The following is a 56,723-nucleotide window of genomic DNA, read 5'->3' as shown; positions in this document are numbered from 1 at the left end:
CAGGGCCAGTCGGTGTTCCGCTGGGCCACCACCCAGCTCGCCCCGCTGGCCCGGCAGGCCTGCGAGCGGGCCGGGATCGACCCGTCGGAGCTCAAGGGCTTCGTCCCGCACCAGGCCAACCTGCGGATCATCGACGCGATCGCCGCCAAGCTGGGCCTCGGCGACGCGGTGGTGGCCCGGGACGTGGTCGAATCCGGCAACACCTCGGCCGCCTCGATCCCGCTCGCCTTCTCCAAGCTGGTCGAGCGCGGCGAGCTCTCCCCGGGCGACCCGGTCCTGCTCTTCGGCTTCGGCGGCGGCCTGGCCTACGCCGGCCAAGTGGTCCGCTGTCCCTGAGTGGCAACATGCCGGTGGGCGGGCACCCTGTGTGAGGGGTGCCCGCCCACCGGCATGTCTGGCGCGCGTGCGGTACGTCGGCGGACCTCCCCCGAGGACACGGCCGCCGTCCGTCGTTCCCCGGACAGGAGGCCGGGGCTGCGCGCGGAGCGGATGGTGGGTCGGAGGAGGGTCCTACTTGGGCGCCTTCTTGCCGGTGACGCCCAGGTACACCAGGGGAGCGAGGTTGGGCTTGAGGTCCTTGACCTTGACGCCCCAGGAGGTGAAGGCCTTCTGGTGCTCGGCCGCCGAGGCGAGCAGCGAGACCAGGGCCCCGGCGACGGCGTTCGGGTCGAGTGACTTGTCGGCCTGACCCTTCGCCTGGAGTTCCTTGACGGCCTCCGCGAGCGGCTTGGCGACCGAGTTGAGGACGGTCATGCGGATCTTGAAGAACCGCTTGTCCCCTTCCGCGGCACCGAGCGTGACCACTCGGAGAATGGCGTCGTTCTTGCGCCAGAAGGCGAGGAATCCGTCGACCAGTTCTTCCGAAGTGGTCGGTCCGGACTTCCCTGCCCAGGACTTTCCGGCCACCAGCTCTTTGAGGGTGTCGGAGTCCTTGGCCATTTCCTCGGCGATTTCGAGGACTGCGCCCTCGACATCCGGGAAGTACTGGTAGAAGGTCGCGGGGGAGGTACCCGCCATACGGGCGACGTCGATGACCTTGACGTCCCGATAGGGCGACGTGCTGAGCATCTCGCGGAGGCAGTCGAGCAGCTTCTGCCGCGTCTCCTGTCCGCGTCGCCCGGCGACGCGACCGTCGACGGTGCGAACTTGTCCTGTCATGCCGTCAGCTTACCGTGGCACGATCTTGGCGCGATTCGGTGATGCGACTATTACTCCGCACGGGGGTCGCTATAGCGGCCTGAACCACTTCGGACGGATATTCACCGGGGTCCGAAGGCGCTCTTGAAGCCCCCCCGTGTGCTTTTGACCCCATAGCGTGACGGCGAGTCCGCTGAGGGGTGGTCGGGTGACAGAGCGTGACCGGTGAGGGGGGTCGGAACGTGGACGGTCCGGGCCCCGGGGCGCAAGCCGGGGCCGGATCGGGCGTCAGGATCCGGCCGTTCCGTCACCGCTGACCAGCGGACTGTCCGTCCGGGGCGGTGGCCGTCTCCCGGTGGGGGAGGTTGGAGTTGCGCGGGGCGGCATTGGAGAATCGGGTCCGGCACCACGCGGCGGGTGCGGACGACGGGGAGGTGGCTGCGGAGTGGACCAGCTGACGGCGCACGATCCGAGGAGGATCGGGCCCTTCGAGGTGCTGGGGCGGCTCGGCGCGGGTGGGATGGGGCTGGTCTACCTGGCGCGCTCCGCCTCCGGGCGCCGGGTGGCCATCAAGACCGTCCGGGGGGAGCTGGCCGAGGACGAGCTGTTCCGGGTCCGCTTCGCCCGGGAGATCGCGGCGGCCAAGACGGTCGGCGGTTTCTACACCGCGGCCGTGGTGGACGCCGACGCGGACGCCCGGGTGCCCTGGCTGGCCACCGCGTACATCCCGGCGCCCTCCCTGGAGGACCTGGTCGAGGAGTGCGGCCCGCTGCCGGTCGACGCCACCCGCTGGCTGGTCGCGGGCATCGCCGAGGCGCTGCAGTCCATCCACGCGGCCGGACTGATCCACCGCGACCTCAAGCCCTCCAACGTGCTGGTGGTCGAGGACGGCCCGAAGGTGATCGACTTCGGCATCGCGGCCGGGGTCTCCAGCACCCGGCTGACCATGACCAACGTCGCGGTCGGCACCCCCGCCTACATGTCCCCGGAGCAGGCCCGGGACAGCCGGACCGTCCGGGGCGCCAGCGACGTCTTCTCACTCGGCTCGCTGATGGTCTTCTGCGCCACCGGGCACCCCCCGTTCCGCGGCTCCAACCCGGTCGAGACGGTGTTCCAGCTGCTGCGGGAGGAGCCGGACCTCACCGGGATGGCGCCCGAGCTGATGGACCTGGTCCGGGCCTGCATGCAGCAGGCGCCCGAGCGCCGGCCCACCCCCGCGCAGATCCAGGCCGAGCTGGCCCCGCACCTGTTCTCCCGGGACGACGCCGCCGGGGAGGTCGGCGACTGGCTGCCGCCCCACGCGCTGGAGCTGATCGAGCGCAAGCGCGGCCGCCGCCCGAGCGCCCAGCCCCGCTCGTACCCCGGCCCGGCCGAGCCGCCGCGGCCGCCGCACACCCAGGGCCCGCCGCAGCAGCCGCACGTGCCGCCGCCGCACCCCGGCCCGGACGACCCGCGCACCTACCCCGGGGCCGGGCACGCCCCGCCGACCGGGCCGGTGCACGCCGGGCCGCGCCCCGGGGGCCAGGACGACGGGATCCCGACCGCGAAGATCCCCTCCAAGAACAAGCACCGCGCGCCCACCGGCGGCATGGCCGTCGAGGTGCAGCTGTCCGGCGCCTCGGTGCGGATAGGCCCGGGGCCGCGGGCCGAGCACGAGCAGCCCGGTCCGAGCACCGCCCCGGCCACCACCGACTGGGTCCGCCGGGCGGCGCCGACCCCGCCGCCCGTTCCGACCCCGCCGCCCGCCGCGGCGGCCCGCTGGCGCCCCTGGCGGTTCCGGATGTCCAACGACGTCTGGGGCACCCCGGTGGTCGCCGACGGCACGCTCTTCGTCTCCAGCTTCGAGGTGCACGCGCTGGACATCGCCTCCGGCGAGCGCCGCTACAAGACCCGGGACGTCGCCTGGGCGCTCGCGGTGGACGCCGGCCGGGTGCACGCCGCGGACGGCCCGCACCTGTACACGGTGGACGTCGCGGACGGCACCGAGCGCTGGCGCACCTCGCTGGACGGCTGGGTCTACTCGCTCTCCGCCGCCGACGGCGTGCTCTGCTGCGGGGTGCGCGGCGGCGGCGTCCAGCTGCGCGCGGCCGCCACCGGCGCCGAGCTGTGGCGCGCCGACGACGCCCAGCAGGACTACGAGAACCCGCAGTCCGGCCCGGTCCTGGTGGGCGGCGCCGCCTACTACTTCGGCGCCGGACGGCTGCGCTGCGTGGATCCGCGCGGGGCCGGCCTGCGCTGGTCCTTCCAGGTCGGCGAGGACGTGCCCGCGCACCCGGTCGAGCGCGGCGGCGTGCTGTACGTGACGGCGGGCACCCGGGTGTACGCGCTGGACGCGGCCAGCGGCACCGAGCGCTGGCGCTTCGACGCCCCGGTGGTGCTGTTCACCCCGCCGGCGCTGGACGGCGACGCGGTCTACGTGGCCGACTACCTGGGCACCGTCTACGCGCTGGACGCGGCCACCGGCCTGGACCGCTGGCGCGGGGTCACCGGCAGCCGCCAGGGCGCCGAGCCGGTGGTGGTCGGGGACGGCATGGTGCTGGTCGGCAGCGGCGAGGTGCTGTACGCCTTCGAGGCGGCGACCGGCCGGGAGCGCTGGCGCTACACCACGCGCGGCGAGATCGTCGGCTCCCCGGCGGTGGCCGACGGCCTGGTGCACCTGGGCAGCCGGGACCACTCGCTGCACACCCTGGACCTGGCGACCGGTCAGCTGCGCTGGGAGCTCGGCACCAAGGGCGAGCTCACCGGCTCCCCGGTGGCGGTCGGCGGGCGGGTCTTCGTCGGCTCCAAGGACCGCTGCGTGTACGCGCTGGACGCCTACTACGGCACGGCGGTGCCCGCCCGCTGAGCGGGGCGGACACCGCCGTCCGGTGGTCCGGTCACCGACCGGTCAGGCCTTGCGGGCCCCGGGGTGGCGGCTGCACCAGCCCTCCCACGCGGAGGAGACCATGGCCTCGACGTCGTGGCCGGCGCTCCAGCCCAGCTCGCGGTGGATCAGGTCGGCGGCGGCCACCACCCGGGCCGGGTCGCCGGGGCGGCGCGGGGTCACGTCGGCGGTGGTGTCGTAGCCGGTCACCTTGCCGATGACCTCGATCATCTCCTTGACGCTGACGCCCTCGCCGCGGCCGATGTTCAGCACCAGCGCGGTCTCGCCGGCCGGGTCGGCGGCCAGCCGCTTGGCGGCCGCGACGTGCGCCGAGGCGATGTCGGAGACGTGGATGTAGTCGCGGACGCAGCTGCCGTCCGGGGTCGCGTAGTCGTCGCCGAAGACCCGCGGGGCCTCGCCGGCGGTCAGCCGCTCGAAGACCATCGGGATCAGGTTGAACACCCCGGTGTCGGAGAGCTCGGGCGAGGCGGCGCCGGCCACGTTGAAGTAGCGCAGGGCCACGGTGGACATCCCGTGGGCCTTGCCCGCGGCGGCGACCAGCCACTCGCCGGCCAGCTTGGTCTCGCCGTACGGGCTCATCGGGGCGCACGGGGTCGACTCGGTGACCAGGTCGACGTCCGGCATGCCGTAGACGGCGGCGGAGGAGGAGAACAGGAAGCGCTTGACGCCGCCCTCGGCCGCGGCCTCCAGGACCGTCTGCAGGCCGATCATGTTCTCCCGGTAGTACAGGAACGGCTGCTCGACCGACTCGCCGACCTGCTTCTTGGCGGCGAAGTGCAGGATGCCCTCGATGCCGTGCTCGCGGATCGCGGCGTCCAGGGCGGCGCGGTCCAGGGTGGAGCCCTCGATCAGCGGGACGCCGGCCGGCACCCGGGAGGCGTCGCCGGTGCTCAGGTCGTCCAGGACGGCGACGCGCTCACCGGCGTCGAGCAGCTGGCGGACGACGTGTCCGCCGATGTATCCGGCACCGCCGGTGATCAACCAAGTCATGCGGCAATCCTAGGCGTTCGGTTTCGGTCGCCGGTGTTCGGGCGAGTCGGGACGGCAAAACGGACAAATCGGTGAAATGCTGACAAAGATTTCCGTGCTCTCATGCCCGCGCCCGCGCGGTGACGAATCGGAGGCAGCCAGGTGAGCCGAAAGAAGGAACACAACCGACCGCTGCCGGCCGGCCCCCGGCCGACCGGTCCCAAGGCGGCGCACCGGCGGCTGCTCGCGTCCGGCGGGGTCGCGGCGGTCACGGCGCTCGCCCTGGCACTGGCCGGGTGCAGCAGCTCGTCCTCCTCCTCGGCCTCCTCCTCGTCCTCGGCCTCCTCCTCCGGCGCGAGCAGGCAGGCCTCCGCCGCGCCCGCCGCCCAGCCGGGCGGCGCCAACCAGCTGCAGGACGCTTACCAGAAGGTGATCGCCGACGTGCTGCCCTCGGTGGTCCAGATCACCACCGGCGACAGCCTCGGCTCCGGGATCGTCTACGACGACAAGGGCGACATCGTCACCAACGCCCACGTGGTCGGCACGGCGACCACCTTCACCGTGACGCTGGCCAACTCCACCAAGTCGCTGGACGCCACCCTGGTCGCCAGCTACCCGGACTCCGACCTCGCGGTGATCAAGCTCAGCAGCCCGCCCGGCGGCCTCAAGCCGGCCGCCTTCGGCGATTCGAGCAAGGTCCAGCTCGGCCAGATCACCCTGGCCATGGGCAGCCCGCTCGGGCTCTCCAGCAGCGTCACCCAGGGCATCGTCTCGGCCACCGGGCGGACCGTCTCCGAGCCCCGCGGCGGCGGCTCGCCGGGCGCCACCATCGGCAACATGGTGCAGACCTCGGCCGCGATCAACCCGGGCAACAGCGGCGGCGCGCTGGTCAACCTGGACAGCCAGGTGATCGGCATCAACACCCTCGCCGCGACCGAGCCGCAGACCAACGGCGCGGCGGCCCCCGGCATCGGCTTCGCCATCCCGGCGTCCACCATCACCAACATCACCGACCAGCTGATCAAGCAGGGCAAGGTCACCAACTCCGGGCGGGCCGCGCTCGGCGTCACCGCCCGGACCAGCTTCAACCAGCAGTTCCAGCCGGCCGGCGCGGTCATCGTGGCGGTCAGCCAGGGCGGCCCGGCCGCCTCGGCGGGGCTCCAGGCCGGCGACGTCATCACCAAGCTCGGCGACACCCCGGTCGACTCGCTGAACGCGCTCACCACCGCGCTCGCCTCGCTCACCCCGGGCAACAAGGTCACCGTCGGCTACACCAGGGACGGCAACGGCGCGACCGCCGACGTCACCCTCGGCACGCTGGAGAGCAGCTCCTAGCGCACCCGCCCCCCCGACCCCGGTACGCCGGCCGGCCCGTCCACCGCGCAAGGGTTCCGCGGGATGGCCGCCGCACCGGACCGGCGCCGGGACCCGTCCACTGCCTCGACGGGTCCCGGCGCCCCTTCGCGTTCCCGGGCGTTCGGGGCGCCTCCTAGCGGCGGGCGGTGCGGGTGCGCCAGGGCAGCTCGACGGTGACGGTGGTCGGGCCGCCCTCCGGGCTCTCCACCAGGAACACCCCGTCCACCGCCCGGATCCGCTCGGCCAGCCCGGCCAGGCCGCTGCCCGGGTAGGGGGCCGCCCCGCCCCGGCCGTCGTCCTGGACCAGCACCATCAGCTGGTCGTCCGAGCGCCAGACGTCGACCGAGGCGCTGGTGGCGCCGGCGTGCTTGGAGACGTTGGTCAGCAGCTCGCTGACGGTGAAGTACGCGATGCCCTCGACCGCCGAGTCCGGGCGCTCGGGCTCGCCGTCCGGCCCGGCCAGGTCGACGTTCACCTTCACCCCGCCCGGGACGGTGCAGCGGGCCGACACCGCGGACAGCGCCGCGTCCAGGCCTCGGTCGGTGAGCACCGCCGGGTGGATGCCGCGGGCCAGGTCGCGCAGCTCCTGGAGGGCCAGCTTCACCTCACCGTGCGCGTTGTCGACCATCCGGGCGGCGACCGCCATGTCCTCCTGGGTCTCCACCTCCCGCAGCCGCTCCTTGGCCATGCCGAGGTCCATCGCCAGCGCGACCAGCCGGGCCTGGGCGCCGTCGTGCAGGTCGCGCTCGATCCGGCGCAGGTCGGCGGCGGCGGTCTCGACCACGGTGCCGCGGTCGTCCTCCAGCTCGCGCACCCGCTCGGCCAGCGCGCCGGGGAAGAGCAGCGACTCGATCAGGATCCGGTCGACCGCGGCCATCGCGCGCACGATGAAGGGCAGCACCGGCCACAGCGTGATCACCGAGACCAGGGTCAGGGTGAAGCTCAGGATGCCCCAGGGCAGCATCAGCACGTTGTAGAGCGCCGAGCGCCAGTTCAGCAGGTCGGTGAGGTGGGCGATGGTGTAGCCGACCAGGCCCGGGCGGCGCTGCTTCACCGGCTGCGGATCGTCGATCGCGGAGCCGTACGCCGAGCGGGCCCGGCTGCGGCCCAGGGCGCCCAGGGCGCGGGACCCGGCCAGGCCGGCGGCCAGCACCGGCAGGCCGATCACCGTCACCGACAGGCCCAGTCCGGCCGACAGCGCGGTCACCGAGAGCACGAAGCCCGCGATGCCCAGCGGGAAGTTGAGCATCAGGTGTCCGACCTGGCGCCACATCCGCGCGCCGTACAGCGGCGGGCGCTCCATCCGAGCGTCCTGCTCCTTGATGGCGTCCACGGCGCGGTTCAGCGACTTCATCGGATCATCCGTCCCCTCGTTCGAGCTGGCGGCCCCCAGCATCCCGAACGGGGGAGGGGATGTGCCATGGGGGTGATACATCTTCCGGGGCGGGGGTTATCCCCACCCCGGAGGGCCGCCGGGCGTTCACCGGGTTGTCCACGGGACGTCTTGCGGAGCGGGCAGGTTTCGGGGGGAGTGGAGCCCTCCCCTTAGACTCACGCATTGGCCATGGTTAAGACCGTGTGAGGAAAAGTCGTAGAACTGTCTTGAGGGCGGGTTCGCGGCCGAGGTGGAGGCGAAGGCATGGAGGGGCAGCAGGTGGCTGCCGTCGCGGCCGACCCGTCGGTCGGCGGCGGCTACTTCGACGCGTACGCCGCGATGGGCCTGCTGGCCGTCATCGGGGTGCTCTTCGTGACCGTGGCGTTCACCGCCAACCGGCTGCTCCGGCCGGTGGTGTACTCGCCCGAGAAGCTCCTCGCCTACGAGTGCGGGGTGGACCCGGTGGGCGAGGACTGGGCGCACACCCAGATCCGCTACTACGTGTACGCCTTCCTCTACGTGATCTTCGCGGTCGACGCGATCTACCTGTTCCCGTGGGCGACCGTCTTCGCCGCCGCCGGGTACGGCGCCGGAACGCTGATCGAGATGTTCCTCTTCATCGGCTTCCTCGCGGTCGGACTGCTCTACGCCTGGAAGAAGGGCGTTCTGGAATGGACGTGACGCACACCCACTCGCACGGTGGCCAGGGCGGTCCCGTCCCGCTCGGACTGCCCGACCCGGCCGCCCCCGGCGCCGTCGAGCGCCGCAGCATCGGCCCGCTGGCCCGGCTCGCGCCGGACCCGGTCAAGGTCGTGCTCAACTGGGGCCGCCGCTACAGCCTCTGGTGCTTCAACTTCGGCCTGGCCTGCTGCGCGATCGAGTTCATCGCCGCGTCCATGGCCAAGCACGACTTCATCCGGATGGGTGTGATCCCGTTCGCGCCCGGCCCCCGGCAGGCGGACCTGATGATCGTCTCCGGGACGGTCACCGACAAGATGGCGCCCGCCGTCAAGCGGCTCTACGAGCAGATGCCCGAGCCGAAGTACGTCATCTCCTTCGGGGCCTGCTCCAACTCCGGCGGCCCGTACTGGGACTCCTACTCCGTCACCAAGGGCGTGGACCAGATCATCCCGGTCGACGTCTACGTGCCCGGCTGCCCGCCGCGGCCGGAGGCGCTGCTCCAGGGCATCCTCAAGCTCCAGGAGAAGATCGCCGCCGAGTCCCTGCCCGGCCGCTACACCGCGCCCGCGGCGGCACTGCGCCGGCCGCTGGTGGCGGGGCCCCCGAACGATGGAGGAGTGTCGTGAGCGAGCGCGGCGAGCGACCTGTCGAGACGCTCACGGCGGAGCAGTACGCGGCGTCGGTCGGGGAGTGGGCGACCGGCGCCGAGGCGTACGGCCTGATCACCGTCGACGTGCCGGCCGAGCGCTGGATCGAGGCACTCACCACCGCCCGGGACGTGCTGGGCCTGGGCTTCTTCGACTGGCTGAGCGCCGTCGACGAGCTCGCCGAGGGCTTCTCCGTCGTCGCCCACCTGGCCGCCGTCGAGGCGCCGGGCGTGCGGCACCTCGCGCTGCGCACCCGGGTGCCGCGGGACGGCGCCGCACTGCCGAGCGCCGTCGCGGTGTACGCCGGGGCCGCCTGGCACGAGCGCGAGACCCACGAGATGTTCGGCATCGACTTCCCCGGGCACCCGCACCTGGCCACCCTGCTGCTGCCGGACGGCTTCGAGGGGCACCCGCTGCGCAAGGAGTTCGTGCTCGCGGCGCGGGTCGCCAAGGACTGGCCGGGCGCCAAGGAGCCGGGCGAGTCGGACCACGGCGCGGGACCGGCCCGGCGCAAGATGCAGCCGGCCGGCGTGCCGGACCCGAACGAGTGGGGGCCGCTCAAGGGCACCCTGCCGCCGGTGGCCGAGCGGCCCGCGCGCGGTGCGCGGGCGGCCGGCGCGGCGGCGCGTACGCCTCGGGCGGCTGCGGCTGCGGCTGCGGCTGCGGCCGGCGCCGGCGCACCTGCCGCCGAGGGCGCTCCGGCGGTGCGGGCGGACCGGCCGCGGCGGACCAGGTCGGTCTCCGAGGGCTCGGCGAGCCAGGCGGGCGGCGAGGAGGCGGCGGCCCCGGAGGCCGCGGCTGCTCCCGGCGTGCCCGGCGTGCCCGCTGCCGAAGGCGCTCCGCCGGTGCGGACCGACCGGCCGCGGCGGACCCGGTCGGTGTCCGCCGGTTCGGTCAGCCAGGCGGCCGAGACCGCCGCCGAACCGACGGCCGAACCGACGGCCGAGCCCCAGGCCCCGGCCCGGCCCCGTTCCTCCGACGCGCCCTGGCACCACCCGGTGCCCGCCCACGAGGAGAAGCCCTCGGGCGGGCCCGGCGAGCAGGAGCCCGGCGGGGCGAAGGACGAGAACTCGGCCGGAGCGGCCGACCAGGACGGAGACGGCGCGTGAACCTGCTCGACACGGTGCTCCGCTGCGTCGCCACCCTGGTCGTCTTCCTGGTCTTCCCGCTGCTCATCGGCCAGACCGAGCACAAGGTGATGGCGCACATGCAGGGCCGGCTCGGCCCGATGTACGCGGGCGGCTTCCACGGCTGGGCCCAGCTCGTCGCGGACGGGGTGAAGTTCGCCCAGAAGGAGGACATCGTCCCGGCCGACGCGGACCGCCGGGTCTTCCAGCTGGCGCCCGCCGTCTCGCTGCTGCCGTACCTCTTCGTGCTGCTGGCGATCCCGGTCGGCCCGAACGGCTTCGTCGGCCAGGCGATCGACGCCGGGCTGTTCTTCGTGCTGGCCGTGATGGGCGTCGGCGTGATCGGCAAGCTGATGGCCGGCTGGGCCTCGGCGAACAAGTTCTCGCTGCTCGGCGGCCTGCGCACGGCCGCCCAGCTGATGTCCTACGAGCTGCCGATGGTGCTCGCGGCGGCCTCGGTGGCGATGGCCGCCGGCACCCTGTCGCTGCCCGGGATCCTGGACGCCTGGCAGTGGTACTGGCTGCCCTGGCAGATCATCGGCGCCTTCGTGTTCTTCACGGCCGGTCTGGCCGAGCTCCAGCGGCCGCCGTTCGACATGCCGGTCGCCGACTCGGAGATCATCTTCGGCGCGTACACCGAGTACACCGGGCTGCGCTTCGCGCTGTTCCTGCTGTCCGAGTACGTGGGCATCCTGGTGGTGTCGGCGCTGACGGCGGTGCTGTTCCTCGGCGGGTGGCACGGGCCGATGGCGGACCAGCTCGGCTGGCTCTGGATGCTCCTCAAGACCTTCGCGCTGGCCTTCGTGGTCATCTGGCTGCGGGTCACCTACCCGCGTCTGCGCGAGGACCAGCTGATGCGCTTCGCCTGGATCGTGCTGATCCCGCTCGCGCTCGTCCAGCTGGCCCTCACCGGCATCATCAAGGTGGCGATCGCATGAGTTTCCCCGGTGCCGGCCTCGCCAAGGGCCTGGCCGTGACGCTGCGGACGATGACGAGGAAGACCGTCACCGCGCAGTACCCCGAGGTCCAGCCGGTGCTGCCGCCGCGTTCGCGCGGCGTCATCGCGCTGCTGGAGGAGAACTGCACGGTGTGCATGCTCTGCGCGCGCGAGTGCCCGGACTGGTGCATCTACATCGACTCCCACAAGGAGACGCTGCCGGCCGCCGAGCCGAACGCCCGGGCCCGCACCCGCAACGTGCTGGACCGCTTCGCCATCGACTTCTCGCTCTGCATGTACTGCGGGATCTGCATCGAGGTCTGCCCCTTCGACGCCCTGTTCTGGTCGCCGGAGTTCGAGTACGCGGAGACCGACATCCACGAGCTGACCCACGAGCGGGAGAAGCTCCGCGAGTGGATGTGGACCGTCCCGGCGCCGCCGGCGCTGGACCCGGCGGCCGAGGAGCCCAAGGAGATCGCCACCGCGCGCAAGGCGGCGGACAAGCTGGCCGCCGCGGCCGCCGCAGCGATCGAGGCCGCCGAGGCCGCTGGGGCCGCCGAGGCTGCTGACGCTGCCGAGGCCATCGAGGAGAAGGGTGACGACGCGTGAACGCCGCTGCCACGCTCCTCGCGGCGACCGGTTCCCTGGAGCCGGCCGCCCGTTCGTTCCTGTCCCCGACCGGGCAGGAGGTCGTCTTCCTGCTGGTCGGCATCGCGGTGCTCGGCTCGGCGGTGGTCTCCGTGACCACCAAGCAGCTGGTGCACGCCGCGCTCTGGCTGGTGGTCGCGCTCGGCGGGCTGGCGGTGGAGTTCCTGCTGCTCACGGCCGAGTTCATCGCCTGGGTGCAGGTGCTGATCTACCTGGGCTCGGTGGTCGTCCTGGTGCTGTTCGGGCTGATGCTCACCAGGGCGCCGATCGGGCGCTCGCCGGACGCCGACTCCGAGAACCGCTGGGTCGCCCTGGTGGTGGCGCTGGCCGCGGCCGGGACGCTGGTGACCCTGGTGGTCGACGCCTTCCGGACCTCCTGGATCGACCTCGGCGCGGGCGGCGGTTCGGCCGCCGTGACCGGCGCCAGCCTGTTCCGCAACTGGGTGCTGCCCTTCGAGGCGCTGTCCGTACTGCTGCTGGCGGCGCTGGTCGGCGCGATCGTGCTGTCGCGCGGGTCCGGGCGCCGGGTGCCGGCGCCGCGGGCGGGCAAGCTGCGGGCCGGACGGCCGGTCGGCTCGAACGGGACCGTGGCCGCGACCACGCCCAAGCCCGAGCCCTCGGCACCCGCGTCGCCCTCGTCGTCCGCGTCGGAGGAGAGCTGATGCACCTCGCCTACCCCGTCGTCCTCGCCGCGCTGCTGTTCAGTGTCGGCGTGTACGGCGTGCTCGCCCGGCGCAACGCCGTCCTGGTGCTGATGTCCGTCGAGCTGATGCTCAACGCCGTCAACCTGGACCTGGTCGCCTTCGACGCCTGGCTGCGCGACTCGCTGCACGCCGGGCAGGCGCTCACCCTGTTCACCATCACCGTCGCCGCCGCCGAGGTCGGGCTGGGGCTCGCCATCGTCCTGCTGCTGTTCCGGGCCCGGGGCACGGCGGACATCGACCGGGCCACCGCGCTCGGCGACCCGGCCGAGCCGCACACCCCGGCCGAGGACGAGCCGGTCGCAGCCGAGGCACTGAAGGGCCGGGCCACCGCATGAACCTCGCCCTGCCCGTCCTCGTCCCCGCGCTGCCCGCGCTCGGCGCCGCCGCGACCCTGGCCGTCGGCAAGAAGGCGCCCGGGCTGGCCCGGCCGCTGGCGATCGTCCCGGTCGCCGTCTCGGCCGTGCTCGCCCTGGTGGTCGCCCTCCAGCTCGGCACCGGCCGGACCCTGGACGCCGCCACCCGGCTCACCCCGACCGGCGGCCCGGACATCGCGCTCTCCGTTCACCTGGACGGCTTCACCTCGCTGATCTCGGTGCTGGTCGGCCTGGTCGCCACCTGCGTCCAGGTCTACTCGACCGCGTACCTCAAGGAGGACCGGCGCTACCCCTCGTACGCGGCGCTGGTCTCGCTGTTCACCGCGGCGATGTTCCTGGTGGTCTACTCGGGCGACCTCGTCGTGCTGCTGGTCGGCTGGGAGGTCATGGGCGTCTGCTCGTACTTCCTGATCGGCCACCACTGGGAGAGCGCCGACGCCCGGTCGGCCTCGCTCAAGGCCTTCCTGGTCACCAAGCTCGGTGACGTGCCGTTCCTGTTCGGGATCTTCCTGCTCGCCGCGGACGCCGGCAGCTTCCGGATCACCGACGTGCTGTCGGCCGCGACCGAGGGCCGGCTCGGCCACCCGACGCTGGTCGCGCTGCTGCTGCTCGCCGGTGTGGCCGGCAAGAGCGCCCAGTTCCCGCTGCACACCTGGCTCCCGGACGCGATGGCCGGTCCGACGCCGGTCTCCGCCCTGATCCACGCCGCCACCATGGTCGCGGCCGGCATCTACCTGGTGGCCCGGCTGCTGCCGGTGTTCCTCCAGTCGGGGGCGGCCCTGGTGGTGCTCGCGGTGATGGCCGCCGTGACGATGATCGGCTCGGCGCTCTGCGCGCTCGCCCAGGACGACCTCAAACGGGTCCTCGCCTACTCCACCGTCGGCCAGCTGGGCTACATGGCCGGCGCGCTGGCCAGCGGGGACCGCGAGGCCTCGGTGTTCCACCTGGTCAGCCACGGCGCGTTCAAGGCGCTGCTGTTCCTGGCCGCCGGCGTGGTGATCCACGCCGCGCACACCAACTCGATCTCCGCGATGTCCCGGATCCCGGGCCTGCGCAGGACCGTCCCGGACGCCCACTGGACGATGGGCATCGCGCTGTTCGCGCTGGCCGGGCTGCCGCCGTTCTCCGGCTTCTTCAGCAAGGAGGCGGTGCTCACCGCCGCCGAGCACGCCGCCAACGGCGAGGCGCTGACCAACGGCCTCGGCCCGGCCTCGGCGGTGCCGCAGGCGGCCGGCTGGATCGTGCTGATCTCGGCCGCGCTCACCGCGCTGCTCACCGGCGCCTACGCGGCCAGGCTGTTCCTGGTCACCTTCCACAGCCCGGCCGGCGCGGCCGCACCGGCTCGGGCGGCCCAGGCCGCCCCGGCCGCCCCCGAGGCCGACGCGCCCTACTCGCCCGAGCCGGACGAGGCCGACCCGGCCACCGCCGAGCCGCCCGCGATGCGCTGGCCGCTGTGGGTGCTGGCCGTCCCGACCATCGGCTTCGGCGTCGCCGGGCTGCGCTCGGACTGGCTGCCCGCGCTGCTGGACGGCGGCTCGCTGCGCCCCACCGGCGTCACCGCCGTCACCGGTACCGGGCTCGCCGTGGTCGGCGTGCTCGCCGCGTACGGCGCCTGGCGCTCGGCCACCGCACGGCTGGCCACCGGCCGGCCGGCCCCGGCCGCCGCCGGGAGGGTGCCCGAGCAGGCCGGAGCCCCGGCCGCCGAGGTGGTCGTCGCCGACCCCGGGCGCACCCTGCTCGGCCCGCTGTTCGGCCCGGCCCGGCACGGCTTCGGCGTCGACCGGCTCTACCACCTGCTGTTCGTCCGGCCGGTGGTCGCGGCGGCCCGGCTGGTCCGCTTCCTCGACCGCGAGGTCGTCGAGGGCTACGTGCAGGGCAGCGGGATCGGCGCCAACCTGCTGGGCCGGGCCGTCCGGCTCGCGCAGACCGGCAACGCCCAGACCTACCTCAGCGCCCTGCTGGCCGGGGTCGTCCTGCTGGCCGTCCTGGTGGCGGTGTAGCCGGTGCTGTCGTTCCCCGCCCCCGTCCCCTCCGTCCCGTCCGCCGCCGAAGCTGGGAGCCCCCGATGAACGCGGTCCTCATCGCCCTCCTGGTGCTGCCACTGCTCGGCGCCGCGCTCACCCTGGCGCCGGTGTTCGGCCCGGACCGGGCCGTCGCCGGCCGCCGGGCGCTGCGGCTGAACTCCGTCCTCACCGGCGCGGTGCTGCTGCTCTCCGTCGTCCTCGCGGCCGGCTTCGACCACGACGCGCCGGCCCGGATGCAGGCCACCACCGACCTGGACTGGATCCCGGCCCTGCACGTGCGCTTCCACCTCGGCGTGGACGGCGTCTCGCTGCCGCTGGTCGTGCTGACCGCGCTGCTCACCTTCCTCTGCGCGCTGTACTCGGAGAAGCGGCTGCCGGAGGGGGATGGCGTCCCCTCGCCGCAGGCCTTCGTCGGGCTGTTCCTGCTCCTCGAAGTCGGCATGCTCGCCACCTTCGCGGTGCTGGACCTGATCCTGTTCTTCCTGTCCTTCGAGATCGTGCTGATCCCGATGTACTTCCTGATCGCCCGCTGGGGCAGCGGCGCGAGGACCCCGGCGGCCAACCGGTTCATCCTCTACACGCTGCTCGGCTCGGCCGTGATGCTGCTCGGCTTCCTGCTGATCGGCAGCAAGGCCGGCACCTTCGACATGCAGGCACTGGCCGCCGGGCACGGCAACGGCCTGAGCCACACCACCCAGGTGGTCGCCGCGCTGGCGATCATGGTCGGGCTCGCCGTCAAGGCCCCCGCCTGGCCGCTGCACAGCTGGCTCCCCGACGCCCACACCGCCGCCCCGACGGTCGGCTCGGTGCTGCTCGCGGGCGTGCTGCTCAAGATGGGCACCTACGGACTGGTCCGGGTGCTCCTCCCGGTCGTGCCGGACGGCACCGCGACGCTCGCCCCCTACCTGGGCGCCTTCGCCGCCGTCGGCATCGTCTACGGCTCGCTGGCCTGCCTCGCGCTGGCCCGCCCCGGCGCCAAGGGCGACCTCAAGCGCCTGATCGCCTACTCCTCCGTCGGCCATATGGGCTTCGTGCTGCTCGGCATCGCCTCCCTCACCCCGGTGGGCGTCAACGGCGCGCTGTTCGCCAACATCGCCCACGGACTGATCACCGGCCTGCTGTTCTTCCTGGTCGGGGCGGTCAAGGACCGCTACGGCACGGCGGACCTGGACACCCTCGCCGGGGCCACCGGCGCCGCCCTGTACGGCCGGGCACCCCGGATCGGCGCGCTGCTCGCCTTCGCCGCCGTCGCCAGCCTCGGCCTGCCCGGCCTGGCCGGCTTCTGGGGCGAGCTGCTCGCCATGTTCGGCGCCTTCGACCCGGCCGCCGGGCTGTCCCGCCCGGCCTTCGTCACCTACATGGTCCTGGCCGGCCTCGGCACCCTGCTCACCGCCGGCTACCTGCTGATCGTGGTCAAGCGCGTCTGCATGGGCGACCCCGAGCAGCCCGCGCCGGTGCCCGAGGTGCCCGACCTGCGGCCGTACGAGGCCGTCAGTTGGACACCGCTGGCCGCGCTCACCCTGGTGGCCGGACTCTGGCCCGCCCTCCTGCTCGGGCTCTCCGACCCGGCCGTCAAGCACCTCCTCGGGGGTGGCTGACCGTGCTCGCAGCCCACACCGCCGCACTCGGACCTCACTCCACGGGGCAGCACACTGTGACCTCCCTCGCCGTAGCCAACCCGGGCAGCCTGATCCAGTCCGTGGACTGGGTGGCGATCGCGCCCCCGCTGATCGCCGCCGTGGCCGCCCTCGCGGTGCTGGTCACCGACCTCTTCCTGCCCGACCGGCACAAGCGCTGGCTCGGCCGCCTGGCCGCGGCCGGACTCGCCCTCGCCCTGCTCGCCCTCCTCCCCCTCACCGGGGGATCACCCCGGGCCACCTTCTGCCTCCGGAACGTAGCAGGGGCCACTGACACCACCGGGTGCTCCTACGTCGCCGACCACTTCGCGCTGGTCTTCCAGCTGCTGGCGCTCGGCGGCGCGCTGATCGCGGCGCTGCTGTCGATGCACACCGTCGAGGACCAGAAGCTGCCCCGCGGCGAGTACTGGTTCCTGCTGCTCTCCAGCGCCACCGGCGCCGCCCTGCTGCCCGCCTCCCGCGACCTCGCCACCATGGTGATCGCCCTGGAGGTCGCCTCGCTGCCCGCCTTCGCCCTGGTCGCGCTGCGCCGGGACGGGCGGGGCGCGGAGGCCGCGTTCAAGTTCTTCGTCTCCTCCGTCACCGCGACAGCCGTGATGCTGCTCGGCATCGGCTTCGTCTACGCCGCCAGCGGCAGCCTGCACCTCGGCGCCGTCGCCCAGGGGCTGGAGCACGCGCCCGCCCAGCTCAAGGCGCTGGCCGAGGCGGGGGCGGTGCTGACCCTGGTCGGCTTCGCCTTCAAGGTCGCCGCCGTCCCCTTCCACTTCTGGGTGCCCGACACCTACACCGGCGCCCCGCTGCCGGTGGCCGGCTACCTCTCGGTGGTCGGCAAGGCGGCCGGCCTCTCCGGGCTGGCGCTCGCCACCACCGTCGCGTTCCGCCCGTACGCCCACACCTGGGGTCTGGTGCTCGCGGTGCTGGCCGCCGTCACCATGACCGTCGGCAACGTCGGCGCGCTGCGGCAGCGCTTCGACACCCGGTACAGCGCGGTGCGGCTGCTGGCCTGGTCCTCGGTCGGTCAGGCCGGGTACCTGCTGGTGCCGCTCGCCGCGGCCGGCTACGCGCCCACCGGGGCCGATCCGCTGGGCGCGACCGCCGCGTACGCGCTGATCTACGGCGTGGTGAACCTCGGCGCCTTCGGGGTGGTCGCCGCCGTCGGCCGCCGGGCCGGGACGAGCGTCGACGACTTCCGCGGCCTGTTCGCCCGCAACCGCTGGACGGCGCTGGCGCTGGCCTTCTTTCTGCTCTGCCTGGCCGGGCTGCCGCCCGGCGTGATCGGCCTGTTCGGCAAGGTCGTGGTGTTCCGCGCGGCCGTGGACGCCGGGCTGGGGTGGCTGGCCGTGGTGATGGCCGTCAACGTGGTCGTCGCCCTGTACTACTACCTGCTGTGGACGGCCCGGCTGTTCGCCCCGGCCGACGCGTCCGCCGTCGCGGCCGAGGACGGTGCCGAGCGGCGGCTGCCGGTCGGCCTGACCGCCACGCTGGGGCTCACCGCCTCCGCGGCGGTGGTGCTCTCGGTCGCCCCGCAGTTGGTCCTCCAGGTGGCCGGCGGCTCGCTGTTCTGAGCCGCCGACCGGGTGTCGCGTCGGTCACAAGGGAACAAGGTCCCGGGGCCCGCCCGTTGAGCGGGCAAGAGGGACGAGGCAGAAAGGGCTTCCCCACCGCACCACTGGAGGGCCTGACGTGCACAGCCGGCACAACGGACTGAGGACCGCCGTCCTGCTCGGTGGCCTCTCGGCACTGATCCTGGTGATCGGCGGTTTCTTCGGCCGGACCGGCTTCGTGATCGCCCTGCTGGTCGCCCTCGGGACGAACGCCTACGCCTACTGGAACAGCGACAAGCTCGCGCTGCGGGCCATGCGGGCCCGGCCGGTCAGCGAGTTCGAGGCACCCGGGCTGTACCGGATCGTGCGCGAGCTCTCCACCTCGGCCCGGCAGCCGATGCCCCGGCTCTACATCTCCCCGACGCCGGCCCCGAACGCCTTCGCCACCGGCCGCAACCCGCGCAACGCGGCGGTCTGCTGCACCGAGGGCATCCTGCAGATCCTGGACGAGCGCGAACTGCGCGGGGTGCTCGGGCACGAGCTCAGCCACGTCTACAACCGGGACATCCTGATCTCCTCGGTCGCCGGGGCGCTGGCCTCGGTGGTGATGTTCCTGGTGAACTTCGCCTGGCTGATCCCGTTCGGCCGCAGCGAGGACGACGACGGCCCCGGGCTGTTCGGGATGCTCGCCATCATGATCCTCGGGCCGATCGCCGCCGGGCTGATCCAGATGGCCGTCAGCCGCTCCCGCGAGTACCAGGCCGACGCCGACGGCGCCCGGATCACCGGCGACCCGCTCGCCCTCGCCAGTGCGCTGCGCAAGCTCGACGCCGGTACCCGCCAGCTGCCGCTCCCGCCGGAGCCCCAGCTGCAGACGGCGAGCCACATGATGATCGCCAGCCCGTTCCGGCCGGGCGAGGCCGGTGCGCGGCTGTTCTCCACCCATCCGCCGATGGCGGAGCGGATCGCGCGGCTGGAGCGGATGGCCGGGTACCGGGCGTAGCGGCCGCCGCGCGGGGCCGGGGCCGGGGCTGGGGCTGGGGCCGGGGTCGGGGTCGGGGCGCGGTCAGCCGGTCGACTCCTGGTAGGCCGTCCGCAGTCGGTGGATGCCCTCGGCGACCTGGGCGGGGCTGTCGGCGGCGGCGTAGCTCAGCCGCAGATGCGGGGCCGGGGGTTCGGCGGCGTGGTACGGCCGGCCGGGGGTGACCTGGACGCCCCGGCGCCGGGCGGCGGCGACCAGGGCGGCGTCGTCGGTGCCGTCCGGCAGCCGCAGCCACAGGTGGTAGCCCCCGGGCCGGTGGGCGCCGAGCACACCGGGCAGTTCCCGGTGCAGGGCGGCCACGGCGGCGGTGCGGCGGTCGCGCAGTTCGGCTCCGAGGGTGCGCAGGTGACGGGCCCAGCCGGGGTCGGAGACCAGCTCCAGGGTCGCCTCCTGGAGCGGCCGGGGCACGAAGAAGCTGTCCACCACCTGGGTGGCCCGCAGCCGGGCGAGCGCCGGGCCGCGCGCGGTGAGGGCGCCGACCCGCAGGTTGGGGGAGGCGGCCTTGGTGAGGGAGCGCAGGTGCACCACCACCCCGTCCCGGTCGTCGGCGGCCAGCGGGCGCGGCAGCGCCGGGGCGTCCGCGTGGACCAGCAGCCGGGCGAAGTCGTCCTCGACCACGAACGCCCCGGCGGCCCGGGCGATCCGCAGCACCTCCGCCCGGCGCGCGGGCGAGAGCACCGCGCCGGTGGGGTTCTGGAACAGCGGCTGGCAGACGAACACCCGGGCCCGGGTGGCCTCGAAGGCGTCGGCCAGCAGCTCGGTGCGGACGCCGTCGGCGTCGACCGGGACGGGCACCGGCCGCAGCCCGGCCGCGCGCACCACCGCGAGGATGCCCGAGTAGGTCGGCGACTCGACCAGCACCGGCGAGCCGGGCGCGGCCAGCGAGCGCATCGCCACGGTCAGGCCGCCCTGCCCGCCGGAGGTGATCAGGACGTCCCCGGCGCTGATCGGTCCGGCGTGGCCGCCGATGTCGCGGGCGAACCAGCCGCGCAGTTCGGTGAGGCCGTCGGTGGGCGGCCGGTCCCAGGCGCCCGGGCGGCGGCCGGCCCGGGCGAGGGCGGCGGCGAGCAGCCGCTCGGGCAGCAGCGAGGAGTGGGGGTAGCCGCCGTTGAGGTCGATGACGTCCGGCGGCGGCACCTGGAGGGTGGCGAACACCGGTGCGGCCAGCAGGTCGCGCGGGCCGGAGTCGGCGCTGAGCGCGACCTCCTGCCAGGAGAGGTCGCCGGGCCGGGCGGCCGGTGCCGCCGGGGAGTCGGGGGCCGCGGCGAAGGCCGCGGCCCGGAACACCCCGGCACCCGGCCGGGAGACCACGAGCCCCTCGGCGACCAGCACCGCGATGGCGCGGGAGACCGTCACCGGGCTGACCTGGTGGCGCTCCATCAGGGCCCGGCTGGACGGCAGCTTTCGCCCTTCCGGGTAGCGCTCGACCTCCCGCCGGAGGCTTTCGGCGAGTTCGACCACGCTGCTACGCTCGTTCATGACGGCACAAGATAGCGCTACCCGACCTGCGGCGATAGCACCCGGGACGGGCGCCCCCGGCACCGCCTCCGGAACGGCCCTCGCCGCCCTCGGGGTGGCCTCCTTCTCGCTCACCTTCCCGGCCACCGTGTGGTCCCTCGACGGCTTCGGCCCGTGGACCTCGACCGGACTGCGCGGCGCCCTGGCCGGGCTGCTCGCCGGGCTCTACCTGCTGGCCTCCGGCGCCCCGCTGCCGACGGCCCGGCAGCGGCCCGGCCTGCTGGTGGTCTCGGCCGGCTGCGTCATCGGCTTCCCGCTGCTCACCACGCTCGCCCTGCGGACCTCCTCGACCGCCCACTCGGCGGTGGTCATCGGCCTGCTGCCGCTGGCCACGGCGGTGGCCTCGGCGCTGCGCACCGGCCGCCGGCCGTCCCGGGCGTTCTGGGCGGCGGCGCTGGCCGGGGCGGCGGCCGTGCTCGGCTTCACCCTGCTGCAGAGCCACGGCCGGCCGACCGTCGCCGACCTCTACCTGTTCGCCGGGGTGCTGGTCTGCGCGGCCGGGTACGCGGAGGGCGGGCGGCTCTCCCGGGACCTCCCGGGCGCCCGGGTGATCGCCTGGGCGGTGGTGGCCGCGGCACCGGTGATGCTGCTGACCGCCGCCTACGGGCTGTCCGCCGAGCCCGTCCGGCTCGGCGCGAAGGCGCTGGTCGGACTGGCGTACATCGCGGCGGTCTCCCAGCTCGGCGGGTTCGTGTGCTGGTACCGGGGGATGGCGGCGATCGGGGTGCCGCGGGCCAGCCAGCTGCAGCTCGCCCAGCCGCTGCTGACGCTGGTCTGGTCGGTGCTGCTGCTCGGTGAGGAGCTGCCGGTGGCCGCGCCGGTGACGGCCGTGGTGGTGCTGGGCTGCATCGCGGCCACCCAGCGGGCCCGGGCGTAGGGCCTGTCCCCGGGGTCCTTGCCGGGTCCTCGCGTCGGGCCGTTCGGTGGTGCGGGCCCGAACCCTCGCGTTGGGCCGTCCGGAGGAGGCGTCGGCTCGTTAGGATGGCCTCGCGCCCCGCGTCGGTCCGGGGAGCGGCATCCGGAGGGAGTGGGCCGTCATGGCAGACGAGAGGCACGCCCCGGCGTCCGGGGACGCGCCGACCCGACGGCGTGGTCAGGGCGAGCTGGAGGCGCAGGTGCTGGCGGTGCTCCAGCGGGCGCCCGGCCCGGCCACCGCGGGGTGGGTCCAGGAACGCATCGACGGCGACCTGGCGTACACCACGGTGATGACCATCCTGTCCCGGCTGCACGCCAAGAACGCCGTCTCCCGGAGCCGTTCCGGCCGCTCCTACCTGTGGCAGGCCTCCGCCGACGCCGCCGGGCTGGCCGCGCTGCGGATGCGCCGGATGCTCGACGGCGAGGCGGACCGGGACGCCGTCCTCGCCAGCTTCGTCACCGCGCTGCTGCCGCACGACGAGGAACTGCTGCGGGCGCTGTTGGACGCCGCGTCCGTGGAGCCCGCAGCGGCCGACCGTGAGAGCTGACCCGTGGGCTTCTTCGTCTTCCTCCCGCTGATCCTGCCGCTGACCGCGGTGCCGATCGCCCGGCTGACCGAGCAGCACCTGCACCCGCGCGGTGCCGCCCGGCTGATGACCGTGATCAGCGCCGTGATGGCGGTGTGCAGCGTGCTCTGCCTCGGGCTGATCGGCGTGGTGGGCACCGCGCAGATCCCCGGCAACCCGCTGCCGGACAGCTGGTCCGACCCGGAGGTGCGGCACGCGCTGCCGTACCACGAGACGGTCGGCACCGCCGCGATGTGGCTGCTGGTGCTGGTCGGCTTCGCCTGTTCCCGGACGGTCGTGCGGCACCTGCGGGTCCGCTCCCGGGCCCGGCGGGCGCTGGCCGGACTGCCGGAGGCGCCGGCCGAGGCCGGTGACCTCGCGGTACTGCCGGACCACAGCCCGTACGCCTACGCGCTGCCCGGCTCGCCCGGGCGGGTGGTGGTCTCCACCGGGATGCTGGCCGGGCTGGCCGAGGACGAGCGGGAGGCGCTGCTCGCGCACGAGCGGGCGCACCTGCGCCACCGCCACCACCGCTACCTGCTGACCACCCAGCTCGCCGCCTGCGTCAACCCCTTCCTGCGGCCGTTGCAGGCGGCGGTGGCGTTCAGCGCCGAGCGCTGGGCGGACGAGGAGTCGGCCCAGGCGGTGGGCGACCGGCGGATCACGGCGCGGGCGGTGGCCCGGGCGGCCCTGGTCTCGCACGCCGCCCCGGTGCCCGGCTTCGCGGCCTTCGCCGCCCCGGCCCCGGCGCCCGGCCCGGTGCCGCGCCGGGTGGCCGCGCTGCTCGGCCCGGTGCCGACGGCCCGCAACTGGCCGCCGGCCAAGACCCCGGCGGGCCTGGCGGCGATGGTGGCCGCGGTCGGCACGGCGGCCTCGGCGCTGTGCGCGCTCAACGCGGCGGTGGCGCTGCTGGTGGTGCTGAAGGCCGTCACCCCGCTCTAGGCCCTGTCCGGCCGCCGGCCTGTGGGGCCCCGGGGTCAGATCCGGACGATCATCTTGCCGGTGTTGGCGCCGCGCAGCACGCCCAGGAAGGCGTCCACCACGTGGTCGAAGCCGTCCACGACGGTCTCGTCCGGGACGAGGGCGCCGGAGCGCAGGTGCGGGACGGCGAAGTCGTACAGCTCGGGCCGGGCGTCCAGGTGGTTGCGGACCAGGAAGCCCTCCAGGCGCAGGCTCCTGCCGACCACGTCGTAGAGGTTGCGCGGCGCGGGCGGCGGGTCCAGCGGGTTGTTGTACTGGGCGACGGCGCCGCACCAGGCGATCCGGCCGTGGTCGCGCATCGCGCTGATCGCGCCCTCCAGGTGCGTGCCGCCGACGTTGTCCAGGTAGACGTGCAGTCCGTCCGGGGCGGCCTCGCGCAGCCGGTCGGCGATCGGGCCGTCGTGGTGGTCGAAGGCGGCGTCGAAGCCGAGGTGCTCGGTGAGGTGGGCGACCTTGGCGGCCGAACCGGCGCTGCCGATGATCCGGCCGGCGCCGAGCAGTCGGGCGATCCGGCCGGCGGCGGTGCCGACGCCGCCGGCCGCGGCCGAGACGTACAGGGTCTCGCCGGGCTGGAGCCGGGCGATCCTGGTCAGGCCGACCCAGGCGGACAGTCCGGTGCCGCCGAGGATCGAGAGGTGGGCGGTGAGCGGGACACCCGCGAAGTGGGGCAGCAGGCCGGCCCGGTCGCCGGTCACCACCGAGTGGGTGCGCCAGGCCTGCCGGTGGGAGACCAGGGCGCCGACCGGCAGCGCGTCGGCCCGGGACTCCACCACCCGGCCGAGGGTGCGGCCCTCCAGCGGGGCGTGCAGCTGCCAGCCGCCCTCGTCCATCTCCTCGCGCATGTACGGGTCGACGGACTGGTAGAGGTTCTCGACCAGGGCCTCGCCGGCGGCGAGCGCCGGGACGGTCACCTCGACGAAGGCGAAGTTCTCGGCGCTCGGCGCGCCCGAGGGGCGGGAGACCAGGTGGACGGCGCGGGCGGTGGGACGGGACATCGGCGGTACTCCGTACGGGGGAGGTCGGCGGGGACGTTGACCACCGTAGGAAGCGGGGGAGCGGCCGGGCAGGGGCCGGCGTCGATGGACCGGCACCTTCCATGAGCGGATTCGATGGGAGGTAGGTTCGCCGCATGACCGAACTCGCCCCGCACGAGCTGCGCGTCCTGGTCGCCGTCGACGAGGAGCGGAGCTTCACGGCGGCCGCCGCGCGCCTGGAGACCACCCAGTCCGCCGTCTCGCACGCCGTGCGCGCCTGCGAGCGGAAGCTCGGCGCGGTGCTCTTCGACCGCGGGCGCCACGGCGCGCGCCCCACCGAGGCCGGCGCGCGGGCGGTCGGCTACGCCCGCCGGATCCTGCGGCTGCTGGCGGTGATGGGCCCCGAGGTGCGGGGCGCGGGTGCCGGCCCGGCGGGGCCGCTGACCGGCACGCTGCGGATCGCGGCCTTCCGCAGTGCCGCCGCGAACCTGCTGCCGCCCGTCCTGGCCCGGCTCGCCGCCGAGCACCCGGGACTCACCCCGCGGGTGCGGATCGTCCGGGAGCTCGGCCGGGGCACCGCCGGGGAGGTCGCGGACGGGCGCGCCGACCTCGGGCTGGCCACCCTGGACGCGGGCGGTCCGCCGTCCGTGCCCGGGCTGGTCGCGGTGCGGCTGTACCGGGAGTCGTACGCCCTCGCCCACCCGCAGGGCCACCCGGAGCCCCGTCGGCTGCCGCTGGTGGACTGGGCGGAGAACTGCGGCTCGTACACCAGGGACTGGTGGCGGCGGCAGGACTGGCTGCCGCCCGCGACCGTCGACGCGGAGGACGACACGGTGGCGCTCTCGCTGGTCGCCCAGGGCCTCGGCATGGCGGTGATGCCCCGGACGGCCCTGCTCGGCGCGCCGCCCGGCCTGGCCGTCACCGACCTCGGCCCGCGGCCGCCCAGCCGCTTCGTCGGGTACGTCACCACCCCCGAGCTGGCCGGGACGGCGGCCGTCCGGGCACTGATCCGCGAACTGCGCGAGCTGCCGCTGCCCGCCGGGCTGACGGCGGCCTGACCGGTCGCCCGAGCCGGTCGCCCGGGCTGGTCGGGCCGGTCGGGCCGGGCGGTCGGCCCGATCAGTCGTCGAGGCTCTCCCGGAGGAGGCGGAACTCGGCCGCCAGCGCGTCCAGGGTGTAGTGGGCGTTGAGGCCGCTGGGGTTGGGCAGCACCCACACCTCGGTGTCGCCGATGCCCTCCGGCTGGCGTCCGATCGCGGCCCGGCGCTGCCCGAAGGCCGTCCGGTAGGCGCCGATCCCGAGCACCGCGAGGACGCGCGGTCGCAGCCGCAGCACCCGCTCGCGCAGCGCCGCGCCGCCCGCGCGCAGTTCCTCGGCGGTGAGCTCGTCCGCCTTGGCGGTGGTGCGCGGGGCGACGTTGGTGATGCCGAGGCCGAGGGCGGGCAGTTCGCCCTGCTCGTCCGGGCGGTACTGGCGCCCGGTGAAGCCGGAGCGGTGCAGGGCGGGCCAGAAGCGGTTGCCCGGGCGGGCGAAGTGGTGCCCGGTGGCCCCGGACCACAGGCCCGGGTTGATGCCGCAGAACAGCACCCGCAGCCCGGGCCCGGTGACGTCCGGGATGGTGGTGTCCTGGGCGGCCCGCAGCTGCTCGGGGGTCGGCTTCATCGGTGTCGGGGTTCCCCTCACGGAATGGGAGTGCACCCGGCCGATTCTGCCCTGGCCGCCGCCCGCGCGGTGCGGCGGTTGCGCAGCCACCGCAGGCCGAACACCACCACGGCGGCGTACGTCCAGCCGGCCAGGATGTCGATGATGAAGTGCTCGGCGCCGTAGACCAGGGTGAACGCCATGGCGAGCGGATAGGCGACCAGCAGGGCGCGCAGCCAGGGCCGGGCGGTGGGCCAGAACAGGAACAGCAGCATCGCCGGGTAGGCGGAGTGCAGCGAGGGCATCGCGGCGACGTCGTTGGCGAACTGGCTGCCGTTCTCCAGCAGCGAGTCGGCCTGCGGCAGGCCCGTGTTCGAGATGGTCTCCCAGACCACCCGGTGCAGTTCGGGCATGTTGCCCTGCTGGCCGACCAGCCACGGCGGGTCGGCGGGGTAGAGCAGGTAGGTGGCGAAGCCGGCGAAGGTCAGCGTGAAGTAGCAGGCGAGGAGCTGACGGAAGCGCTGGTGGGAGCGCCGCCACAGGACGGCGAGCAGGACGAACACGACGAGGAAGTGCGAGAGGTAGACGGTCGTCGCCACGTAGTCGTACCAGTGCGGCGAGCCGGGGGTGTAGAGCGCGTGCTGGAGCCGTACGGTCCAGGTCTCCCCGAAGCCGAGCACCTCGTCGAAGCGTAGCTGGGGCAGCCAGTGCGGGGCCCAGGGGGTGTGGGCGCCGTAGCCGCGCAGCAGCGAGTAGGCCCAGACCACGGCCATCACCGGGACCCAGTCGCGCAGCACCAGCAGGAAGCCGCGGGGGCCGTGTCCGCTGTGGACGGCGGCGGTGAGCAGGGCGCCGATCAGCCAGAGGAAGACCACGTCGTTGGCGAAGGCCATGCCCTGGGTGGCCAGGAACCAGACGAAGGCGGTGAGGTAGGCCGGCCAGGCCAGCAGTCGCAGTCTGGCCAGGCCTCCCCGGCGGGTGCGTTCGGTCACGGGACGCAGACGTCCGGCCCGCACCGGGGTCGGCGGGGCCGGGCTCAGCAGCTTCGTCATGTTCAGCGAAACTAGCAACGCAAGCTTGGAGGACTCTGGGCGAACGATGACCGGCTCGTAAGAAAATCGCACAGTTGGGTCAAATCTTGGCGGACGAAGGTCCCGTGACGGGGACGAACGGTCCGGCGGAGCGGCCTCGCCGCCCCGGTCAGGCGACGGCACCGAGCTCATGCGGGGTGTTGTTGAAGCGTCGTCCGCCGTTGGCCGTCACCGTGACGATGTCCTCGATCCGCACCCCGAACCGGCCGGGCAGGTAGACGCCGGGCTCGATCGAGAAGCACATGCCGGGCACCAGCGGCCGCTCCTCGCCCTCGACCAGGTACGGCGGTTCGTGGGTGGTGATCCCGATGCCGTGGCCGGTGCGGTGGATGAAGTGCTCGCCGTACCCGCCGTCGGTGATCACCCGCCGGGCGATCCGGTCGATCTCCTGGCAGCTCACCCCGGGCCGGACCGCTTCGAAGGCGGTCTGCTGGGCGAGCCGGACCAGGTCGTGCACCTGCCGCACCTCGTCCGGGACGTCCGGGCCGACGTGCACGGTCCGGGTGGTGTCGGAGCCGTAGCCGTCCTTGAGGCCACCGAAGTCCAGCACCACGGTGTCCCCGGTGCGGATGACCCGGTCCCCGGCCTCGTGGTGCGGGTTGGCGCCGTTGGGGCCGGAGCCGACCACCGTGAAGTCGACCTGGCTGTGGCCGTACTGGATCAGCAGCGCGCCGAGGTCGGCGGCGACGTCGGTCTCCCGGCGGCCGGCGAAGCCGACCTCCAGGATGCCCCGGTAGGCGGCGTCCGCGGCGCCGCCGGCCGCGGCCAGGCGCTCCAACTCCTCGGTGTCCTTGACCGCGCGCAGCATCGGCAGCGCCTCGGTGAGCGAGGTGAAACCGCTGCCGGGCAGGGCGGACTGGAGGCCGAGCAGGTGCATCGCCCAGGCGTTGTCGGAGATCCCGTAGCGCCCGGCCGGCTCGAACAGCGGGCGGGCGGTGGCGTACGGGTCCTCGCCGTCGGACCAGTCGAGCAGCTCGACGGCCGGGGCGCCGAGCGCCTTCTCGGCGTCCGGGCGCTCCAGCCTGGGGACGATCAGCGCGGGGCGGCGGCCGGGGGCGAGGACGAGGGCGGTGAGCCGCTCCGTGACGGCGGTGGGCCGGTAGCCGCACAGGTAGCTCAGGTCGGGACCGGGGGCGACCACCAGGCCGGCCAGCCCGGCGGCCGTCGCCTCGGCGGTGGCTCGGGCCATCCGGGCGGCGTGGTCCTCGGTGGTGAACGGACGGGGCACGGTTGCTCCTCCTCGGGGCCGGGTGGGGCGGGTGGTCCGGGGTCCTTCGGCGTAGGGGTCCTTCGGCGTCGGGTCGTCCGATGGCGGGTCGTTCGACGTCGGCTCCTTCGATGGTGGCCGACTTCCCGCAACTGCGCCATGGTCAGGGGCTGTTGGCGAAGTGCCGGAGGAACAGCGCCTCGACGTGGGCCATCCGCCGGATCTCCTCCGGGTCGACGCTCTCGTTCGGCGCGTGGATCAGGCAGCGCGGCTCCTCGACGCCCATCAGCACGAGTTCCGCCGCCGGGAAGGTGGTGGCCAGGACGTTGCAGAGCGGGATCGAGCCGCCCTGGCCGAGGAAGGACAGCGGCTTGCCGTAGACCTCCTGCGCGGCCTTGTCGAGCGCGGCGTACGCGGGCCCGCCGGTGCCGGCCCGGAACGGCGCGCCGGCGCTCTCCCGTTCCGTCGTGACCCGGACGCCCCAGGGTGCGGCCGCCTCCAGGTGGGCGACCAGCGCGTCCTGGGCGGCGCGGGCGTCGGTGCCGGGCGGCACCCGCAGGCTCACCCGGGCCCGGGCGGTGGCCGGGACGGCGGCCGCGGAGCCGACCACGGGCGGGCAGTCGATGCCGAGGACGGTGACGGCGGGGCGGGCCCAGAGCCGGTCGGCGACGGTGCCGGAGCCGGTCAGCCGGACGCCGTCCAGCACCCCGGCGTCGGTCCGGAAGGCGCCCTCGTCGTAGCCGACGCCGCTCCAGCTGCCGGTGCAGTCCAGGCCCTCGATCCGGGTGCCGCCGTCGGCGTCGCGCAGCGAGTCCAGCATCCGGATCAGCGCGGCCAGGGCGTCCGGGGCGGGGCCGCCGAACATGCCGGAGTGGACGTCGCCAGTGAGCGCCTCGACGCCGACCACCACGGTCACGACCCCGCGCAGCGAGGTGGTGGCGGTGGGCACGCCGACGGCGGCGTTGCCGGTGTCGCAGATCAGCAGGGCGTCCGCGTGCAACTCCCCGGCGTGCGGGGGCACGTACTGCTCCAGGCCGCCGGTGCCCTGCTCCTCGGAGCCCTCGACCACCAGCTTGAGGCCGACCGGGACGTCCTCGCCGAGCGCCCGCAGCGCGGTGAGGTGCATGACGATGTTGCCCTTGCAGTCGGCGGCGCCGCGCCCGTACCAGCGGCCGTCGCGCTCGGTGAGCCGGAACGGCGGGGAGGTCCAGGCGGCTTCGTCCAGCGGCGGTTGGACGTCGTAGTGGCTGTACAGCAGCACGGTCGGGGCGCCGGGCGGGGGCGGGCGGTGGCCGACCACGGCGTGGCTGCCGTCCGGGGTCTCCTCCAGGTGGACGTCGCGCAGGCCGGCCCCGGTGAAGGCGTCGGCGACCCACTCGGCGGCCTCCCGGCACTTCTCCGGCGGGTACTGCCGGGGGTCGGCGACGGACGGGATGGCCACCAGCTCGGCCAGGTCGGTCCACGCCCGGGGCATCAACCCGTCGATCCGCCGGGCGAGTTCGTCGGTCATCTGGGGCTCCTACTTGCGCACGGTGTCGCGCAGGTCGAGGTCGTCGATCTTGTCCTGGATGGCGGCGAGCCGGTCCGGGCAGTACACCGAGAGCACGATCGCCTCGGCCTTGACCACCTCGCGGTCGGAGAGCACCGGGCGCTGGCCCGGCCCGCCCGCGCCGTTGGACATCCCGTACGTCCACTGCGCCTGGTTGAGCGCGTTCGCCGGGTCGGCGCAGACCGCGCCGCCGTCCTCGCCGAGGGTGTGGGTGGTCTGGTCCCGGGTGGGCACCGGGTAGCCGGCCGTACCCAGCCTCGCGGCGAGCTGCCCGGCCTTCTCGTTCGCCAGGTTCGTGGCGTGCAGCTGGGTGAACGACAGCAGGCCGGTGACCAGCATCGCGACCAGCAGCACGATCGAGCCGAGGTAGATCCAGCGGTGGCGGGAGGCCATCAGGCCGGTGGTCATGACGTCGTGCCTCCTTCGGTCCGGCGCAGCTCCTGCGCCTCCTGGGCGGCCAGCTCGGCCGCCGCCTCGGGCGAGCGCCAACTCGGCCTGCGCAGCCGCAGGAAGAGGAGGGGGACGACCAGCCCGAGGAGCAGCAGGCCGCCGCCGACGATCCCGATGTACGACCAGACGCTGCCGCTGCCGAACTGCGAGGACGGCACGAAGCCGATGCCCATCGCGGCGGCCGACGCGAGCAGGCCGATCACGCAGATCGGCACCAGGGCCGGGGCCCGGTAGCCGCGCGGGTGGTCCGGCTGGGTGCGGCGCAGCCGGATCGCGGCGCTGAACATCAGCAGGTAGACGATCAGGTACACCTGGGTGGTGATTACCGAGAAGATCCAGTAGGCGCTGGAGACGTTCGGGATCAGTGCGTAGAGCAGGGCGATGGCGGTGGTGACCACGCCCTGGGAGACCAGCAGGTTCTGCTGGACGCCCTCGCGGTTGAGCTTCTGCAGGAACGGCGGCAGATAGCCCTCCTGACGGGAGATCAGCAGCAGGCCCTTGGAAGGCCCGGCCAGCCAGGTCAGCATGCCGCCGAGCGAGGCGGCGATCAGGGCGACCGCGATGACCGGGGTGAGCCAGCCGATGTCGAAGTACTGGAAGAAGGCGTCGAAGGCCTGCATCACCCCGGCGGTGAGGCTCAGTTCGCTGGACGGCACCACCCAACTGATCGCCAGCGCCGGCAGGATGAAGATCGCCAGCACCATCGCGGAGGCGGTGAACATCGACCGCGGGAACTCCCTGGCCGGGTCGCGCAGCGAGGAGACGTGCACCGCGTTCATCTCCATGCCGGAGTAGCTGAGGAAGTTGTTGACGATCAGCACCAGGCTGGCCAGCCCGGTCCACTGCGGGAACAGGTGCGAGGTGTCCATCGGGGCGGCCGAGGAGTTGCCCTCGCCGAGGAAGACGAAGCCGAGCACCACCAGCAGGGTGCCGGGGATCAGGGTGCCGATCACCAGGCCCATCGAGGAGAGTCCGGCGACCGCCTTCGTCCCGCGCGAGGAGACCCAGACGCCGGTCCAGTACAGCACCATGATCACGACCGCGGTGTACGGGCCGTTGCTGGCCAGCCGGGGGTTCACCACGTAGGCGATGGTCGAGGCCACGTAGGCCAGCAGCGACGGGTAGTAGAAGATCGTCATCGCGAACTGGCACCAGACGGCCAGGAAGCCCAGCGGCTTCGACAGGCCCTCCGAGACCCAGCGGTAGACGCCGCCCTCCCAGCCGGAGGCCAACTCGGCGGAGACCAGCGCGGTCGGCAGCAGGAACACCACCGCGGGGACGAGGTAGAGGAAGACGCAGGCCAGCCCGTACACCGCCATGGTCGGGGCGGAGCGCAGGCTGGCGACCGAGCTGGTGGTCATCAGGGCGAGGGTGATCCAGGACATCCGCGGGGCGGCGGCCAGTCGGCCGGCCACCGAGCCGCCGCGCTCCCGGGTGGCGGGGCCGGCCTCACCCCCGGGGCGGGTCGTACCCCCGGGGCCGGCCTCGCCCCCGGGGCCGGGCGGGGGCGCGTCCGTGGTGCTCATCGGTCCTCCTCCGGTACGGCCCCGGTCGGCTGCGCGGGGGAGCGGGGGCGCCGGGGAGGGAGCCCCGGAGGCGGGCCGTACCCGGCCAGTTCACCCGGTTGCCGCGCCCGCCGCATGCGGCGGGCGGCCGTGCGGGTGACCGGCGTTCAGCCCTGGGCTCACACCGGCGCGGCGGCGGGCCAGGTGGCGCGGCGCAGGGTGCGGCTCGCGGTGGCGGGCAGCAGGGCGGCGGCGAGCAGGGCGGCGATCGCGGCGAGCGTGACGGCGGGGGAGAAGCGGTCCAGCAGCAGGCCGGCGGCGAAGGAGCCGGCCGGCATCCCGGCGGTGAGCAGCGTCATGGTCGCGGCGATCACCCGGCCGCGGAGCCGGTCCGGCACCTGACGGAAGACCAGCAGGTCGAGCATCACCCGCAGGGCCGGGACGCCCGCGCCGACCAGGAACAGCGCGGCGAACACGGTGACCGCCCCGCCGGGCAGCAGCGGTGCCAGCGGGACGGGCACGGCGGTCCAGGCCACCACGAGCAGCAGCACCCCGGGGCCGGCCAGCCGGTGCAGCCGGGAGACCAGGGTCGCCCCGGCCAGCGCGCCGACCGCCTCGCCGGCCAGCGCCAGGCCGATCCCGCCGCTGCTGGTGCCGTGTTCGCGCAGCAGCACCATGACGGGCAGCAGCAGCGCCGCCCCGGTCAGGTTGATCACCAGCAGGACGGCCAGCGCGGGGCGCAGCAGCGGGGAGGCGGCGAGGAGACGGAAGCCGGCCAGCGCGCCGCCCTCGTCCTCCTGCTCCTCCTGCTCCTTCTGCGCGTCCTGCTCGTTACGGCCCACGCGGCCCGGCTGCCCGGCCGCGGCCGCCGGTCCGGCCGGGAAGCGCACCAGCAGTGCGGTGATCAGCGCGACCAGCGAGGCGAACGCGGCGCCGAGGAAGGGCACCGAGCGGCCGAGTCCGAACAGGAACCCGGCCAGGGGCGGGCCGGCCAGCGCGGCGCCGCTCATCCGGGCCTCGTCCTGGGCGAGCGCCTGCGACAGCTGCTCCGGCGCGACCACCGAGCGCAGGGCCAGCAGCCGGACCGGGCCGCTGTAGGCGATGGTCGCGCCCACCAGCGCGGCGACCACCAGCAGGTGGGCCAGGGTCAGCCGGTCGAGCGCCAGGGCCACCGGGACGCTGGCCAGGGCCAGCAGCCGGACGGCGTCGGAGGCGACCAGGACCCGGCGGCGGTCCCACCGGTCGGCGACCGAGCCGCCGTGCACGCCGAGCAGCAGGGTGGCGGTCATCTGGACGGCGCCGAAGGCTCCGGCGGCGGTGGACGAGCCGGTGAGGGCGAGCACCAGCAGGGGGAAGGCGGTCTCGCCGATCATCAGGCCGAGGGTCGCGCAGGAGGTGCCGGCCCACAGGGCCTGGAACCGCAGGTTGCGCCGCAGCGGGACGGGCGGCGGCGGGTCCGCCGGTCCGACCGCCGTCCGCTCGGCCGTCGCCGTGGTGTGCTCCGTCATGGACCGACCCCCATCGTTCGCGTTCTCCGACACCGTTCACGCTCACGTGAATGATGGCGTGAGCGTGAGTGATTGCGCAAGGGTGAGCGCTCACCGAGAGGTGATTGCGGGCGGAGCGGCCGATCTGCGAGGGTGGGCCCGTGGCCGAGCACGAACAGGAACCCGCCGACGGGGACGAGCAGCAGCAGCCCACCACCTGGGTCAAGGAGCGCCAGGTGGGCGACGTCGCGGTGCTCAAGGCACTGGCCGACCCGCTGCGCCTCGCCATCCTCGGCGCGTTGAAGACCGCCGAGGACCGTCCGCTGACCGCCAAGGAGCTCGCCGCCGAGCTCGGCGAGCCACAGACCAAGCTCTACCGGCACATCAAGCAGTTGGAGAAGGCCGGGCTGGTCCTGGTGGCGGGCACCCGGCTGGTCTCCGGCATCGTGGAGAGCCGCTACCGGGTCGCCCAGGACTCCATCCGGCTCGCCCCGGAGATGTTCACCGCCGACTCCCCGGCCCGCTCCGAGGCGTACGACGCCATGCTGGCCGCGATCGACCGGGTCCGCGGCGAGTTCCGCGCCCATGTGGCCGACGGGCGGCTGGATTTCAGCCGCCCGCAGGACGGTTCGGGCCCGTCGGCCGGACTGTTCGCGCACTTCACCCTCCGGCTCGACCCGGACCGGCTGACCCGGCTCCGCGCCCAACTGGCCGACATCTTCGACGGCTTGTCCGAAGAAGGTCCGAGTACGGCCGACGACGCCGTGGACGTGACCCTCTTCACCCTGCTCTACGGTCTCCGTGCGGGCACGGAACGATAAATTCCGGGCCGACTGTCGGTGCGGTGGGACAGCATGTCGGGCATGTCGTATGAACTCCGAGCGCTGATCGGCATGTTGGAGCTGCTGACGGTGGCGGCGGCGGAGGTGCCGGCGGCCCGGGTGGTGCCGCTGGCCCAGGGGCTGGCGCTCATCCCGGTCACCCCCGCCGTGCTGTCCGCGCTCCAGGGCGACGCCGCGGTGTCCAGGTCCGTCGGCGGGGCGGGATTCGGCGGGGCGGGATTCGGCGGGTACTCCGACGGGTTCGAACTCCGGCTCGCCGCCTGGTCCAAGGCCGGTCCGATCGTCTGCGTCGAGGCCGAGTACTTCGGTGGCGGCGGGACCCAGCGCGCCGCCGGCTGGTTCGACGGCCGGGTCGTCCTGGGCCCGCTCGCCAGTGGCGAGTTCGAGCCCGCGCCGGCCGAGGGCACCCCGATCTCGCGCGCCCTGCGGTGGCTCGGCGGGTCCGTCGAACCGGGGCGGGCGGACGAGTTCGACTCGGTCGGGCTGGGGGCGCACCGCAGCACCGCGGGATGGGCGGAGGGCTGAGCGGTCGGGCGGAGGGCCGAGCCGTCGTCCGGCGCGCCGCCGTTCGGCGTACCTGCGGTGGCCGGGCCCGGACGGCGACCGCACGGTGTGAGTCAGGCGATCTCGCCTGACTCGCACTGAGAGGAAGCAGTACCCATGCGTTCCACCCGGATGGCCGCCACCCTGACCGCAGCTCTCGCGCTGACCATGGTCGCCACGGCGTCCGCCACCGCCGCCGGCCAGGGAGCCGCGGCCCCCCGCACCACCGTTTCCGCCCCCGTCGTCCCGACGGCGCCCACCGTGCCGGACAGCCCCACTGCGCCGGACACCCCCACCGTGCCGACGGCGCCCACCGCACCGGACACCCCCACCGCACCGGGCACCCCGACCGTACCGACGGCGCCTACCGTGCCGACGGTGCCGGACACCCCGACCGTGCCGACGGTGCCCACCCTGCCGGACACCCCCACCGTGCCCGGAACGCCCACCGTGCCCGGAGCCCCGACGGTCCCGGCCCTGCCCGCCCTGCCGGCCCTGCCCGCCGTCCCGGCCACGCCGGACCCGAGCGCGGCCCTCGGGGCGCTCGGCGACGTCGTCAAGCTGGTCACCGGCCTGCTCTCGACGGTGACCTCGGCCGTCCCCGACGTCGGAGGTGTCGTCCAGCAGCTCCTCGCCGCGTTGCAGGGCCTGCTCGGCCAACTCCCGAGCGTGCCGGCGCTGCCCACCGTCCCGGGTGCCGCCGCGAGCCCGTCCCGGCAGCTCCCCGGTTCCGCGCCCGCGGGCCTCCAGGAGCAGCTCGACGCGCTGCGCGCCCAGGCGCAGGCGCTGACCGCTGCCACCCGCTCCCACCCCGCCACCGACTGACCGTCATCAGTCGGTCGTGACCGGCCGGCCCCCCGTCGGCCGCCGCACGAGGCCCTGCTCCCCGGTCCGGGAGCGGGGCCTTGTCGTCGTCCCGACGTCTGCCAACAGATCTTCCTGTCGAAGCGTCAGATGAGAACAGATCTTCATGTCGACGCAGAAAATGGATCTAGCTTTTCCGTTTTCGACGGGCTACGGTCGTGCTCATGCCGGGCTTCGAACAGCCCGGCCGGGGTGGCGATTTCCGAGGTTCACGGGGGAACTTCCATGGCGTCCGGCCGTACGGTGGGTTACTTCGCGCTGCGCTCGATCGGCTGGTTGGTGGACAACCTCCTGGTCTTCGGGATCCCCCTGCTCTGCTACCGGGTGACCGGCGGGCTCACCTGGTCGGGTGTGGCCGTGGTGCTGACCTGGACGCCCCGGCTGCTCTCGCTGGCCGGTGCGGGCTACCTGGTGGACCGGCTGTCGATCCGCCAGATCTTCCTGGTCAGCGACGCGGGACGGCTCGCCCTGGCGGCCGTCTGCTGTCTGCTGATCCTGCTCCGGCCGAGCACCGCGGTGCCCGTGGTGCTGGTCTTCGGCATGCTGTCCGGCGCGTTCTTCGAGCAGACCTTCGTGGCCGGCGAGAAGGCCGGACGGCTGCTCACCCCGCCGGAGCGGGCGGCCCGCACCCAGTCGGTGCTGACCGGCCTGGAACAGGCCGCCATCATCGCCGGGCCCGCGCTCGGCGGACTGCTGCTGCTCTTCCCGCCGGTGGTGTTCGTCGCCACCGCGGGAGCCGGCTACGCGGCCAGCCTGCTGCTCGCCGTCGCCCTGCCCGCCGGCAGGGCCGACCCGGACGCGGCGCCGTCCCCGCTGGCCGGCCTGCGCCGGACCGTACGGGATCCGGTGCTGCGCAGCGTGGTGCTGCTGACCATGGGGCTGAACTACCTGCTCAGCCTGCTGATCGGCAGTGCCCCGGCCCTGGTCGCCACCCGGTACGGCGTCTCGGAGAGCGCGCTCGGCTTCGTCTACTCGGCGGCCGGCGTCGCCTCGATCGCGGTGGTCGGCATCGCCCCCTGGCTGATCGGCCGGCTCGGACTGTGGCGCTACGGCATCGGCCTGGCCGTCGCCTCCGCGCTGGTCTGCCTGGGGCTGTCCGTGGCCCCGGACCTGGCGCTGTTCGGCGTCGCCCTCGGGGTGTTCCTGGCCCTGGACTCGCTGTTCAGCGTCTACCTGCGCACCACCAGGGCCGAGCGGGTGCCGACCGGGGAGTACGGCAGCGCGGTCGCCGCCTTCGGCCTGCTGCTGGTGGCGCCGATGCCGGTCGCCGGGGCGACCCTCGCCCTGGCCGGCTCCTCGGTCGACCCGGCCACCCTGCTGCGGGTGGCCGCGGTCGGGACGCTGGTCCTGGCCCTCGCGCTGCTGCCCGGGCTGGCCCGGGCCGGCCGCCCGGCCCCCGCCGACCCCCACCACCCTCACGACCCCCACCACCACGACGCCGGAACGGCGACCGTGGCCCACGAACGGGAAGACATAGCACGATGACCAAGCATTCGGACCGGCGCATCCTCGTGATCGAAGCCCTCTCGGGGGGTGTGCTGCTGGTCGAGGCCGCCCTGGACCTGGGGATCGGCGTCGTGGTCGCCAGCGCGGACACCGAGGACCGGGTGATGCCCGCGCACCTGCGCGACCGCATCGACGCACTGGTGACCGTCGAGACCAACGACCTGCCCGCCCTGCTCGCCGCGGTCCGCGAACTGCACGAGCGCCTCCCGCTGTCCGCGGTCTTCCCCGGCTGCGACGTCTACGTCCCCAACGCCGCGCACCTCGCCGCCGAACTGGGCCTGACCGGCCTGGACGTGCGGACGGTGGAGCAGGTCCGGGACAAGACCCGGATGCGCGAGGCGGTCGAGGCCGCCGGGCTGCGCAGCCCGCGCTTCCTGGAGGTGAGCTCCGACCAGCACCTCGCGAAGGCCGCCGAGCTCACCGGCTTCCCCTGCGTGGTCAAGCCGGTGGACCAGTCCGGCAGCCTCCACGTGTCGGTGGTCCACGACCTGGACCAGCTGACCGACGCGTACCGCCGGCTCAGCACCGACGACTTCGTCGACCTCGGCCGTCCGATGATCGAGCGGGCCCTGGTCGAGGAGTACCTGGACGGGCCGGAGTACAGCGTCGAGGGCTACGTCCTCGACGGCACCACCACCGTCGTCGCGGTGACCGAGAAGCTCCTCGCGCCGGAGCCGTACTTCGCCGAGATCGGCCACCAGCTGCCCGCCGCCCTGTCGGCCGAGGCCTCGGCCGCGATCGAGGAGTACGTCCAGGGCGTCGTCCGGGCGGTCAACCTGAGCGTCGGGCCGTTCCACTGCGAACTGCGGCTCACCGCCCAGGGCCCGGCCCTGGTCGAGATCGGCGCCCGGATGGGCGGCGACCGGATCGCCGAACTGGCCCAGCTCGCCACCGGCGTCAGCCTGCCGCGGGTCTGGCTGGCGGGGCTGCTCGGCCTCGACCCGCAGGAGACCGGCGCCTTCGGCGAGCCGGTCGCGGCCGTCGCCGGCATCCACTTCTTCACCGCCCCCGGGGAGACCCGCTTCGACCGGGCCACCGGCCTGGACACCGCGGCCGCCCTGCCGGGCGTGCGCGAGGTCCGGCTCGACCTCGCCCCGGGCGACCCGATCCACCCGCACCTGGACGACTTCCGCTGCCGGCTCGGCCAGGCGGTCTTCACCGCCGACTCCCCGGCCGCCGCCACCGCGCTGCGCGGCGCGGTCGACGCCGCCGTCCGGATCAACCCGCAAGCGGAGGACGAACGGTGAGCGAGCTCCTCGACTACCTGGCGGTCGGCGCCGGCCCGGCCAACCTCAGCCTGGCCGCCCAGGCCGAAGCCCACCCGGGCACCACCGGACTGCACCTGGACCGCCGCGAACGGCCCGCCTGGCACCCGGGACTGCTGCTCCCCGACGCCACCCTGCAGAACTCGCCGTTCAAGGACCTGGTCACCCCGGTCGACCCGACCAGCCGGTTCTCCTTCCTGGCCTTCCTCGCCGCCAAGGGCCGGTTCTACCAGTTCCTGACCGCCCGCTTCCCGGCCGTCCACCGCGCGGAGTTCAACCAGTACCTCGGCTGGGTGGCCGACCAGCTCGGCGACACCGTCCGCTACGACCACGACGTGACGGAGGTCCGCTTCCACGGCGACCACTTCGAGACCGAGACCTCCCGGGGCACCTTCCGCTCCCGGCACCTCGTCCTCGGCGCGGGCCCGCAGCCGTACCTCCCGCCGGTGCTGGAGGGCGCCACCGGGCCGGCCGTGTTCCACTCCAGCGAGTTCGTCCAGCACGCCGAGGCACTGGCCGGCCGCCGGGTCGCCGTGGTCGGCGGCGGGCAGAGCGGCGCCGAGATCGTCCGCCACCTGCTGGTCGGCCAGGCCCGCCCGGAGCAGGTCACCTGGGTCAGCCGGCGGCCCGGCTTCCTGCCGCTGGACGAGTCGGCCTTCACCAACGACCTGTACCTGCCGGAGGCCGCCCAGGACTTCTTCGGACGGCCCAGGGAACAGCGGGCCGCCCTGCTGGCCGAGCAGAAGTACGCCAGCGACGGCGTCAACGAGGGCCTGCTGGCCGAGCTGTACCGGATCGTCTACCTGACCAGCCACGTCGAGGGGCGCCCGGAGCTGATCCGGCTGCTGCCCGGGCACGAGGTCGCCGGGCTCGCCGAGCGGGCCGACGGGCTGCGCCTGGAGCTCAAGTCCGACGGGGCCGAGACCGCGGTGGACTGCGACGCGGTCGTGCTGGCGACCGGCTACGTCCAGCAACTGCCGCAGTGCCTGGGCGCCTTGACCGGGCGGCTGCGGCTGGAGGACGGCCTCCCGGTCGTCCGGGAGGACTACTCGGTGGAGTGGGACGGGCCGGACGGCCACCGGATCTACCTGCAGAACGGTGCCCGGCACGCGTTCGGCATCACCGATCCCAACCTCGGCCTGCTCGCCTGGCGCAGCCGGGTCATCCTCGACAGCATCCGTACGAACGGGGGTTCCTGACGATGCATCAGTTGAACGAGACGGCCGGCCCGGACACCGGGGCCGAGGGGCGGTCCGTCGAGGTCCGCTACCTCGCGCCCGACGTCGACGAGACCGGCACCTCCAGCCTGGAGGCCGACCTGGACGCGGCCGAGGTCCTCGCGGCCGTCGGCCGGCTGCCCGTCAACCTGGCGGTGTTCACCGTGCCCCCGCACTCGGCCACCATGGCCGACTGCCACGCCTCGCAGGAGCTGTGGCTGGTCCAGCGCGGCCACGGGGTGATCACCTGCGGCGGCCGCGAGCACCCGGCCCGCCCGGGCGGGCTGTACGCGCTCCCGGGCGGCGAGGAGCACCGGCTGCACACCGCCGACGAGGAGATGACGGTGCTCTCCATCTGGTGGCGGGAGGCCGGCGCGTGAGCGGGCACGGGACGTACGACCTCGCGGTGATCGGCACCGGCATCGTCGGCGCCACCGCCGTCGGCCTGGCCGCGCTGCGCCATCCGGACGCCTCGGTGGTCGCGGTCTGCGCGGGCGCCGTGCACGACGGCTCGACCGTGCGCTCGCTCGCGGTGGACATCCCGGCCGGGCGGACCGAGGAGCAGCGGGCCCTGGCCCGGCGCAGCCTCGAACTCCGGGCCGAACTGGCCTCGCTCGCACCCGCGTTGAACGCCGAGGTGCGGCGCGCGTACTGGGTGGTGCCGGCCGGTGGCGCGGCCGGGGTCGACGGCCAGCTGGTCGGCGACGCGCTGGCGCCCTGCCGGTCCGAGCAGGAGGCGCAGCTGCGGGCCGTGTTCGGCGGACCGGTCGGCGGGGCGGGCACCGAGCTGCGGCGCTCCGCCGAGGCGACGTTCTCCGAACCCGCCGAGGCCGTCGAGCAGTTGCTCCGGCCCCTCACCGACGGGGGCCCCGCCGCCGGATCCCTCGCCGCCGGATCCCTCACTGCCCGACCCCTCGCCGCCGGATCCCGGGCCGACGGCCCGCGGCGGGACCTGGTCGAGGGCTTCGCGGTGCGCGCCGTCGAGCCCTGCGCGGACGGCTACCGGCTGATCGCCGAGGACGGCGGCGAACTGACCGCCCGCCGAGTGCTGGCCGCCCCCGGCGCCGCCACCCTGACCGGCCCGTTCGCCGCGACGGCGAAGCGGCTCGGCGCCCGGACCAAGAAGGTCGTCGCCTACCGGCTGCGCGGCGGAGAGCCCGGCGGGCACCGCCCGCTGCTGGTGCTGGACGAGCCGGACGCCTTCCTGCTGCCCGTCGGCGAGGGCCGGGACTGGTACTACAGCATCACCAGCACCGACTGGGACTGCCCGCCCGAGCGCACCCGGCTGGCGCCGAACCCCGCCGACCGGGCCCTGGCCGAGGCCGTCCTCGCCGAGCAACTCCCGGGCTTCCGGCCCGAGTTCATCGGCTGCCGGACCGGTGCCGACCTCTACCTCCCGGACTTCGCCCCGCTGATCACCCCGCTGGACGGCCTGGACGGCGTCGTCCTGGCGACCGGTGGCGCGGGCTCCGGCTTCCGGCTCGCCCCGGCCATGGCCGAGGGCGCACTCGCCCTGCTGGGCCTCGACTGACCTCCCGACAGCCCCTGAGGACCACGATGCGCACCAACGCCACCCCCCGCCACTACCTGCTCGTCCCCCCGGAGCCCACTCCCAACGGGCACCTGCACCTGGGCCACATCGCCGGCCCCTTCCTGCGGGTGGACGCGCTCGCCCGCTTCCTGCGGATGCGCGGCGACCGTCCGGCGATCATGACCGGCACCGACGCCTACGAGCCCTGGGTCGCCATGAAGGCCCGGGTCGACGGCGTCGACCCGGGCGAGGTCGTCGCCCACTACCACGAGGTCATGCAGGCCGACCTCGCCGCGCTGCGGATCGGCATGGACGAGTTCGTCAACCCCGCCGAGGAGCCCTGGCACGGCCTGTTCCAGCGCGAGATCGACGGGAGCGTCGCCCGGCTGGACGCCCGCGGCGCGGTGAGCACGCTGATCGAGAAGGTCCCGTACGAGCCGACCGCCGGCCGCTTCGTGGTCGGCCCGCTGCTGCTCGGCCGCTGCCCGGACTGCGGCACCGAGGTGGCCAGCTACTTCTGCGAGGGCTGCGGCGCGCACTTCCGCCCGGAGGAGGTGGTCGAGCCGCGCCCGCGGCTGGCCACGGACGCCGACTGGCAGTGGCGGCAGATCGCCACCCGCTTCCTGCGCACCGCCGGACTGGCCGAACTGGAGCCCGAGTTCGACCGCCTGGACCTCGCCGAGCGGTACCGCTCGACCGTCCGGGCGCTGCTCGGCCGGGGCGGCGCCACCATCCGGCTGAGCGTCCCCGAGACCTGGGGGATGACGCTGGCCGGCGGCGAGGACGGCGTCCCGTCCAGCCTGTTCTCGTACACCGGCGGCTTCATGTTCGCCCGGCTGCTGGGCGAGATCCACCGGCAGCGGATCGGCGCCGAGGTCAACTCCTTCTCGCCCGACTCCGACGTGGTCACCGTGACCAGCCTCGGCTGCGACAACGTGGTGTCCGCGCTGGTCTGCATCAACGCCGTCGCCCTGGTGCACGGGGACACCCGGCCGTACGACCGGGTGCTGATCAACGAGTTCTACCAGCTGGCCGGGGAGAAGTTCTCCACCAGCCGCCGGCACGCGATCACCGCCTCGGGCGTCGCGAAGGTCCGCGGGCTGACCCCGGACGCCGTCCGCTACCACCTCGCCCTGGTCAACCCGGAGACCTCGCAGACCAGTTTCGAGCCCAAGGAGTTCCTGGACGCCGTCAACCACCGGCTGGCCGGCGTCCTGGAGGACCGGATCGCCGCCGCCTGGGAGCGGCTGCCGGCCGAACCGGCGGCGCTCCCCGCGCCGGTGCTGGCCGCGCTCGACGCGCACCTGGACCGGCTGGAGCGGGCCCTGGACGGCCCGACCGTGCGGATGGCCGAGGCCGGCGCGGTGCTGGACTCCTGGATCGACCGGATCGACGCCCTCCCCGACGCCGACCGCACCCCCGACCAGGGCTACTGGTGGCTCAAGGGGCTGGCCCTGCTGGGCTTCCCGATCATGCCGGACTTCGCCGCCGACCTCTGGCGGCGGCTCGGCGGCACCGGCGACCCGGGCTTCGCCGCCTTCCCGGAGCGCCCGGCCCCGGCCACCGTCGCGTACCGGCGGTGGTTCACCCCGGTCACCGCGGCCGACTTCGCCGCCTGCCTGCCGGAAACCCTGAGCTGATCCCCACCACCCCTTCGGAGCCCCCGCGTGCCTGAACACCCGCACTACCTGGTCGTCAACCGCTACGACGACGAGGACGCCGAGTACCGGCGGTACTGCGCCGGCCACCCCTGCGACCTCTCGGTCGTCACCACGCCCGACGGCGTGGCCGCGCTCGGCCCGATCGAGCCCGGGCGCGTGGTCACCGTGCCCGACCTGGAGTTCGCCACCGTCCTGGCGGCCGCACGGGAACTGCGGGAGCGGCACGGCGCCTTCGACGGCGTGGTCGGCCTGTCGGAGTACGACGTGCTGACGGCCGCCCGGGTGCGCGAGGCGGTCGGCGCCCCCGGCCCCTCGGCCGACCTGGTGCGGGCGTTCAAGGACAAGGTGGTGATGAAGGAGCGGGTGGCCGCGGCCGGGCTGGCGGTGCCGCGGTTCGCCGCGCTGGCGGGCGGCGCGTCCGCCGCCGAGCTGGAGCGCGCGGTCGGCTTCCCGATGGTCCTCAAGCCGCGGGCCCGGGCCGGTTCGGCCGGCGTCCGGATCGTCCACGACTCCGCCGCCCTGACGGCGGCGCTCGCGGAGACCGACGCCGAGGAGTACGAGTGCGAGGAGTACGTCTCCTCGGAGATCTACCACGTCGACGGGGTGCTCGCGGCGGGCCGCGAGCACTTCGTCAGCGTCTCCGGCTACGTCAACACCCCGCTGGAGTTCACCGAGGGCCGCCCGCTCGGCTCGGTGTTCCTGGACCCGGGCGCGCTGCGGGACGAGCTCGCCGCCTTCGCGCTCGCCTGCGTCCGGGCGCTCGGCCTGGAGACCGGCTGCTTCCACCTGGAGGTGATCCGCCGGCCGAGCGGCGAACCGGTCTTCCTGGAGGTCGGCATGCGCCCGGGCGGCGCCGAGGTGCCCTTCGTCCACCGGGAGGTGCACGGCATCGACCTGATGGCGGAGACCTTCCGCACGGTGCTCGGCCTCCCGCTGGAGTCGGCCGGCCGCGGCTTCGAGCACGCCAGCGCCGGCTGGGTCGTCATGCCCGAGCCCGCGGTCCGGCCCGCCCGGGTGCTGGACCGCACCCCGATGACGGGCGTGGTGCCGCAGGTGTACGCCGAGGTGCTGCCCGAGCCCGGCGCCGTGTACGACGGCACCGGCGGCTACTTCCACGTCCCCGGCCGCTTCCGGCTGACCGGACCGGACGAGCGGAGCGTACGGGCCGCGGCCCGCCGGATCATGGCCGAGTACCGGCTCGACGTCGAACCGGTACGACCGTGACCGCCCTGACCCCCGTGAGCCCCGTGGCCCCCGTGACCCCCGACCCCGTGCCAGTGGAGGAACAGCACCCGATGACCCCGCAGCGACGACACGACCCCGAGCTCCGCGCCTTCGCCAGCGACAACTACGCCGGCGTCCACCCCGAGGTGCTGGCGGCGATCGCCGTCGCCAACGGCGGCCACCAGGTCAGCTACGGCGAGGACGTCTACACCGAGCACCTCCAGGAGGTGTTCCGCGGCCACTTCGGCCCGTCCGCCGAGGTGTTCCCGGTGTTCAACGGCACCGGCGCCAACGTGGTCGCGCTGCAGGCCATGATGGACCGCCGGGACGCCCTGGTCTGCGCCGAGAGCGCGCACGTCAACGTGGACGAGGGCGGTGCGCCGGAGGTGATGGCCGGCCTCAAGCTGCACACTGTCCCGGCCTGGGACGGCAAGCTCACCCCCGAGCTGATCGACCGCCAGGCCTACGGCTTCGACAACGAGCACCGGGCCCGCCCCGCCGTCGTGTCGATCGCCCAGTCCACCGAGGTCGGCACCTGCTACACGCCCGAGGAGATCCGGGCGATCTGTGACCACGCGCACGGCCTGGGCATGAAGGTCTACCTCGACGGCGCCCGACTGGCCAACGCCGCCGCCACCCTGGGCGTCCCGATGCGGGCCTTCACCACCGACGCCGGCGTGGACGCCTTCTCGCTCGGCGGCACCAAGAACGGCCTGCTGCTCGGCGAGGCGATCGTGGTGCTGAACCGGGAGGCCGTCCAGGGCATGCGCTACCTGCGCAAGACCTCGATGCAGCTGGCCTCCAAGATGCGCTTCGTCTCCGTCCAGTTCGAGGCCCTCCTGGGCACCGACCTCTGGCTGCGCAGCGCCTCCCACGCCAACGCGATGACCCAGCGGCTGTTCACGGCCGTCCGGGACCTGCCCGGCATCCGGATCGACCGCCCGGTGCAGGCCAACCAGATCTTCGCCGTGCTGCCGCCGGCCGCCACCGAGGCCCTGCAGAAGCGCTTCCGCTTCTACACCTGGGACGTGCAGAGCGGCGAGGTCCGCTGGATGACCTCCTTCGACACCACCGAGGCCGACGTCGACGCCTTCGCCGCCGCGATCGCCGAGGAGCTCGCCGCGGCGCTCTGACCGGCCTGCCGCGCCGACGCGAACGGCCCCGCCCCCGAACCCGGGAGCGGGGCCGTGCCGTCCAGCCGTTCTGCCGTCCGCCCGCGCGCAGGGTGCGGGCGGGGCCGGGGTCGACTAGCGGTAGTTCACGTACTGGACCGCGAAGTCGAGGTCCTTGCCCTTGAGCAGGGCCTGGACGGCCTGGAGGTCGTCGCGGCTCTTGGAGCTGACGCGCAACTCGTCGCCCTGGACCTGGGCCTTGACGCCCTTCGGGCCCTCGTCCCGGATGATCTTCGCGACCTTCTTGGCATCCTCCGTGGTGATGCCTTCCTTGATGTCCGCGAAGATCTTGTACTCCTTGCCGGACAGCTGCGGCTCACCGGCGTCCAGCGCCTTCAGCGACAGGCCGCGCTTGACGAACTTCGTCTGCAGCACGTCCAGGATGGCGCGCACGCGCTCCTCGCCGTTGGCCTTCATCTCGATCTTCTCGCCGGAGCGGCTGATCTCGCCGCCCACGCCCTTGAAGTCGAAGCGGGTGGCGATCTCACGGGAGGTCTGGTTGATCGCGTTGTCGACCTCCTGCCACTCGACCTTCGAGACGATGTCGAAACTGGAGTCGGCCATGGGTGTTGGTCTCCTTGATGCTCTGGCTTCACTGACACGGCCCGCCCCACCGGGCGCCCGCCGCCCAAGCCTATCCAGCGTCACCCCGGCCCCGCCCGTGAGCGCCGCGCGGCGGTCCTTGATCGTCGGGTGATCTACCGAGTGGCGTAGCACCCCCCCGGATCAGGTATGGTTTACCACGTCGAACGGGGCCGAGAAGCCCCGCGAAACACCATCCTGGCTGGTTGCCCGAGCGGCCAAAGGGAGCAGACTGTAAATCTGTCGCGCAAGCTACGCAGGTTCGAACCCTGCACCAGCCACAGGATAGAGAAACGGCCCCCGATCTGCGGAAACGCGGATCGGGGGCTTTTTCGTGCGGTCCGGGCGGAATCGAACGGCGGGGCCGTCCGGGTGGGGCCGTCGGGCACTTGTTGCACATTGCTTGCAATTACCTTTGGCAGGCAGCAGAGTGGGGGGTCGGGGGTGGGAGTCCTTCGACCGAGCTGATCGTCTTCCCAACCGGCGCCCGCCGGGACAACGGCTCACCCCACCCCCGCCAAGCCCCCCTTCCGCCGTACGGCGGCGGCGTCAAGACCGCGTCAAGGGCGCTGGTGACGGTGTCAGGAACGCGTAGGGGACGGGCGCGCCCCGGGCGCGCGAACCGCAGGATTCGGAGCAACTACCGACTGCGGAGGTCCGTCCGATGTCCAGCGCCATCTCCACCCCGGCCGTCACGGCCGACGAACCGCCGGACACCGGGGCGGGCGACGAGCGGCACCGGCTCAGCGCGCTCGGCGGCCTGGCGGCGCTGTCGCTGGACGCGATGGCCTCGGTGGCCTACGGCCCGGAGTCGATCGTGCTGGTGCTGGCCGCGGCCGGCGCGTACGGGCTGGGCTTCACGGTGCCGGTCACGGTGGCGATCGCCGTCCTGCTCGCGGTGCTGGTCGCCTCCTACCGGCAGGTGATCGCGGCCTTCCCGGACGGCGGCGGCTCGTACGCCGTCGCCAAGGCCCACCTGGGGCGCCGGACGGCGCTGACCGCGGCCGCCTCGCTGGTCATCGACTACATCCTGAACGTCGCGGTCTCGGTGACCGCCGGAGTGGCGGCGCTGACCTCCGCGATCCCCGGCCTGTACGACGACCGGGTCTGGCTCTGCCTGGGCGTGCTCGCCCTGGTGACCGCCGTCAACCTGCGCGGCATCGCCGAGTCGGCGCGCTGGTTCTTGGTGCCGACCGCCGTCTTCGTGCTCTCCATCCTGGCGATCATCGTGGTCGGCCTGTTCCGGGACGCCCCGGCCAGCACCGCGGCCGCCGCCGGCCACGCCTCGGTGCTCGCCGAGAACGCCACCGCGGTCGGCGCGCTGCTGCTGCTCAAGGCCTTCGCGGCCGGCTGTTCGGCGCTGACCGGCGTCGAGGCGGTGGCCAACGCCGTCCCCTCCTTCCGGACCCCGCGGGTGAAGCGGGCCCAGCACACCGAGGTCGCGCTCGGCGCCCTGCTCGGCGTGATGCTGATCGGCCTGGCCGTGCTGATCGGCCGCTTCCACCTCCAGCCGGTCGACGGCGTCACCGTGCTCGCCCAGCTCGCGGACGCCTCGCTCGGCCACGGCGCCGGCTTCTTCGTCGTCCAGTTCGCCACCGTGGTCCTGCTCGGCCTCGCCGCCAACACCTCCTTCGGCGGCCTGCCGGTGCTGATGGACCTGCTCGCCCGGGACAACCACCTCCCGCACGTCTTCGCGCTGCGCGCCGACCGCCAGGTGTACCGGTACGGCGTGCTGTTCCTGGCCGCGGTGTCGGCCGCGCTGCTGGTCGGCTCCGGCGGCGACGTCAACGACCTGGTGCCGCTGTTCTCGATCGGCGTGTTCGTCGGCTTCACCATCTGCCAGGTCGGCATGGTCCGGCACTGGCACCTGAACCGCCCGGCCGGCTGGCGGTGGAAGGCCGCGCTGAACGGCTTCGGCGCGGTGCTGACCGGCATCGCGACCCTCGTGGTGACCGGCACCAAGTTCACCGAGGGCGCCTGGGGCATCGTGGTGGCCCTGCCCCTGCTGGTGGTGCTGTTCGAGGCGATCCACCGCAGCTACCGGCGGATCGGTGAGCGGCTGGAACTGGGCCGGGTGCCGGGTGCGGTGACCCGTCAGCGCAGCCTGGTGGTGGTCCCGGTGACGGCCATCACCCGGCTCACCCGGGACGGCCTGTCGGCGGCGCTCTCGCTGGGCGACGAGGTGTTCGCGGTGACCGTGGTGCACGACCCGGCGGACGCCGAGGCGCTGCGCCGGGACTGGGAGCTGTGGCAGCCCGGCGTGCCCCTGCTGGAGATCGCGGAGGACCACCGGCGGCTCGGCCAGCCGATCGCCGACTTCGTCAACCAGCTGGGCGAGGAGCACGCGTACGACCGGCTCACCGTGCTGATCCCCGAGGTCGAGCCCGCCCACTGGTGGCAGCGCGCGCTGCAGAACCGGCGCGGCGCCGTGATCGACCGCGCCCTGCGCCGGCACACCGACGCGGTGGTCTGCCGCCTGCGGATGCGGATGTGACCGCGGGAGCGGTAGGAGACTGACGGGTGGACCCACGGGCCCCGGTGCGACGCCATGTCGGACCGGGGCCCGACGCGTGTCCGGGGCCCGTCCTCGACGCGCCCCCGCCCGACGCGCCCCAGGTCTCGGCCTGATCACGCCGGTCTCGGCCCGGTGAAGCGGACGTCAAGGTCGCGTCAACGCACTGCGTTCACCCGTATGGAGGGCGTCAGGGAGCCCTAACGCGCCTTAGACGGCTGATTTGCTTCCTCTGCCGGTCGTCCGCCGGTGCCGCACGGAAGCCATTCGGCCCGGTCGCGGCATCTTCCGAACCACGCTGGTGGAGCCCATGTCCGATCTCATCTACGTCGGTGTCACGGTCGCCGTGTTCGCCGTCATCGCCCTGATCGCGCGGGGGGTGGAGAAGCTGTGAGTGAGCGCAGTGAACGAACCGTCCAGGGGCGCGTGTGGCGCGAAGCGGCTGCCGAGCGAAGCGAGGTGGGCGCATGAGTGCCGAGAACATCGCTGGTCTGGTCGTGGCCGTCGCTCTCGTCGGCTACCTCGTCGTGGCGCTGATCTTCCCGGAGAAGTTCTGACATGGGATCCACTCTCGCGGGCTGGCTGCAGGCCCTCGCCCTCGTCGGCGCGCTGGCCCTGTGCTACCGCCCCCTCGGCGACTACATCGCCAAGGTCCTCACCACCTCCAAGCACCTCAGAGTCGAGCGCGGCATTTACAAGGTGATCGGCGTCGACGGTGACGCCGATCAGCGTTGGTCGGTGTACCTGCGCTCGGTGCTGGCCTTCTCGGCCGTCTCGGTGCTCTTCCTCTACGGCCTGATCCGGCTCCAGGGCTACCTGCTGCTGAACCTGGGCGTTCCGCAGATGGAGGGCCACCAGGCCTGGAACACCGCGATCTCCTTCGTCACCAACACCAACTGGCAGTCCTACAGCGGCGAGTCCGCGATGGGCCACCTGGTGCAGATGGCGGGCCTGGCGGTGCAGAACTTCGTCTCCGCGGCCGTCGGCATCGCCGTCGTCGCCGCGCTGATCCGGGGCTTCACGCGCAACAGGACCGACCGGGTCGGCAACTTCTGGGTGGACCTGGTCCGGATCAACCTGCGGCTGCTGCTGCCGCTGGCGTTCGTCTTCGCCCTGGTCCTGGCCGCCAACGGCCTGATCCAGAACTTCCACGGCTTCACCGAGGCGCACACCCTCACCGGTGAGATCCAGAAGATCCCGGGTGGCCCGGTGGCCTCCCAGGAGGTCATCAAGGAGCTCGGCACCAACGGTGGCGGCTTCTTCAACGCGAACTCCTCGCACCCGTTCGAGAACTCGACCGGTTTCACCAACTGGCTGGAGATCTTCCTCATCCTGCTGGTCCCGTTCGCCCTGCCGCGGACCTTCGGCCGGATGGTGGGTGACAACCGCCAGGGCTACGCGATCGTCGCGGTGATGGGCCTGTTCTGGGTGGCCTCGACCGCCCTGATGACCTTCGCCGAGTCGCAGCACCACGGCACCGCCCTGCAGGCCGCGGGCAGCGCGATGGAAGGCAAGGAGCAGCGCTTCGGGATCGCGGCCAGCGCCTTGTTCGCCACGTCGACCACGCTGACCTCGACCGGTGCGGTGAACTCGTTCCACGACTCGTACACGCCGTTCGGCGGCGGTCTGACGATCTTCAACATGATGCTGGGCGAGATCGCGCCCGGCGGTGTGGGCTCCGGCCTGTACGGCATGCTGATCCTCGCCGTCGTGGCGGTGTTCGTCGCCGGTCTGATGGTCGGCCGCACCCCCGAGTACCTGGGCAAGAAGCTCGGCGGCCGCGAGATGAAGTTCGCCTCGCTGTACATCCTCACCACCCCGACCCTCGTGCTGGTCGGCACCGGTGTGGCGATGGCCCTGCCGGGCGAGCGGGCCGGGATGCTCAACTCCGGGGCCCACGGCTTCTCCGAGGTGCTGTACGCCTTCACCTCGGCCGCCAACAACAACGGTTCGGCATTCGCGGGCATCACCGTCAACACCGACTGGTACGACACCGCGCTCGGCCTGGCGATGGTCTTCGGCCGCTTCCTGCCGATCGTCTTCGTCCTGGCGCTGGCGGGCTCGCTCGCCCAGCAGCAGCCGGTTCCGGCCACTCCGGGCACCCTGCCCACCCACAAGCCGCTGTTCGTGGGCCTGCTGTCGGGTGTGATCCTGATCGTCGTCGGCCTCACCTACTTCCCGGCCCTGGCCCTCGGGCCGCTCGCGGAAGGTCTCTCCTGATGTCCACCCCTACGCTCAACCCCGCACCGGCCGACGACAAGGCCGAGCCCGCCGCGCCGCACAGAGTGCAGAGCGGCCTCCTCGACCCGAAGCTGATCCTCGCGTCCCTGCCGGACGCGGTGAAGAAGCTCGACCCCCGGGTGATGGTCAAGAACCCGGTGATGTTCGTGGTCGAGGTGGGCTCGGTGGTCACCACCGTCTCCGCGATCGCCAGCCCGTCGGTGTTCGCCTGGTCGATCACCGTCTGGCTCTGGCTCACCACGATCTTCGCCAACCTGGCGGAGGCCGTCGCGGAGGGCCGCGGCAAGGCCCAGGCCGACACCCTGCGCAAGACCAAGACCGAGAGCGTCGCCCGCCGGCTCACCGACTGGCCCGCCACCCAGGCCGAGGAGGAGGTGCCCGGCACCGCGCTCCAGCTCGGTGACCACGTCGTGGTCGAGGCCGGGCAGGTCATCCCCGGCGACGGCGACGTGGTCGAGGGCGTCGCGTCCGTCGACGAGTCGGCGATCACCGGTGAGTCCGCGCCGGTCATCCGCGAGTCCGGCGGCGACCGCTCCGCGGTGACCGGCGGCACCAAGGTGCTGTCCGACCGGATCGTGGTGAAGATCGCCTCGGAGCCCGGCAAGTCCTTCATCGACCGGATGATCGCCCTGGTCGAGGGCGCCGCCCGGCAGAAGACGCCGAACGAGATCGCGCTCAACATCCTGCTGGCCTCGCTGACCATCGTCTTCCTGGTCGCGGTCGTCACCCTCCAGCCGATGGCCACCTTCGCGGGCGCCCCGCAGTCGATGATCGTCCTGGTCGCCCTGATCGTGGCGCTCATCCCGACCACCATCGGCGCGCTGCTCTCCGCGATCGGCATCGCGGGCATGGACCGCCTGGTCCAGCGCAACGTGCTGGCGATGTCCGGCCGCGCCGTCGAGGCCGCCGGCGACGTCAACACCCTGCTGCTCGACAAGACCGGCACCATCACCCTGGGCAACCGCCAGGCCGCCGAGTTCCTGCCCGCCCCGGGCGTGTCCACGGACGAACTGGCCGGCGCCGCCCAGCTCTCCTCGCTCGCGGACGAGACCCCCGAGGGCCGCTCGATCGTGGTCCTGGCCAAGACCGAGTACGGCCTGCGGGCCCGCGCCCAGGGCGAGCTCACCCACGCCACCTGGGTCCCGTTCACCGCCCAGACCCGGATGTCGGGCGTGGACCTGGACGAGGCCGAAGGCGTCCACCAGGTCCGCAAGGGTGCGGCCGGTTCGGTCTCCAACTGGGTCACCGAGAACGGTGGTTCGGTCGGCGACGAGGTCGCCACCCTGGTCGACGGCATCTCCGCCGCCGGTGGCACCCCGCTGGTGGTGGCCGCCAAGGTCGGCAGCCGTCCCGCCCGCGTCCTGGGGGTCATCCACCTCAAGGACGTGGTCAAGGAGGGCATGCGGGAGCGCTTCGACGAGCTCCGCCGGATGGGCATCAAGACCATCATGATCACGGGCGACAACCCGCTGACCGCCAAGGCGATCGCGGAGGAGGCCGGCGTGGACGACTTCCTCGCCGAGGCCACGCCCGAGGACAAGATGGCCCTGATCAAGAAGGAGCAGGAGGGCGGCAAGCTGGTCGCGATGACCGGCGACGGCACCAACGACGCCCCCGCGCTCGCCCAGGCCGACGTCGGCGTCGCGATGAACACCGGGACCATGGCGGCCAAGGAGGCCGGCAACATGGTCGACCTGGACTCCAACCCGACCAAGCTGATCGAGATCGTGGAGATCGGCAAGCAGCTGCTGATCACCCGCGGTGCGCTGACCACCTTCTCGATCGCCAACGACGTGGCCAAGTACTTCGCGATCATCCCCGCGATGTTCGCCGGGGTCTACCCGGGCCTGAGCCACCTCAACATCATGGGCCTGCACAGCCCGCAGTCCGCGATCACCTCGGCGATCATCTTCAACGCCCTGGTCATCATCGGCCTGATCCCGCTCGCCCTGCGCGGCGTGAAGTACCGCCCGTCCGACGCCAGTTCGCTGCTGCGCCGCAACATCGGGGTCTACGGCTTCGGCGGTCTGGTGGTGCCGTTCGTCGGTATCAAGCTGATCGACCTGATCGTCCAGTTCATCCCCGGCCTCAGCTGACGCAGGGAAGGAGAAAACATCATGTCCAAGCCCCTGCCGACGACCGTCCGTACCCACTGGACCGCGCTGCGCGTGCTGCTCGTGCTCACGGTGATCCTGGGAGTCGCCTACCCGCTGCTGGTCACCGGGATCAGCCAGGTCGCGTTCAGCGACAAGGCCAACGGCTCGCTGGTGAAGTCCGACGGGAAGGTGATCGGTTCCAGCCTCCTCGGCCAGAACTACAACCTGCCCAAGAAGAACCCCGACGACCCGAAGGAGGACCCGGTGCCGGACCCGAAGTGGTTCCAGCCCCGGCCCTCCGCCAACAACTACGCCGGTGACAGCTCCGGCGCCAGCAACCTCGGTCCGAACAGTGACGACCTGCTCAAGGCCGTCAACGACCGCCGCGCCGCCGTCGCCGCGTTCGACGGCGTCGACCCGGCGAGCGTCCCGGCCGACGCGCTGACCGCCTCCGGCTCCGGCCTCGACCCGCACATCTCGGTGGTCTACGCCAAGGAGCAGGTGAACCGGGTCGCCAAGGAGCGCAAGCTGCCGGTGGAGACGGTCGCCGGGCTGGTCGACAAGTACACCGAGAGCCGCTCGCTCGGCTTCCTCGGCAACGAGGGCGTCAACGTCGTCCTGCTCAACCGGGCGATCAGCGAAGCGAAGTGACCGAGCGGACCCGACCGAGCGGACCCGACCGCGCAGCAGTGACCGAGCAGAAGTGATCGGACAGTGACACCGCACGACATACCAGGATGACCGGGCCGACCCGGGCGCGGGAGGATGCTCCCCGCGCCCGGGTCGGCCGCGCCGTACCCGCAGACGCGTACCGTCCCCCGCCGCCACCTCCTGATGGAAAGAAGCCGTGCCCATGGCCCGCGACCTCACCCCCGGCTCCGGCATCCGCACCGGTCGGTTGAGGGTGTACCTCGGCTCCGCCCCGGGGGTCGGCAAGACCTACCGGATGCTGGACGAGGCCCGGCGCAGACAGGAGCGCGGGGCCGACGTCGTGATCGGGTACATCGAGTGCCACGGCCGCCGCCACACCGAGGCCATGACCGACGGCCTGGAGGTGCTGCCGCGCGCCCACCGCTCCTACCGCGACGCCGAGTTCGAGGAGATGGACCTCGACGGGGTGCTCGCCCGCCGTCCGTCCGTCGTCCTGGTCGACGAACTGGCCCACACCAACATCCCCGGCGGCCGCCACGCCAAGCGCTGGCAGGACGTCGAGGAACTGCTCGCCGCCGGGATCGACGTCATCACCACCGTCAACATCCAGCACCTGGAATCGTTGAACGACGTCGTCCAGAAGATCACCGGGATCCCGCAGCGCGAGACCGTCCCGGACGAGGTGGTCCGCCGGGCCGACCAGCTCGAACTCGTCGACATGGCGCCCCAGGCGCTGCGCCGGCGGATGGCCCATGGCAACGTCTACAAGGCGGAGAAGGTGGACGCCGCGCTCTCCAACTACTTCCGGGTCGGCAACCTCACCGCCCTGCGCGAGCTCGCCCTGCTCTGGGTGGCCGGCCGGGTGGACGAGGGGCTGCGCGACTACCGGGCCAGCCACAAGATCGACCGGGTCTGGGAGACCCGCGAACGGGTGGTGGTCGCCCTCACCGGCGGCCCGGAGGGCGAGACCCTGGTCAGACGGGCCGCCCGGATCGCCGCCGCCGCGGGCGGCGAGCTGCTGGCCGTGCACGTGTCCCGCAGCGACGGCCTGGCCGGCGCCTCCTCCGGCGCGCTCGCCCAGCAGCGGCAACTGGTCGAGAGCCTCGGCGGCAGCTACCACGTGGTGGTCGGCGACGACGTCCCCACCGCGCTGCTGGCCTTCGCCCGCGCCCACGACGCCACCCAGCTGGTGCTCGGCACCAGCCGCCGCGGCCGGATCAACCGCTTCCTCACCGGCCCGGGCACCGGGCAGACGACCGTGGACGCCTCCGAGGACATCGACGTCCACATGGTCACCCACGAGTTCACCGGCCGCGGCCGGCTGCCCGCGTTGGGCCGGCGCCACTCCCGGCGCCGCACCGTCGTCGGCTACCTGGCCGGCCTGGTGATCCCCTGGCTGCTCACCGCCCTGCTCTCCCAGGCGCATGACACCATCAACCTCACCACCGACGCGCTGATCTTCCAGCTCGGCGTGGTCATCGTCGCCCTGCTCGGCGGCGCGATGTCCGCCCTGCTGGCCGCGTTCATCGCCTCGGTGCTGCTGAACTACTACTTCATCCCGCCGGTCCACAGCCTGACCATCGGCGAGACCAACAACATCGTCGCCCTGGTGGTCTTCGCCGCCATCGCGCTCGCCGTCTCCACCGTGGTCGACCACGCCGGCCGGCTCACCACCCGGGCCGCCCGGGCCACCGCCGAGGCCGAGACCCTCTCCACCCTGGCCGGCAGCGTGCTGCGCGGCGCCGACGCGCTGCCCGCCCTGCTGGAGAAGTCCCGGACGGCCTTCGGCATGCAGACCGTCGTCCTGCTCTCCCGCTCCGACGGCGAGGTGCTCGCCCACAGCGAGGCCGAGCACCCGGACGAGGACGAGGCGCAGCACGAGACCACCGAGGTCCCGGTCGGCGTCGACGCCGTGCTGATCCTCACCGGCCGCCGGCTGCCGGCCGCCGACCAGCGGGTGCTCACCGCCTTCGCCGCCCACGTCGGCGCCGCGCTGGAGCGCGACCGGCTGGCCGTGGTCGCCGCCGAGGTCGAGCCGATCAAGGCCGCCGACCGGATGCGCACCGCACTGCTCGCCGCCGTCAGCCACGACCTGCGCACCCCGCTGGCCGCCGCCCGCGCCTCGGTCGGCTCGCTGCTCAGCCCGGACGTCGAGTTCTCGCCCGAGGACCAGACCGAACTCCTCGAAACCGCCGACGAATCGCTGGTCAAGCTCACCCGGCTGGTCGACAACCTGCTCGACATGAGCCGCCTCCAGGCCGGCGCGCTCACCCTGCACCTCACCGAGACCCACCTGGACGAGGTCCTGCCCCGGGCGCTCGACAGCCTCCCCGACCCGTACGCGCCGGTCCAGCCGCTCGACCTGGACACCGCCCCGGCGGTGCTCGCCGACCCCCCGCTGCTGGAGCGGGTGCTCGCCAACGTGATCACCAACGCGCTGCGCTACAACGCCCCCGGCGCGCCCGTCCTGGTCACCGCCAGCCACCACGCCGACCAGGTCGAGATCCGGGTGATCGACCGCGGCCCCGGCATCGCCCCCGAGGACCGCGACCGGGTCTTCCTGCCCTTCCAGCGCCTCGGCGACACCGACAACACCACCGGGGTCGGCCTGGGCCTGGCCCTCTCCCGGGGCCTCGCCGAGGCCATGGGCGGCAGCCTGGAGGTGGAGGACACCCCCGGCGGCGGCACCACCATGCTGCTCACCCTGCCGGCCGTCATCGAGCCCGCCGCCGAACCGGCCGCGGAGGCCGACGCTGAGACTGCCGTCACCGAGCCCGCCGCCGAGCCGGCCGCCGAGGCCGCCGTCACCGAGCCCGCCGTCACCGAGCACCGTGCCACCGGGGAGGAGCCACCGCACCATGAGTGAGCACACCATCGAGAACTGCGAGATCCTCGTCGTCGACGACGAACCGGCCCTGCTGCGCACCCTGCGGATCAACCTCAGCGCCCGGCAGTACGCCGTCCGCACGGCCGCGAGCGGCAGCGAGGCGCTCGACCGGGCCGCGCACTCCGCCCCGGACGCCGTCCTGCTCGACCTCGGCCTGCCCGACCTCGACGGCATGGACGTGCTGCGCGGACTGCGCACCCACAGCGCGGCGCCGATCATCGTGCTCTCCGGCCGCTCCGATGCCGCCGACAAGATCGGCGCCCTGGACGCGGGCGCCGACGACTACCTCACCAAGCCGTTCCTGATGGACGAACTGCTGGCCCGGTTGCGGGCGGTGCTGCGCCGGCCGCTGAGCCCGGCGCCGCCGGGCCGACCGGTGATCGGCGACCACACCGTCGACCTCGCGGCCACCACGGTGGTCGGGCCGGGCGGACCGGTGCGGCTCACCCCGACCGAGTGGCGGATCCTCAGCCTGCTGCTCGCCAACCCCGGCCGGCTGGTGCCCGGGCGGCAGATCCTGCGCGAGGTGTGGGGGCCGGCCCAGGAGGCGCGCGGCAACTACCTGCGGGTGTACCTGGCCGGACTGCGGCGGAAGTTGGAGCGCGACCCGGCCCGGCCGCGGCACCTGATCACCGAGCCGGGGATCGGCTACCGGTACGTGCCGTAGCCGCCGGTCCGGGTCATGGGTGCCGGTCCGTGCCGTAGCCGCCGGTACGCGTCGTGGGGCAGGGCCCGACCGGGGTGGCGTCAACGAGCCGTCAAGAGCCGGCCGGTGGGCGACAGGGGGGCGTCAAGGCCGGTCGGGGGCGGTGTTCCGTGGTCGTAGTGTCGGTGCCGGAACGAGCGGTTCCTGCTCCTTGTGGGGGAAGCCGGGACCGCTCCAGCCGCCGGCCAAGGGCGGCCAGCAGTGGGGGAGGGGCGGGCGGCGCAGCGGGCGGGCGCCCGAGGGTTTACCGGCC

At 73.6% G+C, this 56,723-nt stretch carries 49 protein-coding genes and 1 tRNA gene (1 of these 50 cut by a window edge); 37 read left to right on the top strand and 13 right to left on the bottom strand.

The features are described 5' to 3' along the window. Nucleotides 1–336 carry the end of a beta-ketoacyl-ACP synthase III gene (locus tag ACFV8H_RS12790; RefSeq protein WP_380399038.1) on the top strand. It extends 609 nt beyond the left edge of the window, so the window shows 336 of its 945 coding nt (coding positions 610–945); its start codon lies beyond the left edge, outside the window; the stop codon is at nt 334–336. Nucleotides 337–510: 174 nt separating this feature from the next. Here ACFV8H_RS12790 and ACFV8H_RS12785 read toward each other — a convergent pair whose 3' ends face one another. Then, nucleotides 511–1,158, bottom strand: coding sequence for a TetR family transcriptional regulator (locus ACFV8H_RS12785; protein WP_188307623.1), 648 nt, complete (start codon nt 1,156–1,158; stop codon nt 511–513). A gap of 424 nt (nt 1,159–1,582) precedes the next feature. On the opposite strand from ACFV8H_RS12785, the gene ACFV8H_RS12780 reads away from it, so the two are divergent. Then, nucleotides 1,583–3,982: a PQQ-binding-like beta-propeller repeat protein gene (locus tag ACFV8H_RS12780; protein WP_380399036.1), complete on the top strand. Its 2,400-nt coding sequence runs from the start codon at nt 1,583–1,585 to the stop codon at nt 3,980–3,982. Nucleotides 3,983–4,024: 42 nt separating this feature from the next. On the opposite strand, the gene galE is transcribed toward ACFV8H_RS12780, so the two are convergent. Beyond that, a complete protein-coding gene (gene galE / locus ACFV8H_RS12775) occupies nt 4,025–5,011 on the bottom strand; it encodes a UDP-glucose 4-epimerase GalE (RefSeq protein ID WP_380399034.1) in 987 nt (328 codons plus the stop codon). 219 nt (nt 5,012–5,230) lie between these two features. Here galE and ACFV8H_RS12770 point away from each other — a divergent pair, with 219 nt between their 5' ends. Continuing rightward, nucleotides 5,231–6,325: a S1C family serine protease gene (locus ACFV8H_RS12770; protein ID WP_380399095.1), complete on the top strand. Its 1,095-nt coding sequence runs from the start codon at nt 5,231–5,233 to the stop codon at nt 6,323–6,325. 154 nt (nt 6,326–6,479) lie between these two features. Here the strand turns inward: ACFV8H_RS12770 and ACFV8H_RS12765 are convergent, their stop codons facing one another. After that, the gene (locus ACFV8H_RS12765) at nt 6,480–7,649 is read right to left on the bottom strand and encodes a sensor histidine kinase (protein ID WP_380399093.1); all 1,170 of its coding nucleotides are present in this window, start codon (nt 7,647–7,649) and stop codon (nt 6,480–6,482) included. Nucleotides 7,650–7,985: 336 nt separating this feature from the next. Between ACFV8H_RS12765 and ACFV8H_RS12760 the strand changes: the two genes are divergently transcribed. From ACFV8H_RS12760 to htpX, 11 genes are all read left to right on the top strand, one after another. After that, complete coding sequence (locus ACFV8H_RS12760; protein ID WP_380399032.1) at nt 7,986–8,402, top strand: NADH-quinone oxidoreductase subunit A; 417 nt, start codon at nt 7,986–7,988, stop codon at nt 8,400–8,402. Continuing rightward, entirely contained in the window at nt 8,393–9,028 is a 636-nt protein-coding gene (locus tag ACFV8H_RS12755; RefSeq protein WP_380399030.1) for an NADH-quinone oxidoreductase subunit B, read from the top strand. The genes ACFV8H_RS12760 and ACFV8H_RS12755 overlap by 10 nt, the downstream gene beginning before the upstream one ends. Further along, a complete protein-coding gene (locus ACFV8H_RS12750) occupies nt 9,025–10,158 on the top strand; it encodes an NADH-quinone oxidoreductase subunit C (RefSeq protein WP_380399028.1) in 1,134 nt (377 codons plus the stop codon). Before ACFV8H_RS12755 ends, ACFV8H_RS12750 begins: the two co-directional genes overlap by 4 nt. Further along, nucleotides 10,155–11,114, top strand: a complete 960-nt coding sequence (gene nuoH / locus ACFV8H_RS12745) for an NADH-quinone oxidoreductase subunit NuoH (RefSeq protein ID WP_375881885.1) — start codon at nt 10,155–10,157, stop codon at nt 11,112–11,114. The genes ACFV8H_RS12750 and nuoH overlap by 4 nt, the downstream gene beginning before the upstream one ends. Beyond that, nucleotides 11,111–11,722, top strand: coding sequence for a NuoI/complex I 23 kDa subunit family protein (locus ACFV8H_RS12740; RefSeq protein WP_380399026.1), 612 nt, complete (start codon nt 11,111–11,113; stop codon nt 11,720–11,722). Before nuoH ends, ACFV8H_RS12740 begins: the two co-directional genes overlap by 4 nt. Next, on the top strand, nt 11,719–12,423 hold the full coding sequence (locus ACFV8H_RS12735; protein WP_380399024.1) for an NADH-quinone oxidoreductase subunit J: 705 nt from the start codon (nt 11,719–11,721) through the stop codon (nt 12,421–12,423). The genes ACFV8H_RS12740 and ACFV8H_RS12735 overlap by 4 nt, the downstream gene beginning before the upstream one ends. Beyond that, a complete protein-coding gene (gene nuoK, locus ACFV8H_RS12730) occupies nt 12,423–12,800 on the top strand; it encodes an NADH-quinone oxidoreductase subunit NuoK (protein WP_380399023.1) in 378 nt (125 codons plus the stop codon). The genes ACFV8H_RS12735 and nuoK overlap by 1 nt, the downstream gene beginning before the upstream one ends. Further along, the gene (locus ACFV8H_RS12725) at nt 12,797–14,839 is read left to right on the top strand and encodes an NADH-quinone oxidoreductase subunit L (RefSeq protein WP_380399021.1); all 2,043 of its coding nucleotides are present in this window, start codon (nt 12,797–12,799) and stop codon (nt 14,837–14,839) included. Before nuoK ends, ACFV8H_RS12725 begins: the two co-directional genes overlap by 4 nt. 65 nt (nt 14,840–14,904) lie before the next feature. Then, nucleotides 14,905–16,461 carry a NuoM family protein gene (locus ACFV8H_RS12720; RefSeq protein ID WP_375881894.1) on the top strand — a complete coding sequence of 519 codons (1,557 nt, stop codon included), beginning with the start codon at nt 14,905–14,907 and terminating at the stop codon, nt 16,459–16,461. Nucleotides 16,462–16,517: 56 nt separating this feature from the next. After that, the gene (locus ACFV8H_RS12715) at nt 16,518–18,065 is read left to right on the top strand and encodes an NADH-quinone oxidoreductase subunit N (RefSeq protein WP_380399019.1); all 1,548 of its coding nucleotides are present in this window, start codon (nt 16,518–16,520) and stop codon (nt 18,063–18,065) included. Between the two features lie 118 nt (nt 18,066–18,183). Beyond that, a complete protein-coding gene (gene htpX / locus ACFV8H_RS12710; RefSeq protein WP_375881899.1) occupies nt 18,184–19,047 on the top strand; it encodes a zinc metalloprotease HtpX in 864 nt (287 codons plus the stop codon). 63 nt (nt 19,048–19,110) lie between these two features. Here the strand turns inward: htpX and ACFV8H_RS12705 are convergent, their stop codons facing one another. Continuing rightward, nucleotides 19,111–20,565 (bottom strand): PLP-dependent aminotransferase family protein, encoded by a 1,455-nt coding sequence (locus tag ACFV8H_RS12705; RefSeq protein WP_380399017.1) that lies wholly within the window; start codon nt 20,563–20,565, stop codon nt 19,111–19,113. Between ACFV8H_RS12705 and ACFV8H_RS12700 the strand changes: the two genes are divergently transcribed. The 3 genes from ACFV8H_RS12700 to ACFV8H_RS12690 all read left to right on the top strand — a co-directional run bounded on the left by ACFV8H_RS12700 (nt 20,564) and on the right by ACFV8H_RS12690 (nt 23,027). Next, nucleotides 20,564–21,481: a DMT family transporter gene (locus ACFV8H_RS12700; protein WP_380399015.1), complete on the top strand. Its 918-nt coding sequence runs from the start codon at nt 20,564–20,566 to the stop codon at nt 21,479–21,481. The genes ACFV8H_RS12705 and ACFV8H_RS12700 overlap by 2 nt on opposite strands. 160 nt (nt 21,482–21,641) lie before the next feature. Further along, nucleotides 21,642–22,067 carry a BlaI/MecI/CopY family transcriptional regulator gene (locus ACFV8H_RS12695; protein ID WP_380399013.1) on the top strand — a complete coding sequence of 142 codons (426 nt, stop codon included), beginning with the start codon at nt 21,642–21,644 and terminating at the stop codon, nt 22,065–22,067. Between the two features lie 3 nt (nt 22,068–22,070). Next, on the top strand, nt 22,071–23,027 hold the full coding sequence (locus tag ACFV8H_RS12690) for a M48 family metalloprotease (protein ID WP_380399011.1): 957 nt from the start codon (nt 22,071–22,073) through the stop codon (nt 23,025–23,027). 35 nt (nt 23,028–23,062) lie between these two features. Here ACFV8H_RS12690 and ACFV8H_RS12685 read toward each other — a convergent pair whose 3' ends face one another. Then, a complete protein-coding gene (locus tag ACFV8H_RS12685; protein WP_380399009.1) occupies nt 23,063–24,061 on the bottom strand; it encodes an NADP-dependent oxidoreductase in 999 nt (332 codons plus the stop codon). Between the two features lie 134 nt (nt 24,062–24,195). On the opposite strand from ACFV8H_RS12685, the gene ACFV8H_RS12680 reads away from it, so the two are divergent. Next, nucleotides 24,196–25,098 carry a LysR family transcriptional regulator gene (locus ACFV8H_RS12680; protein ID WP_375881912.1) on the top strand — a complete coding sequence of 301 codons (903 nt, stop codon included), beginning with the start codon at nt 24,196–24,198 and terminating at the stop codon, nt 25,096–25,098. 61 nt (nt 25,099–25,159) lie between these two features. On the opposite strand, the gene mug is transcribed toward ACFV8H_RS12680, so the two are convergent. The 7 genes from mug to ACFV8H_RS12645 form a co-directional block, all read right to left on the bottom strand. Further along, nucleotides 25,160–25,702 carry a G/U mismatch-specific DNA glycosylase gene (gene mug / locus ACFV8H_RS12675; protein WP_380399007.1) on the bottom strand — a complete coding sequence of 181 codons (543 nt, stop codon included), beginning with the start codon at nt 25,700–25,702 and terminating at the stop codon, nt 25,160–25,162. A gap of 17 nt (nt 25,703–25,719) precedes the next feature. Then, the gene (locus ACFV8H_RS12670; protein WP_380399005.1) at nt 25,720–26,733 is read right to left on the bottom strand and encodes a phosphatase PAP2 family protein; all 1,014 of its coding nucleotides are present in this window, start codon (nt 26,731–26,733) and stop codon (nt 25,720–25,722) included. Between the two features lie 148 nt (nt 26,734–26,881). Then, a complete protein-coding gene (locus tag ACFV8H_RS12665; protein WP_380399092.1) occupies nt 26,882–27,961 on the bottom strand; it encodes an aminopeptidase P family protein in 1,080 nt (359 codons plus the stop codon). Nucleotides 27,962–28,142: 181 nt separating this feature from the next. Continuing rightward, on the bottom strand, nt 28,143–29,489 hold the full coding sequence (locus ACFV8H_RS12660; protein WP_380399003.1) for a dipeptidase: 1,347 nt from the start codon (nt 29,487–29,489) through the stop codon (nt 28,143–28,145). 9 nt (nt 29,490–29,498) lie between these two features. After that, nucleotides 29,499–29,936, bottom strand: coding sequence for a hypothetical protein (locus ACFV8H_RS12655; protein WP_380399001.1), 438 nt, complete (start codon nt 29,934–29,936; stop codon nt 29,499–29,501). After that, nucleotides 29,933–31,363: an APC family permease gene (locus ACFV8H_RS12650; protein ID WP_380399090.1), complete on the bottom strand. Its 1,431-nt coding sequence runs from the start codon at nt 31,361–31,363 to the stop codon at nt 29,933–29,935. Before ACFV8H_RS12650 ends, ACFV8H_RS12655 begins: the two co-directional genes overlap by 4 nt. Before the next feature lie 299 nt (nt 31,364–31,662). After that, nucleotides 31,663–32,991 (bottom strand): MFS transporter, encoded by a 1,329-nt coding sequence (locus ACFV8H_RS12645; RefSeq protein ID WP_380398999.1) that lies wholly within the window; start codon nt 32,989–32,991, stop codon nt 31,663–31,665. 140 nt (nt 32,992–33,131) lie between these two features. Here ACFV8H_RS12645 and ACFV8H_RS12640 point away from each other — a divergent pair, with 140 nt between their 5' ends. From ACFV8H_RS12640 to ACFV8H_RS12590, 11 genes are all read left to right on the top strand, one after another. Then, nucleotides 33,132–33,791 carry an ArsR/SmtB family transcription factor gene (locus ACFV8H_RS12640; protein ID WP_380398997.1) on the top strand — a complete coding sequence of 220 codons (660 nt, stop codon included), beginning with the start codon at nt 33,132–33,134 and terminating at the stop codon, nt 33,789–33,791. 42 nt (nt 33,792–33,833) lie between these two features. After that, the gene (locus tag ACFV8H_RS12635; RefSeq protein WP_380398996.1) at nt 33,834–34,337 is read left to right on the top strand and encodes a hypothetical protein; all 504 of its coding nucleotides are present in this window, start codon (nt 33,834–33,836) and stop codon (nt 34,335–34,337) included. A 135-nt stretch (nt 34,338–34,472) separates the two neighbouring features. Next, nucleotides 34,473–35,180 carry a hypothetical protein gene (locus tag ACFV8H_RS12630; protein ID WP_380398994.1) on the top strand — a complete coding sequence of 236 codons (708 nt, stop codon included), beginning with the start codon at nt 34,473–34,475 and terminating at the stop codon, nt 35,178–35,180. Between the two features lie 264 nt (nt 35,181–35,444). Next, nucleotides 35,445–36,704 carry an MFS transporter gene (locus tag ACFV8H_RS12625; protein ID WP_380398992.1) on the top strand — a complete coding sequence of 420 codons (1,260 nt, stop codon included), beginning with the start codon at nt 35,445–35,447 and terminating at the stop codon, nt 36,702–36,704. Beyond that, nucleotides 36,701–37,972, top strand: coding sequence for an ATP-grasp domain-containing protein (locus tag ACFV8H_RS12620; protein ID WP_375881940.1), 1,272 nt, complete (start codon nt 36,701–36,703; stop codon nt 37,970–37,972). Before ACFV8H_RS12625 ends, ACFV8H_RS12620 begins: the two co-directional genes overlap by 4 nt. Next, nucleotides 37,969–39,189, top strand: a complete 1,221-nt coding sequence (locus tag ACFV8H_RS12615; RefSeq protein ID WP_380398990.1) for a lysine N(6)-hydroxylase/L-ornithine N(5)-oxygenase family protein — start codon at nt 37,969–37,971, stop codon at nt 39,187–39,189. Before ACFV8H_RS12620 ends, ACFV8H_RS12615 begins: the two co-directional genes overlap by 4 nt. 11 nt (nt 39,190–39,200) lie before the next feature. After that, nucleotides 39,201–39,587 carry a cupin domain-containing protein gene (locus ACFV8H_RS12610; RefSeq protein ID WP_380398988.1) on the top strand — a complete coding sequence of 129 codons (387 nt, stop codon included), beginning with the start codon at nt 39,201–39,203 and terminating at the stop codon, nt 39,585–39,587. After that, nucleotides 39,584–40,738 carry an NAD(P)/FAD-dependent oxidoreductase gene (locus ACFV8H_RS12605; RefSeq protein ID WP_380398986.1) on the top strand — a complete coding sequence of 385 codons (1,155 nt, stop codon included), beginning with the start codon at nt 39,584–39,586 and terminating at the stop codon, nt 40,736–40,738. The genes ACFV8H_RS12610 and ACFV8H_RS12605 overlap by 4 nt, the downstream gene beginning before the upstream one ends. A 26-nt stretch (nt 40,739–40,764) precedes the next feature. Beyond that, nucleotides 40,765–42,378, top strand: coding sequence for a class I tRNA ligase family protein (locus ACFV8H_RS12600; RefSeq protein ID WP_380398984.1), 1,614 nt, complete (start codon nt 40,765–40,767; stop codon nt 42,376–42,378). Between the two features lie 27 nt (nt 42,379–42,405). Continuing rightward, on the top strand, nt 42,406–43,623 hold the full coding sequence (locus tag ACFV8H_RS12595) for an acetyl-CoA carboxylase biotin carboxylase subunit family protein (RefSeq protein ID WP_380398982.1): 1,218 nt from the start codon (nt 42,406–42,408) through the stop codon (nt 43,621–43,623). A 71-nt stretch (nt 43,624–43,694) separates the two neighbouring features. After that, complete coding sequence (locus ACFV8H_RS12590) at nt 43,695–44,756, top strand: threonine aldolase family protein (RefSeq protein ID WP_380398980.1); 1,062 nt, start codon at nt 43,695–43,697, stop codon at nt 44,754–44,756. A 114-nt stretch (nt 44,757–44,870) separates the two neighbouring features. On the opposite strand, the gene ACFV8H_RS12585 is transcribed toward ACFV8H_RS12590, so the two are convergent. Further along, complete coding sequence (locus tag ACFV8H_RS12585) at nt 44,871–45,359, bottom strand: YajQ family cyclic di-GMP-binding protein (RefSeq protein ID WP_375881954.1); 489 nt, start codon at nt 45,357–45,359, stop codon at nt 44,871–44,873. A 218-nt stretch (nt 45,360–45,577) separates the two neighbouring features. On the opposite strand from ACFV8H_RS12585, the gene ACFV8H_RS12580 reads away from it, so the two are divergent. The 8 genes from ACFV8H_RS12580 to ACFV8H_RS12545 all read left to right on the top strand — a co-directional run bounded on the left by ACFV8H_RS12580 (nt 45,578) and on the right by ACFV8H_RS12545 (nt 56,431). Then, a tRNA-Tyr gene (locus ACFV8H_RS12580) sits at nt 45,578–45,658 on the top strand. A 383-nt stretch (nt 45,659–46,041) separates the two neighbouring features. Then, nucleotides 46,042–47,871 (top strand): APC family permease, encoded by a 1,830-nt coding sequence (locus ACFV8H_RS12575; protein WP_380398978.1) that lies wholly within the window; start codon nt 46,042–46,044, stop codon nt 47,869–47,871. A 485-nt stretch (nt 47,872–48,356) separates the two neighbouring features. After that, nucleotides 48,357–48,446, top strand: coding sequence for a K(+)-transporting ATPase subunit F (gene kdpF / locus ACFV8H_RS12570; protein WP_045693083.1), 90 nt, complete (start codon nt 48,357–48,359; stop codon nt 48,444–48,446). 1 nt (nt 48,447) lies between these two features. Further along, nucleotides 48,448–50,109, top strand: coding sequence for a potassium-transporting ATPase subunit KdpA (gene kdpA, locus ACFV8H_RS12565; RefSeq protein ID WP_380398976.1), 1,662 nt, complete (start codon nt 48,448–48,450; stop codon nt 50,107–50,109). Further along, nucleotides 50,109–52,226: a potassium-transporting ATPase subunit KdpB gene (gene kdpB / locus ACFV8H_RS12560; protein ID WP_380398974.1), complete on the top strand. Its 2,118-nt coding sequence runs from the start codon at nt 50,109–50,111 to the stop codon at nt 52,224–52,226. Before kdpA ends, kdpB begins: the two co-directional genes overlap by 1 nt. Before the next feature lie 21 nt (nt 52,227–52,247). Beyond that, a complete protein-coding gene (gene kdpC / locus ACFV8H_RS12555) occupies nt 52,248–52,877 on the top strand; it encodes a K(+)-transporting ATPase subunit C (RefSeq protein ID WP_380398972.1) in 630 nt (209 codons plus the stop codon). Between the two features lie 202 nt (nt 52,878–53,079). Beyond that, a complete protein-coding gene (locus ACFV8H_RS12550) occupies nt 53,080–55,743 on the top strand; it encodes an ATP-binding protein (protein WP_380398970.1) in 2,664 nt (887 codons plus the stop codon). Beyond that, nucleotides 55,736–56,431 carry a response regulator gene (locus ACFV8H_RS12545; protein WP_375881967.1) on the top strand — a complete coding sequence of 232 codons (696 nt, stop codon included), beginning with the start codon at nt 55,736–55,738 and terminating at the stop codon, nt 56,429–56,431. The genes ACFV8H_RS12550 and ACFV8H_RS12545 overlap by 8 nt, the downstream gene beginning before the upstream one ends. Nucleotides 56,432–56,723: the final 292 nt, after the last annotated feature.

The organism is Kitasatospora sp. NPDC059827 (assembly GCF_042731675.1).
Classification (GTDB): Bacteria; Actinomycetota; Actinomycetes; order Streptomycetales; family Streptomycetaceae; genus Kitasatospora.
The sequence above is the reverse complement of the archived record's forward strand: the minus strand, read 5'-3'. Positions and strand labels throughout refer to the sequence as shown.

Bases quoted from the DNA above. Each gene is read 5' to 3' on its own strand.
- ACFV8H_RS12785 (WP_188307623.1), bottom strand. From the start codon at position 1,158: ATGACAGGACAAGTTCGCACCGTCGACGGTCGCGTCGCCGGGCGACGC.
- galE (WP_380399034.1), bottom strand. From the start codon at position 5,011: ATGACTTGGTTGATCACCGGCGGTGCCGGATACATCGGCGGACACGTC.
- ACFV8H_RS12765 (WP_380399093.1), bottom strand. From the start codon at position 7,649: ATGGAGCGCCCGCCGCTGTACGGCGCGCGGATGTGGCGCCAGGTCGGA.
- ACFV8H_RS12760 (WP_380399032.1), top strand. From the start codon at position 7,986: ATGGAGGGGCAGCAGGTGGCTGCCGTCGCGGCCGACCCGTCGGTCGGC.
- ACFV8H_RS12755 (WP_380399030.1), top strand. From the start codon at position 8,393: ATGGACGTGACGCACACCCACTCGCACGGTGGCCAGGGCGGTCCCGTC.
- ACFV8H_RS12740 (WP_380399026.1), top strand. From the start codon at position 11,111: ATGAGTTTCCCCGGTGCCGGCCTCGCCAAGGGCCTGGCCGTGACGCTG.
- nuoK (WP_380399023.1), top strand. From the start codon at position 12,423: ATGCACCTCGCCTACCCCGTCGTCCTCGCCGCGCTGCTGTTCAGTGTC.
- ACFV8H_RS12725 (WP_380399021.1), top strand. From the start codon at position 12,797: ATGAACCTCGCCCTGCCCGTCCTCGTCCCCGCGCTGCCCGCGCTCGGC.
- ACFV8H_RS12720 (WP_375881894.1), top strand. From the start codon at position 14,905: ATGAACGCGGTCCTCATCGCCCTCCTGGTGCTGCCACTGCTCGGCGCC.
- ACFV8H_RS12700 (WP_380399015.1), top strand. From the start codon at position 20,564: ATGACGGCACAAGATAGCGCTACCCGACCTGCGGCGATAGCACCCGGG.
- ACFV8H_RS12705 (WP_380399017.1), bottom strand. From the start codon at position 20,565: ATGAACGAGCGTAGCAGCGTGGTCGAACTCGCCGAAAGCCTCCGGCGG.
- ACFV8H_RS12695 (WP_380399013.1), top strand. From the start codon at position 21,642: ATGGCAGACGAGAGGCACGCCCCGGCGTCCGGGGACGCGCCGACCCGA.
- ACFV8H_RS12685 (WP_380399009.1), bottom strand. From the start codon at position 24,061: ATGTCCCGTCCCACCGCCCGCGCCGTCCACCTGGTCTCCCGCCCCTCG.
- ACFV8H_RS12680 (WP_375881912.1), top strand. From the start codon at position 24,196: ATGACCGAACTCGCCCCGCACGAGCTGCGCGTCCTGGTCGCCGTCGAC.
- mug (WP_380399007.1), bottom strand. From the start codon at position 25,702: ATGAAGCCGACCCCCGAGCAGCTGCGGGCCGCCCAGGACACCACCATC.
- ACFV8H_RS12670 (WP_380399005.1), bottom strand. From the start codon at position 26,733: ATGACGAAGCTGCTGAGCCCGGCCCCGCCGACCCCGGTGCGGGCCGGA.
- ACFV8H_RS12665 (WP_380399092.1), bottom strand. From the start codon at position 27,961: ATGGCCCGAGCCACCGCCGAGGCGACGGCCGCCGGGCTGGCCGGCCTG.
- ACFV8H_RS12660 (WP_380399003.1), bottom strand. From the start codon at position 29,489: ATGACCGACGAACTCGCCCGGCGGATCGACGGGTTGATGCCCCGGGCG.
- ACFV8H_RS12655 (WP_380399001.1), bottom strand. From the start codon at position 29,936: ATGACCACCGGCCTGATGGCCTCCCGCCACCGCTGGATCTACCTCGGC.
- ACFV8H_RS12650 (WP_380399090.1), bottom strand. From the start codon at position 31,363: ATGTCCTGGATCACCCTCGCCCTGATGACCACCAGCTCGGTCGCCAGC.
- ACFV8H_RS12645 (WP_380398999.1), bottom strand. From the start codon at position 32,991: ATGACGGAGCACACCACGGCGACGGCCGAGCGGACGGCGGTCGGACCG.
- ACFV8H_RS12635 (WP_380398996.1), top strand. From the start codon at position 33,834: ATGTCGTATGAACTCCGAGCGCTGATCGGCATGTTGGAGCTGCTGACG.
- ACFV8H_RS12630 (WP_380398994.1), top strand. From the start codon at position 34,473: ATGCGTTCCACCCGGATGGCCGCCACCCTGACCGCAGCTCTCGCGCTG.
- ACFV8H_RS12625 (WP_380398992.1), top strand. From the start codon at position 35,445: ATGGCGTCCGGCCGTACGGTGGGTTACTTCGCGCTGCGCTCGATCGGC.
- ACFV8H_RS12620 (WP_375881940.1), top strand. From the start codon at position 36,701: ATGACCAAGCATTCGGACCGGCGCATCCTCGTGATCGAAGCCCTCTCG.
- ACFV8H_RS12600 (WP_380398984.1), top strand. From the start codon at position 40,765: ATGCGCACCAACGCCACCCCCCGCCACTACCTGCTCGTCCCCCCGGAG.
- ACFV8H_RS12590 (WP_380398980.1), top strand. From the start codon at position 43,695: ATGACCCCGCAGCGACGACACGACCCCGAGCTCCGCGCCTTCGCCAGC.
- ACFV8H_RS12585 (WP_375881954.1), bottom strand. From the start codon at position 45,359: ATGGCCGACTCCAGTTTCGACATCGTCTCGAAGGTCGAGTGGCAGGAG.
- ACFV8H_RS12575 (WP_380398978.1), top strand. From the start codon at position 46,042: ATGTCCAGCGCCATCTCCACCCCGGCCGTCACGGCCGACGAACCGCCG.
- kdpF (WP_045693083.1), top strand. From the start codon at position 48,357: ATGAGTGCCGAGAACATCGCTGGTCTGGTCGTGGCCGTCGCTCTCGTC.
- kdpA (WP_380398976.1), top strand. From the start codon at position 48,448: ATGGGATCCACTCTCGCGGGCTGGCTGCAGGCCCTCGCCCTCGTCGGC.
- kdpB (WP_380398974.1), top strand. From the start codon at position 50,109: ATGTCCACCCCTACGCTCAACCCCGCACCGGCCGACGACAAGGCCGAG.
- kdpC (WP_380398972.1), top strand. From the start codon at position 52,248: ATGTCCAAGCCCCTGCCGACGACCGTCCGTACCCACTGGACCGCGCTG.
- ACFV8H_RS12550 (WP_380398970.1), top strand. From the start codon at position 53,080: ATGGCCCGCGACCTCACCCCCGGCTCCGGCATCCGCACCGGTCGGTTG.
- ACFV8H_RS12545 (WP_375881967.1), top strand. From the start codon at position 55,736: ATGAGTGAGCACACCATCGAGAACTGCGAGATCCTCGTCGTCGACGAC.